Genomic DNA, 57,671 nt, shown 5'->3' with positions numbered 1-57,671 from the left:
ACGATGTCGGTTAAGGTTTGCAGCAGTTGGGAGGCAGTCATGGCGGTGAACTTTAAGGGGTTGTAAAAGCGTAAGTTTGCGGGGTTTTTCGGGCGGGGTCAAATGCGGCTGGCAAAGTGTTTGCATGATTAAACGTTAATCATCTTTGCAAGATTGGTTCAGGCCGTCTGAAAGCCTTCTTGCCTGGTTTTCAGACGGCCTTAAGGATATTTTTGCAAAGGCTACGTCCTGTTTTGAAGCAAACGTTAAACCGTCAGCGTTTGTTGTCCTGCCGCCAAACCTGCCACAGCAGCAGGCCCGCGGCGGTGAAGATGCGGTGCTTCCAGCTTAAAGGCAGCAGCAGGCTTTTCCAGAGCAGGTTTTGCGAAGGCAGGCCGTCGGCCAGGCCGAGAATGGTGTTGAGGCCGCTGTCGATCATGCTTTGCTGTTCGCGCGCCCGTTGCATTTTCAAGCGCTCGGCGGTGATTTTCAAACGCGCCAGTTCGGCCTGCATTTCTAACAGTTTGCGTTCTTCATGCTTGGCGTTCATTGGTTTTTTCCTCCTTATCCTGTGCCGCCATGCCGCGCAGACAGGCGATATCCTGCTGCATTGCGCGCAGGGTGGCGGCCACTTGGGCGTTTTTGTTTTTCCAAGAGGAAACCGACCATGAGGCCAAGGCGGCAATCGCCAGCAGGCTGCAAACGGCCAGGCCGAAAAACACCCAGATTTTGGCTTCGCTGCTTAAAACATGGTTCAAACCCAACAGCAGGCTGATCATGCCGAACACAAACAATGCGCCCATCAGCACCACGGCGGCGAAAATCCGCACCACTGCGGAGGCTTGGTCGCCGATATCCAGTTGCAGCATACGCAGCCGCAGCAGGAATAAATCTACGCCTTGATTCAGCAGCACTTGGAAATGGTTGATGTGTTGTTTCAGGCTCATGGATATCCTTTTGATTAATTTAGGCATTGCTGCTTTCTAAGCTGCCGGTGCAACAAAGCATAACATAAAAAAGCCGTCTGAAAATGTTTCAGACGGCCTCGGATACTGCCTTAGCGGCGGTTGAGCAATACGCCCACCACCAGTCCGGCCAAGGCGGCGAAGCCCATGGCGTAGTAGGGCTTTTCCTGCACCAGTTCGTCGGCCTGTTTGGCGGTATGCTTCACTTTGCGGGCGGCCTGCTCTTCAAAATCATACAGTTTGGTTTTGGCCGCGCTCAGCTTGTCTTGCAGTTTGGCTTTCAGGGCTTTGGCTTCTTCGCTGCCGCTTTCCACGCCGTTGTTGTACAACTCTTCCACATCGTTGAGAACAGAACGGATTTCTTTCATCAAAGCTTCTTTTTGCTGTTCGAAATCTTGTTTCATAAAAGCCTCCTTGCAGGTTTTCGGTTAAAAAAGGGTTACAGCGTAATCTCATATAAGGCTGAAACACGCATATTCAACAGTATATAGCGGAATTAACGGCCGCTTTAAAAATATGCGCCTGCCGCCCGGCCGGCTGCACACGGTTTATCCTGCTGCTTAAAAGGCGTATAGTGGTAGCCGACAGGCCGTCTGAAAACTTTTTTATAGCGGCTTAAATTTAACACGTACAGCGTTGTTTCGCCTTGGCTCAAAGAGAACGATTTTGTAAGCCGCTGAAGCGGCAACAGAATCGGTTCCGTACTATCTGTACCGTCTGCGGCTTCGTCGCCTTGTCCTCTTTTAAATTTAAGCCACTAAAGATAAAACAGCTTCCCAACCTCAACAGGAGATGAATCATGACGCAAACCGTAAAAGGCTATGCCGCCCATTCGCACGACACCCCGCTGGTGCCTTTCAGCTTCGAGCGCCGCGACCCGCGCCCGGATGATGTGGTTATCGATATTCTTTACACCGGTGTGTGCCACAGCGATTTGCACACTGCCCGCAACGACTGGGGCTTTACCACTTATCCCGTGGTTCCCGGCCACGAAATCGTCGGCCGCGTAACCGCCGTGGGCAGCGGAGTGGATAAATTCAAAGTAGGCGACTTGGTGGGCGTGGGCTGTTTGGTCGACAGCTGCCGCGAATGCGAGCCGTGCCGCAACCATTTGGAGCAATATTGCGACAACGGCTTTGTCGCCACTTATGATTCCACCGACAAACACGACGGCCTGCGCACCTACGGCGGTTACTCGAAAAGCATCACCGTGAGCGACGCTTTCGTGCTTAAAGTGCCCGAAAACCTCGACACCAAAGCCGTGCCGCCGATTTTATGCGCCGGCATCACCACTTGGTCGCCGCTACGCCGTTGGAAGGTGGGCAAAGGCAGCAAAGTGGCGGTGGTCGGCCTCGGCGGTTTGGGGCATATGGCCATCAAACTCGCGCACGCTTTGGGTGCGGAAGTGAGCCTGTTTTCCCGCAGCCCCGGCAAGGCCGACGATGCCTACCGTTTGGGCGCCGACAAGGTGATTTTGTCCACCGACAACGCACAAATGCAGGCCGCCGCCAACCAGTTTGATTTGATTATCGACACCGTGCCCTACGAGCACGACGTCAACCCCTATATGCCGACGCTGAAACTCGACGGCACCTTGGTGTTTGTCGGCCTGGTGGGTGACATCAACCCCGCGCTTTCCACCATTCCGATGATTTTCAAACGCCGCAACGTGGCCGGCTCGCTGATTGGCGGCCTGAAAGAAACACAAGAGCTGCTCGACTTCTGCGGCGAACACAACATCGTTTCCGATATCGAAGTGATTGATATGAAAGATATTAACGAGGCCTACGAGCGTATGCTGAAAAGCGATGTGAAATACCGTTTTGTAATCGATATGGCCACGTTGTAAGTTTGGGTTTGGTTTGATCGAAAGGCCGTCTGAATGTTTTTCAGACGGCCTGAGGCCTTTGCAAAAAAGCCGTTTTAATCCTGAATGTATTATATTTCGTCATACTCGGGCTTGACCCGAGTATCTGTTATTTCTTTTGAAACAAAAAGATGCTCGGGTCAAGCCCGAGCATGACGCAAGCGTTTTAAGGTGCCTAAACAAATTTTGCAAAGGTCTCGGCCTGAATCTTTGTACAAACATTTTAAGGCCGTCTTGGAAGTGCTTTTCTCAAACTGATTGACTATCAAGCTCCGGTTAAGTCAGGCAAAGGCAAGCCGAATAAAAACCCCTTGCAAAAGCTGCAAGGGGTTGGCGGACACTAATACGGTTATTTGATGCGCATATCGCCGGTTTCGACGAAACGTTGGTGCCAGGAAAGGGCTTCCAGCAGCAGGTGCGGCGTGTGCAGGCCGCCTGCTTTTTCGGCGCGGTTGAAATAATCGTTCAACTGGTCGCGGTATTCGGGGTGGGCGCAGTTGTTGATAATCAGCTTCGCACGCTGGCGCGGTGATTTGCCGCGCAAATCGGCCATACCCTGCTCGGTTACGATAAACATCACGTCGTGTTCGGTGTGGTCGTGGTGCGAAACCATCGGCACGATGCAGGAAATCGCGCCGTCTTTGGCCACCGAGGGCGACACGAAGAACGAGAAGAAGGCGTTGCGGGTGAAGTCGCCGGAGCCGCCGATGCCGTTCATCATTTTGGTGCCCATCACATGGGTGGAGTTCACGTTGCCGTAGATATCGGCTTCGATCATGGCGTTCATGCCGATGATGCCCAAGCGGCGGATAACCTCGGGGTTGTTGGTGTATTCCATCGGGCGCAAGATGATTTTGTCGCGTAGAAACTCGATGTTGTCGTTGAAGCGTTGCAGTGCATCGGGGCTGAACGAGAGGGCGGTGGCGGAGGCCGATTTCATTTTGCCGGCGATAATCAAATCAAGCATACCGTCTTGCAGCACTTCGGTGTAGCCGGTTAAATCATCGAACGGTGCGTCCAACAGGCCGGCCAATACGGCGTTGGCCACGTTGCCCACGCCCGATTGCAGCGGCAGCAGGTTTTTCGGCAGGCGGCCGGCTTTCACTTCGTGGGAGAAGAAGTCGATGATTTGCGCGGCGATACGTTTGGAGTTGTCGTCGGGGTCGGCGAATTTGCTGTTGCGGTCGCCGCTGCTGGTGAGCACCACGGCCACGATTTTGTTTAAATCGCATTCGAGATAGGGCGAGCCGATGCGGTCGAACGGGCCGGTGATCGGAATGGGCTGGCGGTGCGGCGGCACGCCGATGTCGTATGCAACGTCGTGCATGCCTTCCAGTTTGGCGTTTTGGGCGGCGTTTACTTCGATAATCACTTTTTTCGCCGCTTTCAGCGCTTCGTTACAGTGGCCGATGCCCATGGCGGGAATGATTTTGCCGTCGGCGGTGATGCCGGAGGCTTCGATGATGGCCATGTCGAAATCGCCGTAGAAGCCTTGGCGCATCTGCTGCTCAACGTGCGACAGGTGCATATCTTGATAGGCGATGTTGCCGGCGTTGATGCTGTTGCGGATGCCGGGGTCGGATTGGAAGGGGTTGCGGAAGCTGACACAATTGGCGGCGGCCAATACGCCGTCGCATTCGGGGGCGGTGGAAGCGCCGGTGATCATGCCGATGGCAAACGCTTCGCCACGTGCGTGGGCGGCTTTGGCGCGTTCGGCAATGGCGGTGGGCAAGGCTTTGGGATAGCCCGCGCCGGTAAAGCCGCTGATGGCAACGGTCATGCCGTTTTGCACAAATTCGGCCGCTTGTTCGGCCGACATGATTTTGGCGCGCAGGCCTTCGTGTTGTATGCGTTCTGCTGCGTTGGCAGTCATGAGTGTCTCCTCTTGGGAATGGGAAACCGCTTTCCCCAATTATTCGGGCGGTTCCGTTAAACGTTCAATATGGTGTTCGGGAAAACGGCCGCCGTGTAGTACGGCGTAGCCGGTTCATTCGGCAATATATAGTAAAGGTTTTGCGGTGTAAAGAAGGCGGCAGCCATTCGGCGGCAGGTGTTTGAAAAAATCAATTGAAATTGAATGATAAGGTTGGCAAAGGTGGTTGGCGGTATCGGTTTTATGCCACAGGCCGTCTGAAACGTTAAGACGGCCTGTGGCAATATGGGTATTTCTGTGGTTGAACCGCTTAGCCTGGTGGCAGTGTCGCCATACCCGGGTTAAGCCCGAGTATAACGTGTGTGGTTTTATTAAAGTTGATTAACTATAACGGTTGCCGGCCCGCCAATATGGCGGCAGTTGGGTATTTTCAGACGGCCCGAACGAATTTTGCAAAGGCTTCAGTCTTTTAAAACCAATGGCCGAGTTTTTCGGCTTTGGTGTTGAGATAGCGTTCGTTTTCTATATTCCCACCCACTTGCAGCGGCACGCGTTCGGCGACCCTGATGCCCGCGTCGGCCAGCACCTGCACTTTTTCAGGGTTGTTGGTTAAGAGGTTGACTTCTTTTACGCCCAAATGCTCGAAAATATGTTTGGCCAGCGTAAAATCGCGGGCATCTACCGGCAGCCCCAGCGCCACATTGGCCTCCACCGTGTCCAAACCCTGATCTTGCAGCTGATAAGCGCGGATTTTATTAATCAGGCCGATGCCACGCCCTTCTTGGCGCAGATAAACAATCACGCCGCGGCCTGCTTGCTGAACCACCTGCATGGCTGCCTGAAGCTGCGGGCCGCAATCGCACTTTTGCGAAAACAGCGCATCGCCGGTCAGGCATTCGGAATGTATGCGCGCCAACACCGGCGCTCCGTCGGTGATATCGCCCATGGTTAACGCCACATGCTCCTGCCCGCTTGCTTCTTCAAACCCGTGCAGGGTAAACACCCCCCATTCGGTGGGCAGGCGGCAGGCGGCGATAAATTTCAACGGTTCAGTCATTTTGTTCCTCTTGGTGTTCGGGTTTCAGCAAAGCGGCCATCGGCTCGGCCAGCGCCAGTGCCAGCGCCACCCAATCGGCTTGAACGGCTTCGGTGAGCGCCGCCTTGCTTTCGTATTCCACATGCACGATACCGAGCACGCTGCCGTTTTCGGTGCTGACCGGCAGCGACATCTGGCTTTGGCTGCGGCTGTTGTGGTTGCCTTCGAGTGCTTCCGAAGAGAGCCAGTGCGCCACATCTTCCGCCAGATTCAGCCAGCCGGTGTGCGCCGAACGCACGGGCAGATGGAAGCGGGCGTTTTCTTCGCTAACCGGCAGCCGTTGTGCCAGCACCAGCCCCTGCTGCGCCAAACGCAGCAAAAACGGGCCTTGTTCGGACGGCAGCAGCGCATACACCACCGCGCTTTGTGCGGCGGCGGTGCGGCTGTAGGCCGAATCCAATGCCATGAAAATCTGCTTCAGCAAGGCTTCGTTTTCGGGCGTGGGGGCGATATGCTCCGACAGCACGGCATCGTTTGCGGCATACCACAAAACCGCGCGGTCGATTTCGGCGCGGCCGTTGTGCATCACCGTTTGCGCCGCCAGCACGCCCACGCGGATATCGTCTTCGGGCAGCCGCAAGCCTTGCGTTTGCAAATAATCGCGGATCAGCGAAACAGGCATATCGATGCTTCCTTTTTCTTGCGTTAATTCGGTATTGAGGCCGTCTGAACGTTTCAGACGGCCTGATCGGGTGTTTCGGGTAGGTGAGTGCATTATACCTTTTTTCAAGCACGGCGGATTTGCATCTCTGTTAACTTTCGGTATAATCCTGCCTTCCATATTCTATGCGGAAGTGGCGAAATTGGTAGACGCACTGGATTTAGGTTCCAGCGCCGCAAGGTGTGAGAGTTCGAGTCTCTCCTTCCGCACCAAACTCAAAAAACAACAGCCTTTCGGGGCTGTTTTTTTACGTCTATACCCATCTACCCAAATACACAAAAAAACCAAGCCCAGTAAGGCTTTTGTTCTGATAAAGAGCTGTTTCAGACGGCCTTTATTATCTACACCAATCTACCCCCGTCTTATTGAATCAACAAAAAATTTACGGTATTTTTAGCGGTATCCGAAAATACCACAAAAAAAGTACCGTAAAAATGCCGTTGAACGACCGCCAAATAAAGAACACCAAACCCGCCGACAAGCCCTATAAGCTGACAGACGGGCGCGGCTTGTATCTGTTGGTAAAACCAAACGGTGGGAAGTATTGGCGGCTTGATTATTCAATAGACCGAAAAAGAAAAACGTTTGCAATCGGCGTTTACCCCATTATCGGCTTGGCGGAAGCACGGGGAGCCGCTGAAAATGCCCGCCGCCTGATTGCCATAGGGCAAGACCCCAGCGCAGCCAAGCAACAGGCCAAGCAGGAACGGCAGGCCGCCTTGCTGAACACCTTTGCAGCGGTAACGAAGCAATGGCACACCAAGAACCTGCCGCGTTGGAAAGAGAAACACGCGGCGCGGATTATGCAGTATTTTGAAGCAGACGTTTTCCCGCATATCGGCAACCGCCCGATTAAAGAATTACGGGTAAGCGATATAAAAAACGTAATCGAGCATATCGCCGAGCGGGGCGCATTGGAAACGGCAGAAAAAATCAGGCAATGGATAGGCAGCGTTTTCAATCATGCCGCCTTGCTGGAGCTTACCGACGGCAATCCCGCCGCCCCGCTTGTCGGTTATCTGCCTAAACGGCAGGCCGTTCATATGCCCGCCTTGCCGCGCGAAGAGCTAACCGAGTTTTTCAGACGGCTGATACTGGCCGATACACATCAGCAAAACCGCCTATGTGTGATGCTGATTATGCTTTGCTTTGCCCGTAATGCCGAAATACGCGGCGGCAGATGGCAAGAAATCGACTTTGACAAGAAAACATGGACAATACCCGCCGAGCGTATGAAACGCCCCCGTGCGCATATTATCCCGCTGGCAGACTGGCCGCTTGAGTTATTGCAAGAACTACACGCCATAACGGGGCACAGCCCGTTTCTGTTCCCCAGCCGCACCGCCATAGACGGCCATATCAGCGAAAACACGGCAGGCAAAATCATTAACAGCATGGGATACAAAGGCATAGCCACACCGCACGGCTTCCGCAGCCTTGCAAGCAGCGTATTAAACGAACAGGGCTTTAACCCCGATGCAATCGAGCGGCAGCTTGCCCATATCGACGACAACAAAATCAGAGCAGCCTATAACCGCACGGACTACATGGCCGAACGGGTAGAGATGATGCAATGGTATTCAGATTATTTGCGCGCCCGCTATGATAAAGCGCGGGCGTTAATTCAGGGCGGTTAAAGGCCGTCTGAAACGTTACAACCACACCTAGCCTGCGATTAGCTACCAAGGGCGAAAACAAAAGCAAGCCCTAAGCCTTTGCTGGTGTGGTTTTCCTAATGATTGGGGCAAGGTATGAGCAGTAATGGAAATTTCTGAAAATGAACGTGGCTGTAATCATTGGTTATTGAAGAGAGGTTATCAGGTCAATCCACATTTAGGTAAGGCTATCTTATTGTGTAAGCTTGAATGTGAATATTGGCTTGAAAATATGACGGTATCGGACATTGATAAGGCTTTAGTGGATATTGATAAAATCGTAAGCTACTTTGACGATGAAATGCAGAATATTCAATATCTTAAAAAAATAAATGAGTACGTTATTGATATACTTCCCCCTATGTTATATCAGAATCAAACAAAGGATAAATCAAGTTTCCCCAAAGCAGATGAAATACCGTTGTCAGTCAAAATTTTGGCGTTGCGTGGGAAAATACAAGGTTTGACGCGTAATCACTTACTCGCTGCGGCATATCGGCGTATTGTTCAGGATTATTACCAATGGGAAACGATAACAGACGTCTTAGAAACGGCGGCGCGAAACGCTGATAAATTTGGCTATCATATTTCAGTTATGTATGACCCTGCAAAGGTATTCGAATTGATGGCTGATGTATCGGCTTTGCTTGCCCTCGCTTCCAATATGGATATAGCAGCTAGAGGAACGATGTCTTTTAGTGATTTGAAATCACATTTTGAACGTAGGAGTGCGCACGAAAAGGCAGTAAAATCAGGCGAGATAAGAAGCGAGCAAAAAAGAAAGGCGCAAGCTGCATTTTTGGCTGCTAAAGAAAAAAAACCGGAACTTTCAGCGCGGCAATTTGCACTGGATAACTACGAAGCATACGGTTATGCCGGTTATGAACAGTTGGCTAATAATTTAACACAAAATGAGTTGGAAAAATTTAAAATGGCGTTGGAAAAATCGAAATTGAAAGTATAAGCGTTGCGGTAACGCTTATACTTTTTACGGCATCACTTATAAGTGATACGGCTACGCTGATTCTTTCTTTTTCAGACGGCCTTTACTATTAACCCGTGTATTCCCCTTGCTACCAAGCAAATAACGGAATACACGGGAATTTTTATTTGGAGCTTGAATAATGGAAAACATTTCTATCCGTATGCTTCGCCTGCCCGATGTGATGGCAGTTACAGGGCTATCACGGGCGGCGATTTATGCCAAAAACAATCCGAAAGACAAAGCGCGGTTTGATGCCGATTTTCCCCAGCGTGTGCAGTTGTCGGCCAATGCCGTTGCGTGGCCGTCTGACGGCTTACAGGCGTGGCTTGATAAGCGCATTGCAGCGAGCCGTAAACAACACCAGCAAGGAGCGGCGGCATGAGAGAAGAAGAGTACCGCGCGGCAGGCCGATTGTTTGAGAGCGGTTACCCTGATGGCGGCCAAACCGACCGACGATTGGGCGGCCTGCTTGGCTTGTTGGCTAATTTCGACCATTTAGCAGCTATATGCCTTGGTATGGAAGAGCAAATATTAGGCCGTGATAGCGTGCCGGAGCCTGATATTGCTTTTCTGCTGTGTTGTGTAGTGGCGGCCAAGCAGGAAGCCTTCAGGCTGTATTCTGTGGAACACCATCACGGCGAAATCGGCGGGGAATTATCGCTGCTAAACCGCATTGAAGAAGAGCTGTTGCAGTATCAGGCCGATATGCACTATTTGGGTATTTACCCTGACAACCCGCCTTCAAATACCTGAAACCAAAACCGCCAAACCTGAAACAGGTAAGGCGGCTTGGTTAGGGGGTAGCCAAAAACGGCTTATAAAAACTTTGATTGTGATTCAAAGGAAACATTATGTTAATGCAGTTTTTATCAACATATCAAGCATTTTCGGGCGATATGGGCGTAAACCGCCGTATCCTGCTTGACGTTTTAATCAGACGGTTGCACAATGAATCCGCTGCTTTCAATCAAGCGGCAGGGTTTAGCAGCCCTAATACAACGTGGCAGACAAGCCGCCGTTATCCCATATCGGGCGGCATTGTTACGTCTGCATTCCCTTGTTGTACCTTTTCCTACGGGGAACAGGGGAACGGGAGGCTTTACGCCTGCTGGAAACACGTTGTCCAGTCTGCTAACCCGTTCCTTTTGTTCCCCGCCCTCACGTTTAGCAGCGTGAAACGGGGCATTAAAAACCAACGTGAAAAGGTACATATCATGCGTAAAATCCGCAAGGGCTATTCACGCCCGCTTATTTCCCGTTCTATCCGTTCTTTTGATTCTTTGGCCGATGCAGGCCGCTTTATTGACCGCCTGACGGCTTCCAACACCAACGACTACCGCTTCAATATCGTGCAAAACGGCACGCGCTGGACGGTGTGCAATGTGATTAGCGGGGAGGTGTAATCATGGAATCTTTGAATCCTAAAAAACCTAAATTTTCCATCAACACTAACTTTCAGACGGCCTTACCTGCATTGTTGGCAAACGGCGCGGCCATTGATAACGCCAAAGTGTTAAGTTCTGAATATTCGGGTTATCTGCAATCATGCGCGGAAACGGCCAACCGTTCCTTACTGGCTGCGTTGTTTATGATGAACCGTTTGGCCGAAGTAAACCGACAAGCAGCCGCGCATTGTCGGGTAGATTTGCAAGAAGCGGAAGATGCCTTGCGGGATTTGACCGCCGTTGTGAGTGAAACTTCCCCTGTTTTAATGGCTATGGCGGTAGATTTGGCTTTAGCTGGTGTTCAGAATGAACAAAAGGGGGATTCATGATGCAAACCGCAGCCAATCCCCTGTATATCACACCCCATCATGCCCATGCTGCTTTTGCGGCGGCTTTTCAAGCCCTAAACAGCCTTGCCGCCTGCTATCCGGCGGTGTGGTTCGGTATGTTGCTGGACGGCGGCAAGTGGCTGGTGTTCCGTATTCATGAGCAATACCGGCGGGGCATAACGTTTGATGCGCCTGCAAGCGTTTCAGACGGCCTTTTTTCAGACAACCCGAACGGAAAGGCGGAATCATGAATATCTGTGTTTTGGCGTGCCTGTTTGAAGCGGATACGGCAGCCGAAGCCATCGGGTATAGCGAAACCATACCCAATAATCCCGCTTATGGGCGTTTGTGCTTGATGCAGCTTGCAAGTGGCAAATGGGCGGTGTGTCTGTGTCGTGGCGGCGGATAAGGCCGTCTGAAAATGCGGGAATGCGTAAAACCGTCTATTTTGCGTTTAAAGCACATTTCCGCCTTCGGGTATGCAACCCCATTATCCAATCGTTAAATCCCCCTAATTTTGCATATTTAAGCCCTTAGCGCGTGTTTTACGCACTAGGCAGGGGGCTTTCAGCCTTAAGAAAGGCAAAATCATGACTAAATCAACAGAAAACCATCAAAACAGGCCGCCTTACCGCCTTGCCGATGTGAAAGAAACGGCGCGGGGGCGTTGGCCTGAAATCCTGCGGGCTTTGGGTGTGCCGGAAAGCTACACCGATACCCGCAAACACCAGCCCTGCCCATCATGCGGGGGAAAAGACCGTTTCCGCTTTACCGACCATAAACAGGGCGGCGGCTTTATTTGCAACCATTGCACGCCCGACGGGGGCAGCGGCTTTGATTTGCTGATGCTGGTGTACGGCTATACGTTTGCGGAGGCGGTTAAAGCCGTGGCCGTGATATTGGGTTTGGACGGTGGGCATATCGCCCCTTCTGTGGCGAAAATCCCGCCAAAGCCCGCCGACACGGAGCAAGACGGCAAACGAAGAATCGAACGCCTGCTTACTTTGTGGGCGGAATGCCTGCCGTGGAATACAGACGGCATGATTGGGGATTATCTGTATGGGCGCGGCATTCCCCTGCCTGAAAAATTGCCCGTTTCAGACGGCCTGCGCCTGCATAAACGGCTGCCTTATTGGCATGAAGGACGGGTATTGGGGCATTTCCCCGCGATGGTGGGGCTGTTTCAGGATATAGCGGGCAAGCCGTGCGGCCTGCATATCACTTATTTGCAGACGGCCTCATACAACGATTTGCCTGTAAAAGCGGCGTTGTTCGACCCGAAAAACCGCGAGCGTCTGCCCGCTAAGAAAATGCGGAGCGCGGGTGCGGGAAGCCTTACCGGCGCGGCCATACGGTTGTTTGAACCTGAAAACGGCGTTTTGGGCGTTTGCGAAGGCATAGAAACGGCTTTTGCGGCGCGTTATGTATCGGGTGTGCCTATGTGGGCGTGCGGTTCGGCGCATGGCATTCAATCGCTGGTATTGCCCGACGGTATCCGCGAGCTTGTGATTATTGCTGATAACGATACCAACGGCACGGGCATAAACGCGGCGCGGGCTTTGCAGCGCAAATATCAGAAAGGCTTAGACAGTATCAAGATTTGGCAGCCTGACACGATGGGTGCGGACGCGCTGGACGTGTTGGCGGCGCAAGTGCAGAAAGGGGCGGCAGCATGACAGATGAAACCAAAAACAACGGCAAGGGTGTTTCAGACGGCCAAAACGGCGAAAATCAAGGCAAGCTGCGCATGGTTAAGGGTAAGGCGGGCAAAAGCCGTAAAAACGCGCCTGAAAGCGATTTTGACGCATTGGCTGCGATTCAGTCGGCAGGCGGTACGCCGATAGAGCCGTTTTACGAAAACCGCCGCGAGGGATTGTTTTATACCGGCGTGGGCATAACGCGCGAGAGTGGCGAACCCTACCATCTGCCGCCTTTACATATTGCCGACAATATCGAACTGGTGGGGCGCGGTGTCGGCGATGATGAAAAAGAATACCGCATTATCGAATACCGGCGGCGCGGCGAAAACACGCGCAAACAGGCGGCTTTGCCGTTGGAAACAGTAGGTACGCCCGCTTGCTGGTGTTTTCTGCGCGGTTTAGGTATCGGGATTAAATCCAGCGGTAAGGCAATGGCGGCATTAGCCGATTATCTGCAATGGCAAGGCGATTTTACCGACTGGCAGATAGCCAACCGCGGCGGCTGGCTGAATGACGGTTATACCGGCTATGTACTGCCCAGCGGCGAAATTATCGGCCATGCAGGAGGTAGGGTTATCTATAACGGCGACACCAGCAAAAAAGCTGCTTATGCGGTATCCGGCAGCCTTGAATCATGGCGGGCGGAAATTGCCCGTTATGCGGTAGGAAACAGCCGCTTGATGCTGGCATTGGGAACTGCCTTTGCTTCGCCGCTGCTTGCGCCTATGAAGCTGGAAAACGGCGGCTTCCATCTGTTTCAGGCTTCCAGCGGCGGTAAAACCACTACGGCCATGCTTGCACTTTCCGTTTTCGGCAACCCCGACAAACTGAAAAACACTTGGAAAGCAACCGCGCTGGCTATTGACAATATCGCCGCTGCAACGTCTGACGGCTTTATGGTGCTTGATGAAATATCGCAAGCACGGGGCAATGACGTTAGCAGCGTGGCCTATTCGCTGTTTAATGGCGTGGGCAAGCTGCAAGGGGCAAAGCAAGGCGGTAACCGCGAGCGGCTGGAATGGCGCGTTTTATTGCTTTCTACGGGGGAATTTGACGCGCTGCATTACATGAAACAGGCGGGCTTTGAATGGAACGCGGGGCAGAATGTGCGTCTGCCGTCTATTCCCGCCGATGCCGGTAAAGGTTTCCGCGTATTTGACACCCTGCACGGCTTTTCAGACGGCGCGGTTTTTGCCGAAACATTGGAGCAGTCGGCCAAACATCATTACGGCCATGCGGGGCGCGAATTTGTGCAGTATATCGCCGAAGCCATGCAGCGGGATAAGGCGGGGTTTATCGCCAAAGTAAACGGCCTTTGTGCTGCTTTCCGCGATGCCCTGCCGCCCGATTTGAGCGGGCAGCCCGCGCGTGTGGCTAAACGCTTTGCATTGGTTGCCGCCGCATTGGAACTGGCAACCGAATGGGGCATTACGGGCTTTAATTCGGGCGACGGTGTGGCTGGTGTGCTTGCTTGCTTTGATGCTTGGTATGAGCGAGAAGGCAAGGGGAACTATGAAGAGCGGCAGATACTGCAACGGGCAGCCGATTTTATCCAGTCTAAAGGTAATTCCGAGATGTTCGGGCGGCTGGAATCAATAGGCATTGACGGCGGCCATCAAACCAGCCGTTACCATGCAGGCTATGTAGAGCAAAGAAACGGCTATCCGCCCGTGTACTATCTGACCCGTGAAGCCTTCGAAATCGAAATCTGCGGCGGTTACGATAAAGATTTTGTGTGCAAAGTGCTTTATGACGCGGGCTGGCTGCAAAAGAGCAGCAACCGATGGACGAAACAGCTTAAACGGGCAGGGATAAGCACGGCATGGTTTTATGTGCTGGCAGGCGACCAGCCGCCGCAAAAAGAACCGGCAGAGGATTAGCATAAACGGGGGTTAAACATGCTGATTTTGCTTAACTCTCGTTACGCGCGTAAAAAATATTGGTTACTTTGGTTACTCGATGTATATCTTATTGTTTTATATTGATAATCAGGTGTTTTGAGCTTGGTTACTCGTTGGTTACCGCTTGGTTACCGTTGGTTACTTTCAGACGGCCTAGCCCCGCTTGATAGCCGTTTTGTTTTATTTAACAACATCTTAATAGGTAGCCAAGATTTTATACTTTAAAATCATAAGGTTACATAAAGGTAACCAAGCGGTAACCAGCAAGTAACCAAAAAATTTATCACTTTTTTATTTAAAATCAACGAGATAACCAAAGTAACCAAGTTTTCGAGGGTGTGTTATATATTTTTTTGCGGAAATGGTGTTTTAAATGATAGACGGTATCATTATCGGTAAGCTGACAAGGCCGCCCAAAAGGCTGTTCACAGTACGCGGCAGCGTCTATGTGATAGCGAAAATGAATGTGCATACATACAGGGTAGGCAGCCCGCCGATATACGCTAACATAATTGCGTTTGACAGCCGCGTATGCGCCTATTTACTGGAAAGGAAGCAAGGGGAAACCCTATCATTGGGTGGCATCATTACGCCTAAATTAACGGCAGAATACGGGCAGACGGAAATAGAGTTGGACTTAACCGTGAAAACCATCATGACGGGCTACCATATCGGGCAGGCGGCAGGCAAAGGCCGATTGTTTGAACATTGGCTGGCGTGAAAGTGCTAAGGTACTTTCTGGTGTTTGATTCATGCGGGTAATTCGCACCGAGTTTTTTGTGAAGTGTAGCGGGTGTATAGCTTCCTTACTGGCTTTTGTTGAATGGGTAGGGGGTGTTAAAAGTTCGGGCGGCTTATATTCCTAGACCGCCCGCCCTCCCATTCACAGAATTTTTTTTCCGTGGAGAGTTGTTAAAACTGTTTTTTAACAGTCTGATTAACATTAACTTTTTGATATTTTATTGCGTGGTTTTCAATGGTTTCAGACGGCCTTAAAATACGGCGGTTGCTTACCCCGTGATAGTGGTTAAGGTTGCCATGCCGCCCGCCTTGTTTTAGAATGGTACTAAATATTAGTGCCATTTTGTTTTTATGAAAAAGAAACACCAAAGAACGCTTGCTTTATAGTGGATTAAAATAAGAATGCCGAAGTAGGGTAAAACGATTCTTTAGCATATCGCCCAATTGCAAGTTTGAATGCAGTTATTTCATTTCGGAGTTTTTATTTGAATTCACTATAATATTCAGCCGCCCCGTATCCGGCGGCATCAAATGGGCGGATATTGAAGTTCTGTTTGTCGAATTGGGCGCGGAAATACAAGAAAGAGAAGGTAGCCGTGTGGCTGTAATCCTTTTCGGGCAAGTGAAAGTGTTTCATAGGCCGCATCCAAGCCCTGATACAGATAAAGGCGCAGTTGCGAGCGTGCGTAAATGGTTGGAAGAAAACGGAGTAAAGCCATGAACAATGTAATGGAAATCAACGGTCATAAAGCTATTATTCAATACGACCCTGAAACCGAGTTACTGCGCGGCGAGTTTGTCGGCCTTAACGGTGGGGCGGATTTTTACGCCGATAACGTGGCAGACTTGCACAAAGAGGGGGAGGCCAGTTTGGCGGTTTTTCTCGATGTGTGCAAAGAAAAAGGTATTGAGCCGTATAAACAGTATTCAGGCCGCTTTAATGTGCGGGTAAGCCCTGAAACCCATGCGGCGGCGGCGGCGGCGGCGGCGGCGCAAAATATCAGCCTGAATGAATGGGTAAACCGTGCAATCAGCCAATCCGCCCATGCCTGAAAAATGATTTTTTACCCGCTTGCCCCTCAGCCGAAAAGGTAAAAAAATACCCTAAGGCCGCTTTGACTTTTGCAAAGATACGGTACTTTTTACGGTATTTTTTGATTTAATATTTATAAATATTAAAAATATCATAATGTTATTGTAAGAGTTTGCGTCTCTCCTTCGCATCAAGCTCAAAAAACAACAGCCTTTCGGGGCTGTTTTTTCATTTTTTACGGCGGTGTGCGGGCAGCTTTCTGTTTGAAAAAGCGTTGATTGGCTATACAATGCACGCTTTTGCCGAAACGTATCTGTTTATGCTGTATCACTTTCTACGCGATATGTGGGACATCTTGCGCCTGCGTTATAAAAATCCCGCCGACTACCGTTATTCGCTGGCCGTTTCCGCCGCCGTGCTGCTGCTGATCGGTTTGGTGAATGCGGCCGCTACGGCGCCTTTGTTCGGCAAAAGCCCGGCGGTAGTGACGCTGGCTGTGTTGCTGACGGTGTTGAAATGCGGCGTGTTGAGCCTGGTGATGGGGCGGATGCTGTCGCGCGGTGCGGGCAAGCTGCCGTTATGGGGCTTTGTGCTGGCTTCCGAAGCATTGTCGGTGCCGCTGCTGGCTTTGTTTTACGCGCCTGCTTTGGCAGCTGCGGGGATGTTTTGGCAGATTTGGATATTTGTTGCGCAGGCTGTGGGATTGATCAGAATGAGCGGCCAGCCGGGCTGGCGGGTGATGCTGGGCTACTTGGTTTATGCGGTGCTGACCGTGGTGGCCGGTAGTGTGCTGATGATGGTGTTGGTTCAAATCGGCCTGATTGATTTGGGTGCGCTCACCGAGCAGGCGAAGGTGATTTTGGAATCTCCGCCGCAAACCCGTTAGGTTTGATTGTGTTGTTATTTTGAATAAGGCCGTCTGAAAGAGTATTTTTCAGACGGCCTTTCTGTTTTCTGCGGCATGGCATATCGGAATGCAAGCTGTAACGCATATTTTGCAGTTTTTAATGCAAGGTAACGCCGCTTTGTTGTTAAATACGGCCGTTTCATCAAGAGGCGGCCTGCCTGCTTTGTTGAAACGGCACACTTTTTTATTTTCGAGAGAGAAAAGCATGAACAAACTGATGGCTGTTTTACTTGCCGCGCCTGTTGCGCTGGTGTCGCCTTATGCCGCTGCGCAAACCCAGCAGCATCCGGCCCAAGTGCAGGCACAGCAGAATATTGATACGGTGTTGAAAGTGGCGCGCAACGGCGGTTTGAGCGAGCAGCAGAAAATCCGCCAAATCGAGCGTTATGCCGACGGTTTTTTGGATTACCAGCGCATTTCGGCGCTGGCCGTGGGTTTGCCGTGGCGGGAGTTTTCGGCCAAGCAGAAAACCGACTTTATCGCGGCGTTTAAAGAAATGATGATTTCGATGTATGCGCGCTCTGCCTTGATGGGCGCTGCCGATGCGCAGGTGAGGCTGCTGCCTAAAATCACTGATAACGGCAGCAGTAAAGTGGACGTGTTTTCTGAAATCCGCACCAAAAACGGTAAAAAATACGAGGTGGCTTATCAGCTCTATAAAGTGGGGCCGGTGTATAAGGTGTATAACATCCGTGTCGACGGGGTGAGCTTGGTTACGGTTTACCGAAACCAATTCAATGAGTTAATCAAGCAGAAAGGGATTGACGGCGCGATAGCCACCGTGCGTGCCAAAGGCTTGAAAAAAGCAGAATCGTTGTGATGCTCTGATGCGGAAACGATACGGAGACCTTTGCAAAATTCCTTTCGGTATCTTAAAACCTCTGCGTCATGCTCGGGCTTGACCCAAGCATCTTTTTATTTCAAAAGAAATAACAGATACTCGGGTCAAGCCCGAGTATGACGAAACATAAATAAATTCAGGATTAAAACGTATTTTTGCAAAGGTCTTGATACGGTATTAAAACAAGAGCCGTCTGAAATATTTCAGACGGCCTTTTGCGTTGTAATAAATTTGAAATAAAATTGCTTAAATCAGCAGGCGGTTTTGGTGCGGGCAGTTTTGCCGTCCGCAGGCTTGGCCGGGGCTTGGAAAGCGCGTTTGGCCGCCTGGAAGATAGCTTGACGTCTGCGGTGTTGCATCATCGTCTCCTTTCGTTGTTGTTGTCGTGAAGTGAGATTCAAGCAATATAATGGCTTTGGCTGTTTATTACAAGCCTTGTTTTGATAAAGATTGTTTATTCCTGCTAAGAGTGCGTGCTTTGCAACGGTTTCAGACGGCATATAGTGTACAAACTGATTGCGCTGCTGCCTGCGGCTTGCTGCCTTGTTAATTTTATCCGCACCGGTCAGTCGCGGTAATGCCGCCAGAAATGGGCCAGCGGGCCGCGGCCTTTGCCGATGCGCCAGCCCAAGCCGGCTTCGATGGCGCCGTGCAGGTAGGTTTTGGCGGCCGAAACGGCCGTGCTCAGGTTGCCGCGCTGGGGGCGCAGGGCGGCGATGGCGGCGGCAAGGGTGCAGCCCGTGCCGTGGGTGTTGCGGGTGTCGATACGGCCGTTGCGGAAGCATTGCGGTTGGTGGTCGGCCACCAGCAGCCAATCGCGCGCTTCTTTGCTGTGTTCCCAGTGGCCGCCTTTGAGCAGCACGGCTACCGCGCCTTTTTCCATGAGTTGCCGGCCTTGCGCCAGCATTTCGTCTTCGTTTCCGGCCGGGCTGTTGCCGGTGAGGGCGGCCAGTTCGCTGATGTTGGGGGTAACGAGGTCGGCCAGCGGCAGCAGTTCGTTGCAGAGGGCTTCTACGGTGTCTTCCTGCGCCAGTTTTTCGCCGGAGGAGGCGGCCAGCACGGGATCGAGCACAACGAAGGCGTTGTTGTATTTGCGCAGGGCGGCGGCCACGGCACTGATGGTGGCGGTGTCGGGCAGCATGCCGATTTTCACGGCGTCGATGCGGATGTCGGAAAACACCGATTGGCATTGGGCGGCCACGATGTCGGCCGGCACGGGGTGTACGGCCTGCACGCCTTGGGTGTTTTGTGCGGTAACGGCGGTGATTACGCTGGTGCCGTAGGCGCCGAGCGCAGCAAAGGTTTTTAAATCGGCCTGAATACCTGCGCCGCCGCCGGAATCGGAGCCGGCTATGGTGAGGGCACGGGTAAAAGGTTTGCTGGGCATGGAATATCCTTGCGGTGGTGTGTATGCGGAATGCGGTTGCGGCAAAGCAAACGGCTGCCTGAGTTTAGAGGTGCCGTTTTTATTTTGGTTTCATTATAGGGCAAACGGTTTTTAATCAAACAGGATATTGCTCGAACGGTTGAAAAGGCCGTCTGAAAGTGTTTCAGACGGCCTCGGTGTTAAGCGGCGCCGGGATTATTGTTTGGGATGTTATTCGGATTTGCCGGGGGGCGGCTTAAATTTCGAAGGTGCTCTCTTGGGCGCTGCTGCGTATCATGCCGGCGGCCACGGTGTGGTTGGTGGCTTCGTCTATCAGGATAAACGCGCCGGTGGCGGGGTTTTCGGCATAGGTGGTGGCGGCCAGCGGCTGCTGGGTTTTGAGGCTGACGCTGCCGATGTCGTTCAGCTTCAATTCGCCTGCCGACTGCACGCGGCTTAAGGTGTGCACGTCCCATACATAGGCGATTTCGCTGATGCGGGCTGCGGTGGTTTGGGTGCCTTGTTTGAGCAGGTATTTGCGGCGCAGGTTGAGCGGGGTTTCGTCGAACCAGCACAGTGCGGCTTGGAAGCTTTGCTGCGGCTCAATGGGGCTGTTTGCCGCAACGATGCTGTTGCCGCGCGAGATGTCGAGATCGGTGTCGAGCGTGAGGGTAATGACTTCTCCCGCCTCGGCTTCGCCGGTGCGGCCTTTGGGGCCGAAGATGTCGGCGATTTTGGCGGTTTTGCCGCCGGGCAGCACTTTGATTTCGTCGCCGCTTTTCAGACGGCCTGCTTCCAGGCGGCCTTGATAGCCGCGGAAGTCGTCGCTGCTGCTGCCGTCTTGGCGGGCAACGCGCTGCACGGGGAAATGGGCGGGCAGGGCGGCGGCGTTGTTACGGGTTACGGGCAGGCTTTCCAGCAGGGGCAGCAGGGGCAGGCCGTTATACCACGGCGTGCGGGTGCTGGGGTTGACGATGTTGTCGCCGTTGAGAGCGCTGATGGGCAAAAAATACACTTGCGCTTCCAGCCCGATTTGTCCGGCCAGTTTCTGATAGGCGCGGGTGATGGCTTGGTATTTGTTTTCGTCGAAATCGAGCAGGTCGAGTTTGTTGACGGCCACAATGATGCTGGGGCAGCCGAGCAGTTTCAGGATGGCGCTGTGGCGTTTGGTTTGCGGCAGCAGCACGGGTTCGGCACCGCTGAAATCGACGCGGGTGGCATCCACCAGCACGATGGCGGCGTCGGCGGTGGAGGCGCCGGTAACCATGTTGCGGGTGTATTGTTCGTGGCCGGGGGTGTCGGCGATGATGAATTTGCGCGCGGGGGTGGCGAAATAACGGTAGGCCACGTCGATGGTGATGCCTTGTTCGCGTTCGGCGGCCAGGCCGTCGGTTAGGCTGGCGAAGTCGGGCGTTTGGCCGTTTTGCGCGGCTTGGTCGAGTTTGGCGAGCTGGTCGGTGAGCAGGGTTTTGCTGTCATAGAGCAGGCGGCCGATCAGGGTGGATTTGCCGTCGTCAACGCTGCCTGCGGTGATGAAGCGGAGGAGTGGGGCGGTGGTGGCGGTCATGATGGGTTCCTGATTGAAATGTGCGCTACTTTAATCAGGCCGTCTGAAAAAGGGAAAGAATGGTTGGTTTTAATATAAGATGTTTTTGTTATATAAAGGTGTATCTTCAAGTTTATTACCGCAAGTTTATAAAATACCGTACTGACTTGAAACGAGAGGTATCTTGAGTAAAATATTACAGATTTTACTCTCAACCTGTTGTGCAAACTAACCAACACAATGATTGCTAAAACATATGATTAACCTTGTTAATCAACAAACGACAAGACTCAGCTTAATTGATTGTCAAGAGAGGCTTAAAATATAAGAAATGCTTTGACGATTGTCAACAATTTAGGTATTTTATAGCCCCGCGCCTGTTTTACCGGCCAACAATACTAACAAACCCGTAAAAGCGCCCGAAATTATAAACCCCTCTTAAATAAAGGCCCACTACCATGACCATGTTATACGACCGTACAGTAGAACGAGAAAACTGCGGTTTCGGCTTGATTGCCAATATCGACGGCGTTCAAAGCCATAAAGTCGTCCGCAACGCCATTTTGGGTTTGTCGCGCATGCAGCACCGCGGCGCGATTCTGGCCGACGGCAAAACCGGCGACGGCTGCGGTTTGTCGATTCAGATGCCGGAAAGTTTTTTCCGCACGGTTGCAGAAGAGGCCGGTTTTTCATTGGCGCAGAAGTTTGCCGTGGGGCAGATTTTCCTGCCGCAAGACAGCGCCGAGGCAGAGCGCTGCATCGGCATCATCAACGAAGAATTAACCCGCGAAACATTGGGCGTGGCCGCTTGGCGCGAAGTGCCGACCAATCCGGCGGTGCTCGGCTCGATTGCCTTGGCGGATATGCCGCAAATCAAACAGGTGTTTATCAATGCGCCTTCCGGCTGGCGCACGCAGGATTTGCAGCGCCGCCTGTTCGTTACCCGCCGCCGCATCGAAAAACGTATCGATCATCCCGATTTCTATATTTGCAGTTTTTCCAACCAAACCGTGATTTATAAAGGTTTGTGCATGCCCAAAGACTTGCCCAAGTTTTATCTCGATTTGGGCGATTTGCGCATGCAGTCTGCCATCTGTTTGTTCCACCAGCGTTTTTCCACCAACACCCAGCCGCGTTGGAAATTGGCGCAGCCTTTCCGCTATCTGGCGCACAACGGCGAAATCAACACCATTTCCGGCAACCGCGCGTGGGCGCGGGCGCGGGCATATAAATACCATACGCCGCTGATTCCCGATTTGCAGACCGCCGCGCCGTTTGTCAACGAAAGCGGTTCGGACTCCAGCTCGCTCGATAATATGCTGGAAGTGTTTGTGTGCGGCGGCATGGACTTATTCCGCGCCATGCGCCTGTTGGTGCCGCCCGCCTGGCAGCAAAACCCCGATATGGACGACGATTTGCGCGCCTTCTACGACTTCAATTCCATGCACATGGAGCCGTGGGACGGCCCGGCCGGCATCGTGCTTTCAGACGGCCGTTACGCCGCCTGCAACCTCGACCGCAACGGCCTGCGCCCCGCACGTTATGTGATTACCCAAGACCGCCTGATTACCATTGCTTCCGAAGTGGGTATTTGGGATTACGCGCCCGACGAAGTGGTGGAAAAAGGCCGCGTCGGCCCCGGCCAATTGCTGGTCATCGACACCAAAAACGGCAAGCTGCTGCATTCGGCCGAAATCGACAATGAATTGCGCGCCCGCCATCCTTATCGCGAATGGCTGGATAAAAACGTGCAGCGCCTGATTCCGTTCGAGCAACTGCCCGATAACGAAGCCGGTGAATCGGCGATAAACGCCGATATGCTGGCCGTGTATCAGAAGCAGTTTCTGTATGACCGCGAAGAGCTGGAAAACATTGTGCGCGTGTTGGGCGAAGACGGTCAGGAAGCCGTCGGCTCGATGGGCGACGATACGCCGTTTGCCGTGTTGTCCGAGCGTCCGCGCCTGATTTTCGACTATTTCCGCCAATATTTCGCGCAAGTAACCAACCCGCCGATCGACCCCTTGCGCGAAGCGCACGTGATGAGCCTCGCCACCAGCATAGGCCGCGAGATGAGCGTGTTTTTTGAAGCCGAAGGCATGAGCCACCGCGTGAACTTCAAATCGCCGGTGCTGTTGTATTCCGATATGCAGCAACTGCTGCGCCTGCCCGAAGCGCACTATAAACACACCGTGCTCGATGCCACTTATTCCCCCGACAGCGGCCTGAAAGCCGCCGTCGAAACCCTGTGCAACCAGGCCGAAGAAGCCGTGCGCAGCGGCACGGTGCTGCTGGTGGCTTCAGACAGGCATATCGCGCAAGACCGCCAGCCGATTCCGTCGGCCTTGGCGGTGGGCGCGATTCAAAACCGCTTGGTGGCCGCCAATCTGCGCTGCGACGCCAACATCATTGTGGAAACCGCCGAAGCGCGCAACCCGCACCATTTCGCCGTGTTGATCGGCTTGGGTGCCACTGCCGTTTATCCGTATCTGGCGTATGAAAGTTTGGCGCAGATGGTAAACGCCGGCGCGATTGCCAAACCCTTGCGCGTGGTGATGGCCAATTTCCGCAACGGCATCAACAAAGGTTTGTACAAAATCATGTCGAAAATGGGCATTTCCTGCGTATCGTCCTACCGCTGCGCGCGCCTGTTCGAATTGGTGGGCATGAACAAAGAAATCGTCGATTTGTGCTTCCCCGGCATCACCAGCCGCGTGGAAGGTGCGTCGTTCGCCGATTTGCACGAGCAGATTTCCGCCACCCGCAAACGCGCATGGCGCCGCAGCCAAGGCATTGACGCCGGCGGCCTGCTGAAATTCAAACCGCAGGGCGAATACCACGCCTACAACCCCGAAGTGGTCAACACCATTCAGGCAGCGGTCAACAGCGGCGACTACGCCAAATACCGCCTCTACCGCGATGCCGTCAACAACCGTCCGGGAACCACCATCCGCGACATGCTGCGGCTGAAAACCGAAAACTGCACGCCGATTGCCATCGAGAAAGTCGAGCCGTCTGAAAATCTGTTCAAACGCTTCGACAGCGCGGCCATGTCAATCGGCGCATTAAGCCCCGAAGCGCACGAATCGCTGGCCATTGCCATGAACCGCTTGGGCGGCTATTCCAACTCCGGCGAGGGCGGCGAAGACCCGAAACGCTACGGCACCGAAAAAGTGTCGCGCATCAAACAGGTGGCGTCCGGCCGCTTCGGCGTTACCCCCGCTTATCTGATGAGCGCCGACGTGATTCAGATTAAAGTGGCGCAAGGCGCGAAACCCGGCGAGGGCGGCCAGTTGCCCGGCGATAAAGTAACGCCTTATATCGCCCAACTGCGCTACGCCGTGCCTGGTTCCACTCTGATTTCACCGCCGCCGCACCACGATATTTATTCCATCGAAGACTTGGCGCAGCTGATTTTCGACCTCAAACAAATCAACCCCAAAGCGCTGATTTCGGTGAAACTCGTGTCGCTGCCCGGCGTCGGCACCATCGCCACCGGCGTGGCCAAAGCCTATGCCGACCTGATTACCATCGCCGGCTACGACGGCGGCACCGGCGCCTCGCCCTTATCCAGCGTGAAATACTGCGGCTCGCCGTGGGAATTGGGCCTGGCCGAAGCGCAACAGGCATTGGTTGAAAACAACCTGCGCCACAAAGTGCGCCTGCAAGTGGACGGCGGCCTGAAAACCGGCCTCGACATCATCAAAGCCGCCATTCTCGGCGCCGAGAGCTTCGGCTTCGGCACCGGCCCGATGGTGGCGCTCGGCTGCCGCTACCTGCGCATCTGCCACCTGAACAACTGCGCCACCGGCATCGCCACCCAAGACGACACCCTGCGCGGCAAGCATTATCACGGCGACGCCGAAAAAGCGATGAACTATTTCCGCTTTATCGCCCAAGACGTGCGCGAAATTCTCGCCGAACTGGGCGTAGAAAAACTCACCGACCTGATCGGCCGCACCGAACTCTTGGAAATCATCGAAGGCAAAACCGCCAAACAACGCGGGCTGGATTTGAGCAAACTCTTGTATTCGCCCAAAGTGCCCGACGGCAGCGCGCGCCACTGCACGCAAAACAACGCCCCGTTCGATAAAGGCCGTCTGAACGCCGAGATTGTGCGCGAAGCGCAAGAAGCGCTGGCAAACGGCAGCGGCACCGACATGAGCTTCGATATTTCCAACCTCGACCGCAGCGTCGGCGCCGCACTCTCCGGCATCATCGCCCAAGCGCACGGCAACCGCGGCAAAGCCGGCCAAGAGTTCAACATCAGCCTCAACGGCACCGCCGGCCAAAGCCTCGGCGTGTGGCTCGCAGGCGGCGTGAACCTCGAGCTAACCGGCGATGCCAACGACTATGTGGGCAAAGGCATGGCGGGCGGCCGTATCGTCATCAAACCGCACAACGGCGTCGCCTTCAAAGCCGAAGACGCCGCCATTGCCGGCAACACCTGCCTTTACGGCGCCACCGGCGGCGAACTCTTCGCTTCCGGCCGCGCGGGCGAACGCTTCGCCGTGCGCAACTCCGGCGCACTGGCCGTGGTGGAAGGCATCGGCGACAACGGCTGCGAATACATGACCGGCGGCGTGGTGACCATTCTCGGCAAAACCGGCATCAACTTCGGCGCGGGCATGACCGGCGGCTTCGCCTACGTGCTCGATGTGGACGGCAAATTCAAAGGCCGCATCAACCCCGAAATGGTCGAAGGTTTGGGCATCACCGATCTGCCCACCCACCAGGAACACCTGCGCGGCCTGATTGAACGCCACGTCGAACTGACCCACAGCCGTATCGGCGAGCGCATCTTGGGCGATTGGGAAAACCAAGTCGGCAAGTTTGTGCTGGTGAAACCGAAAGCCAACGATGTTAACGCGTTGCTCGGCCACAAACGCCGCACCGTGATGGAATTGCGCGAAGTAACGGCGTAAGGGTTTTCAGACGGCCTCAAAGGCTACCTGAAAGGCCGTCTGAAAATGATTGGTCGGGCATTTATGGCCGACTTACTGGCTTGCCAACCAAGCAGATATGGTACAGGAGAAACTGCATGACACAACTGACATTGGAAAAATTCACCGCAGCCGATTTTGCCGATTATCGGCAACTCGTCGGCAATGCCGAGGTGATGGCGATGATTACCGAACGCGCCTTGCCGGAGCACGAAGCGCGGGCGGATTTTGACAAACTGTTGGCCAACAATGCGCTGCATCCGCTGTTCGGCAGCTTCAAGGTACGGGATGCGGCAGGGCGGTTTTTGGGCTTGGGCAAGCTTACGCTTGAATCCGCCGATAGCCGCGAGGCCGAGCTGGGCTATATGCTGTTGCCCGAATACTGGGGCAAAGGATGGGGCGGGCGCATTGCCGCCCAATTGCTGGCCTTGGCGCAAACACAAGCACTGGATGGTATCTTTGCCATCATCGACCCGGCCAATGTGGCCTCACGCAAGATTCTGACCAAGCAGGGCTTTGTGCATCGGGAATACAAAGATTTTGACGGCTTGCCCGGCGAAATCCTGTATCGCAAAACCGTTGGGGAAAACACATGAATAGCGAACGTCGTGCCTATCTTGAGCAGCTTTATCAAAGCTATCGTCGCGAGGATGCCGCGCAAACCGACCGTTTGCAGCGCTGGCGCAGCATTGAGCCGGAATCGGCCCAATTTCTGGCCTTGCTGGTATTGGCCAAACGCGCGCAAAACGTATTGGAAATCGGCACCTCGGGCGGTTATTCCACCTTGTGGCTGGCCGATGCGCTGGAACAGACCGGCGGCCGGCTGGCCACGCTGGAAATCGAAGCCGAACGCCAGCAAGCCGCCATGCGCCATTTGGTCGCCAACGGCCTGCAAAACGGGGTGCAGGCGGTATGCGGGGATGCTGGCGCATTTCTGGCCGACAACCGGGAAGTCTATGATCTGATTTTGCTGGATGCCGAGCGGCCCGCCTATTGCGGATATTGGCCGCATTTGGCGGATGCCTTGGCCGAGGCGGGCAGCACGCTGGTGGTGGACAATGTGTTGTCCCATGCCGAGCAAGTGGCCGATTTTATCCGCTTGGTGGCGGCTGACCAGCGTTTTACCCACAGTATTCTGCCGGTTGGCGCAGGCTTGATGATGGTAGTGCGCCAGTAGTTCCGTAGGTCGGGCATTTATGCCCGACAAAGGTAATGAGCAAATTATGTCGGGCTACAAAACCGGCAGAGACATCATGAAAACAGTTCGATTATTGTTTTTAGCGGGCGCAGCAGGTGACCCAACATTTTGGCAACCCGTTGCCAACTTATTGCCTGCATCTTATCGCTGCACCTTACAAGCCTACCCTGAATTTGCTGGACAACCCAAAGTAGCCAGCGTACATAGTTTTGCCACCTTAAGCGATTGGGTGATTGACCACATCTCCCAACCTACCATTATCGTAGCGCAATCCATGGGTGGCATCATTGCCATACAAGCCGCTTTGCGTAAACCCAATTATGTACAAGGTTTGGTCTTGGTTGCCACATCAGGCGGTTTGGACACATCAGCATTGGGCGCAGCAGATTGGCGCGAAGATTATTTACTCAATTTGGCGCATCTGCCCACATGGTTTGTTGAAGCCCAATACGATTTAAGCCCCGATTTGGCGCATGTCAAACAACCTGTTTTGCTGCTTTGGGGCGATGCCGACCCAATTAGCCCCCTTGCCATTGGGCACGCCCTACAACAACAGTTGCCCCATGCACACTTGCACATGATTCCACAAGGGCAACACGATTTTGCTTACCAACACGCCCCGCAAGTGGCACAACATATTCGTGCGTTTATTGAAAGCTTATAAACCACCCATTGACAAAAGAAAAAAAGGAACAAACCATGTCCCGTGAAAATGTTTACCAATTTATCGACCTGCCGCGTGTCGATCCGCCGAAAATCCCGCTGAACACGCGCAAAACCGCGTTTGTGGAGATTTATCAGGCGTTTACCGATACACAGGCGCAATCGCAGGCCGACCGCTGTTTGGCGTGCGGCAACCCTTATTGCCAAAACAAATGCCCGCTGCACAACAATATCCCCAATTGGCTGAAACTGGCCAACGAAGGGCGCATCATCGAAGCGGCCGAATTGGCGCATTCCACCAACACGCTGCCCGAGGTGTGCGGCCGCGTCTGCCCGCAAGACCGTCTGTGCGAGGGCGATTGCACGCTGAACGCCGAATTCGGCGCGGTAACCATCGGCAATGTGGAAAAATACATCACCGAAAAAGCCTTTGAAATGGGCTGGAAACCGCAGGTGGGCGATGTGCCCGCCAGCGGCAAAAAAGTGGCGGTAATCGGTGCCGGGCCGGCCGGTTTGGGCTGTGCCGACGTACTGATCCGCAACGGCGTGGCGGTTACCGTGTACGAGCGTCAGCCTGAAATCGGCGGCCTGCTCACTTTCGGCATTCCTTCGTTCAAGCTGGAAAAAGACGTGATGAGCCGCCGCCGCGAGCTGTTTAACGACATGGGCATCGAGTTCAAGCTGGGCGTGGACATCGGCAAAGACATCACGCTGGCCGAGTTGGTTCAGCAATACGACGCGGTGTTTTTGGGCGTGGGCACCTATCAGGGCATGAAGGCCGAGATTCCCAACGAAAACGCCGAGGGCGTGTATTCGGCGCTGCCGTTCTTGATCGGCAACACGCAAAACTTGCTCAATCTGGATGCGCCCGATTATGTGAGCATGGCGGGCAAGCGCGTGGTGGTGCTGGGCGGCGGCGACACGGCGATGGACTGCGTGCGCACTTCGGTGCGCCAGGGTGCGGCGGAAGTTACCTGTGTGTACCGCCGCGACGCGGCCAATATGCCGGGCAGCAAAAAAGAATACACCAACGCCAAAGAAGAGGGCGTGGGCTTCCAATTTAACGCCCAACCCATTGAAATCGAAGCTGAACCGCTGGCGGTGCACACCGATCAAAACGGCAAGGTGAGCGGCATCAAAATCGTCAAAACCCGCATGGGCGAGCCGGACGAAAAAGGCCGCCGCCGCGCCGAAATCATCGAGGGTAGCGAAGAAGTGATTGCCTGCGATGCGGTAATCGTGGCCTTCGGTTTTGCGCCGCACGCCATGCCGTGGCTGACTGACGTGGGCGTGAATGTGGACGGCAAAGGCCGCATCGCCGCCGAAGGCCGTCTGAAACAGCAAACCGCCAACCCGAAAGTGTTTGCCGGCGGCGACATCACCCGCGGCTCGGATTTGGTGGTGACCGCCATCGCCGAAGGGCGCGATGCGGCGGAGAGCATTATGGAGTATTTGGAAGTTTAACGGCGGTAAAACAGGGGCTTCGGCCTCTGTTTTGTTTCTGTTATCATCTGCCGTTTGCAATGGTTCAAACCGCCAGAAAGGATCAAACATGAAAGTTGCCATCGTCGATTACGGCATGGGTAATCTGCATTCGGTGCTGAAATCGGTGCAGGCCGCGCAGAAGCTGGCGGATGTGAACGCGCAAATCGTGCTCACCGACCGCCCCGAAGAAGTGTTTGCCGCCGATAAAGTGGTGTTTCCGGGGCAGGGTGCCATGCCCGACTGCATGGCCGCGCTGCAACGCAGCGGCTTGGGCGAGGCGGTTTCAGACGGCCTGAAAAACAAGCCTTTTTTCGGCATCTGTGTGGGCGCCCAACTGCTGTTCGACCACAGCGAAGAGGGTGATACCGCCGGTTTGGGCTGGTTTGCGGGCGATGTGAAGCGTTTTGCGGCCAACCGCCGCGATGCCGAGGGAGGCAAGCTCAAAGTGCCGCATATGGGCTGGAACACCGTGCATCAAACGCAGGAGCATCCGCTGTTTCAAGATGTGCCCCAAAACACCCGTTTCTATTTTGTGCACAGCTACTATTTCGCCCCCGCCGATAACGGCATTGTGCTCGGCACCAGCGAATATCCGAACGAATTTGCCTGCATCGTGGGCAAAGACAACGTGTTCGCCACCCAGTTCCACACCGAAAAAAGCCACGACGGCGGCCTGCTACTGCTGCGTAATTTTCTCCGCTGGAACGGTTAAAATTGTGTAAAATACAGCCTTTTCAGACGGCATCGAGGCCGTCTGAAAGCATGAAAAATACCAGGAAATAAAATGCTGCTGATTCCCGCAATCGATTTGAAAGAAGGCCGCTGCGTGCGCCTGAAGCAGGGCCTGATGGATCAGGCCACCGTGTTTTCCGACAACCCGGCCGAAACCGCGCTGCATTGGTTCAAACAAGGCGCGCGCCGTCTGCATTTGGTGGATTTGGACGGCGCCTTCGCCGGCAAGCCGAAAAACCTCGAAGCCATCGGCGGCATTTTGGGCGAAGTGGCCAAAGAGATTACCGTGCAGCTGGGCGGCGGTATCCGCGACTTACAAACCATCGAAAAATACCTCGATTTGGGGCTGACCGATGTGATTATCGGCACCGCCGCCGTGAAAAAACCCGAATTCGTGCGCGAAGCCTGCAAAGAATTCGCAGGCCACATCATCGTGGGTTTGGATGCCAAAGAAGGCATGGTTGCTATCGACGGTTGGGCAACCGTTACCGAACACCATGTGATTGATTTGAGCAAACGTTTTGAAGACGACGGCGTCAACAGCATCATCTACACCGACATCGGCCGCGACGGCATGATGAGCGGCGTAAACATCGAAGCCACCGTCAAACTGGCCGAAGCCGTGAAAATCCCCGTGATTGCCTCGGGCGGGCTGACCGATTTGAACGATATCCGCGCCCTGTGCGCCGTAGAAAAAAGCGGCGTGGCCGGCGCCATCACCGGCCGGGCGATTTACGAAGGCAGCATTGATTTTGCCGAAGCGCAAAAGCTGGCCGATTCGCTTACGGCGCAATAAGCAAAGGCCGTCTGAAACGGCTGCCGCAATCCGGCGGAAAACGTAAAAATATTTCAAACAACAGATTGTTTTTTATTAAAAAGGGGTAAAACCATGTTTCAGGCATTTGTTTTGGGCTTTTGGACGCTGTGGTCGTCCAGCCGCGATATCCGCGCCGTCAGCGAAGGGCTGGCCTTCACCATCATCAGCATATTAATCAGCATGGGTATAGATTTCGCGCTGCCGCAGATTGACGGGCAGTGGTGCGCGGTGATGGGTATTTTATGGGCCTATGCTTCATTGCTGTTCGCCATCGTCAACCGTGTTGCCGGCAGCTTTATGAGCACGATGGTATTGGCTGCCGTGGGCGCAATCGGCTATTACCAGCTTTTCGAGCGTCTGCCTGCCTGGGTGGCGGGTTTGGCGGCTTGACACAAACCGTTTTCCGGAAGCGCACCTGAATTGCTCGGCAAAATAATTTTGGAGACAAGTATGAAAATTGCAATGCTGTCCAGAGTGGTGTTTCTCGGCGGTGTAACGAATTATCTTATTGATCTGACTGAAGAGCTGATAAAAGAAGGGCATGATGTTTATCTGCTTTCTTATGGCGCCCGCTATAAAGAATCAAAAGAAAACATGGGGCAGTTCAACCGCCTGCTCGACACGGGAATCAAGTTTATCGAAATAGATTTTCCGATTAATAAAACCAGCAAGGCGGTTTATGTGTTGAACTTGATCCGCAGTATTTTGGCGTGCAGAAAAGCCCTCAAAAAGCACCAATTCGACATCATACATATCCACACACCGATATTGTCGCTCGTGCCGAAGTTTTTGGGGTTGAAATTCGTGCGCACCCGCCACGGTATGGACAACAAATATCCGATATTGGATTACCGGGCAAGCAAAGAGATCGCCATCAGCAGCGAGATTTACGATATGCTGAAAAACCGTTATCAATACGGCGATAAAGATTTATATCTGATTCATAACGGGGTTTCTAAAGAAAAATATTATAAAAATCTGAGCGATGGCGAAAAAGAAACGCTGAAGCGCAAACACGGCATTTCAACCGGCAAGGTGGTTATCGGGTTGGTTGCCTCATTCGAATATAACAAAGGGCACGATATTCTGCTGGATGCCGTCGACGGCCTGCCGCCTGAAATAAAAGAAAAAATTGAAATTGTGTTTGTCGGCTCTTCGGCAGAAAGCCAAATCAACAGCGTGCAGCAGAAAATACGCGATATGGGTTTAACCGAAATGGTGAAAATCCTGCCGTTCCAGCCGCTCACCGAAATTTATCCGATGATAGACATCATGGTGCTGCCTTCGCGCGTAGAGGGGTTCGGCTTGGTGGTGGTTGAAGCGATGCTGATGGGGTGTTGCGTGGTTCGCAGCAACACGGGCGGGGCTTATGATCAGATTGAGCACGGAAAAACCGGCTATATTTTTGAAAACGGCAATATTGAACAGTTTCGGCAATATTTGCACGAGTTAGTTAGCGATCCGGAAAAAAGAGCCGCGTTTGCCGCAGCAGGCCAACAAAAAGCGTTGGCATCGTTTACCGGCGAAGTTATGGCAAAAAAAACATTGGACGTGTATAACGATTTGCTCGGCGGCAATTAAACGCCAATAATGAAACCGGCCTTCAAATATTTTAGATTGGGCGCACCGGCGTTTAGCCGCACCAACCAAGGCCGTCTGAAAACACCCGTGCCGTTTTTTTCAGACGGCCTGCTTCGGGAAACACAATATGGCATTAGCAAAACGCATCATCCCCTGTTTGGACGTCGATAACGGCCGCGTGGTCAAAGGTGTGAATTTCGTCGGCCTGCGCGATGCGGGCAACCCCGTCGATGTGGCCAAACGCTACAACGACGAAGGCGCCGACGAGTTGACCTTTCTCGACATTACCGCCAGCAGCGACAACCGCGACACCATTCTGCATGTGATTGAAGACGTGGCTTCGCAGGTGTTTATCCCGCTAACCGTCGGCGGCGGCGTGCGCAGCGTGGCCGACGTGCGCCGCCTGCTCAATGCCGGCGCCGACAAAGCCAGCATCAACACCGCCGCCGTTACCAACCCCGATTTGGTTAACGAAGCGGCCGGTTTTTTCGGCTCGCAGGCGATTGTGGTGGCGATAGACGCCAAAGCCGTCAACCCGGAAAACACCCGTTGGGAAGTGTTTACCCACGGCGGTCGCAAGCCCACCGGCATTGATGCGGTGGAATGGGCGAAAAACATGCAGGCGCGCGGCGCGGGCGAAATCCTGCTCACCAGCATGGACAGGGACGGCACCAAAGCCGGCTTCAACCTGCCGCTCACCCGCGCCGTTTCCGAGGCGGTGGATATTCCCGTGATTGCTTCCGGCGGCGTGGGCAACGTGCAGCACCTGATCGACGGCGTGAAAGAAGGCAAAGCCGATGCGGTGCTGGCGGCCAGCATTTTCCACTTCGGCGAAGTGGGCATACACGAAGCCAAACTGGCTATGCGCGCAGCCGGTATCGAAGTGCGCTTGTAAGCCTTAGGGCGTGTAGTCGACCGCGTTGCGGCGGCATTTTTGGTTAAAATCCTGACTACACTCCTTAAAAAAACATCGTCAAACGTATTTATTTAAGGCCGTCTGAAAACGGTTTCTGCAACATATTTGCAACCGCAAAACCGATATTCAAACCGCTGCAATCTTTCAGACGGCCTGCAACCGATTCAGAAAAAGGATAACAACCATGCCAGCCTACCGCTCCAAAACCTCCACCCACGGCCGCAATATGGCCGGCGCCCGCGCATTGTGGCGCGCCACCGGCGTGGCCGACGAAGATTTCGGCAAGCCGATTATCGCCATCGCCAACTCGTTCACCCAATTCGTGCCCGGCCATGTGCATTTGCACGATTTGGGTCAGATGGTTGCCCGCGAAATCGAAAAGGCGGGCGGCTTGGCCAAAGAGTTCAACACCATCGCGGTGGACGACGGCATCGCCATGGGCCACGGCGGCATGCTCTACAGCCTGCCCAGCCGCGATTTGATTGCCGATTCGGTGGAGTATATGGTGAACGCCCACTGCGCCGACGCGCTGGTGTGCATTTCCAACTGCGACAAAATCACCCCCGGCATGCTGATGGCCGCCATGCGCCTGAACATCCCCACCGTGTTTGTTTCCGGCGGGCCGATGGAAGCGGGTAAAGTGATCGGCGTGGCCAATATCGTTGACGAGCGCAAGCTCGATTTGGTCGATGCGATGGTTGATGCCGCCGACGACAACGTGAGTGATGAAGCAGTGGCCGCGGTAGAGCGTTCCGCCTGCCCCACCTGCGGCTCGTGTTCGGGCATGTTTACCGCCAACTCGATGAACTGTCTCACCGAAGCACTCGGTTTGTCGCTGCCCGGCAACGGCTCGCTGCTGGCCACCCATGCCGGCCGCAAAGAGCTGTTTCTCGAAGCGGGCCGCTTGATTGTGGAAATCACCAAACGCTATTACGAACAAGACGACGCGAGCGTACTGCCGCGCAGCATCGCCACCAAAGCCGCGTTTGAAAACGCCATGAGCCTCGATGTGGCGATGGGCGGCTCCACCAACACCGTGCTGCACTTGCTGGCCGCCGCCAACGAAGCCGAGGTGGATTTCAAAATGGCCGACATCGACCGCATCAGCCGCCAAGTGCCGTGCCTGTGCAAAGTTGCGCCCACCACGCAGAAATACCACATGGAAGACGTTCACCGCGCCGGCGGCGTGATGGGGATTTTGGCCGAACTCGACCGCGCCGGCTGCCTGCAAACCGATGTTTCCACCGTGCACGCACCCACGCTGAAACACGCGCTGGCACAATGGGACGTGATGAATCCCGCCAACGAAGCGGCGCATGCGCGTTACAAAGCCGCACCCGGCGGCGTGCGCACCACCCAGGCGTTTTCGCAAAACCGCCAGTGGCCGAGCTTGGATTTAGACCGCGAAAACGGCTGTATCCGCAGCAAAGAGTTTGCCTATTCGCAAGACGGCGGCTTGGCCGTACTGTTCGGCAACATCGCCGAGCGCGGCTGCGTGGTGAAAACCGCCGGCGTGGACGACAGCATCTTGAAATTTACCGGCCGCACCCGCGTGTTTGAAAGCCAAGACAGCGCCGTGGCCGGCATTTTGGACAACCAAATCGTGGCCGGCGACATCGTGATTATCCGCTACGAAGGCCCCAAAGGCGGCCCCGGCATGCAGGAAATGCTCTATCCCACGAGCTACCTGAAATCGAAAGGCTTGGGCAAAGCCTGCGCCCTGCTTACCGACGGCCGTTTTTCAGGCGGCACTTCCGGTTTGAGCATCGGCCACGTTTCTCCCGAAGCGGCCGAAGGCGGCGCCATCGGCTTGGTGCGCGAGGGCGATACCGTTGAAATCGACATCCCCAACCGCAGCATCCGCCTGGCCGTATCCGACGAAGAACTGGCCGGCCGTCGCGCCGAAATGGAAGCACGCGGCGCAAAAGCATGGCAACCCGAAAACCGCGACCGCCACGTTTCCGCCGCCCTGCGCGCCTACGCCGCGATGACCACTTCCGCCGACACCGGCGCCGTGCGCGATGTGAGCCAGGTGGAGCGCAAATAGCCGCAAAATAATAGCGAATCAAAAACGAGCGTGCTTTTTCAAAGAGTTGCCCGTTTTTTGTGATTGGAATTGGGGAATATAGTGAATTAAAATAAGAATTCCGAACTTTACTCCCCCTTACCAGCAGAAAAAAATGGCCTACCCGATAGAACTCCGACAAAAAGCAATCGAATATTACCGGCAATGCCAAAATGCAAGCCAAGTCTGCCGTGTATATGGTATCAGCGACAAAACGCTGAGCAGTTGGCTGCGACTCTATGAACAAACAGGTTCACTGGCGCATCAAGTCAAAGGTGGTAATGCCACAAAAATAGACAGGCAACAGCTTTCAGACTATCTCGAACAGCATCCTGATGCCTACCTGCACGAAATCGCAGAACATTTAGGGTGCAGCGCCCCAAATGTCAGCTACCTGCTCAAAGTCATGGGCATCACACGAAAAAAAAGACCACCACATACAAAGAACAAAAACCCGAACAAGTAGCCGCTTATCAACAAGCATTGAGCCAATATACTGACTATCAAGCAGTTTTTCTTGATGAAACAGGGTTCGACACCTTTTTTTACCGCCCTTACGCTTACTCGAAAAAAGGCGTACCCGTCAAAGCACAAATCAGCGGCAGAAAATACCAACGTATTTCATTGGTTGCGGCACAAATCCAAGGTAAAGGCAGCCTGAGACCTTTGCAAAAAAACCAAAACTCCTCTAAATTCTCCTAAAGAATTCAGAGGAGTTTTTTATGAACAGCTTTTTCCACCAACAAGCCCAAATATAGTGAATTCAAATAAAAACTCCGAAATGAAATAACTGCATTCAAACTTGCAATTGGGCGATATGCTAAAGAATCGTTTTACCCTACTTCGGCATTCTTATTTTAATCCACTATAATGATGAGCAAACATATCGACAGCTACCCGTTGCTCAAAATTAACCAGCTACTCGATTGGCAGCCCATCGAACAACTTCTCAACCGGCAAAAGACCCGTTACATCCGCGACCACCGCGGTCGCCCCGCCTATCCGCTACTGCCCATGCTCAAAGCCGTATTGCTCGGCCAATGGCACAGCCTTTCCGATCCGGAATTGGAACGCTGTTTAGCCACCCGTCTGGATTTCTACTTCTTCTGCGGGTTTGATGAGGTCTCCTTACCTGACCACAGCACCCTCTGCCGTTTCCGCAATTGGCTGGCACAGGATGACACCTTAGCCCGGCTTCTCGAACTGATTAACTGCCAGCTGACCCAAAAAGGCTTAAAAATAGAGAAAGCCCCGGCGGCAGTAATTGACGCCACCATCATCCAAACTGCCGGAGGCAAACAGCGTCAGGCTATCGAAACCGATGAAAACGGCATCACCGCCGAAACCTTGCCCAGCAAAGACAAGGATGCGCGCTGGGTGAAGAAAGAGGGCAAATTCACCTTGGGCTACAAACAACACACCCGCACCGATTCAGAAGGCTATATCGAGAAACTGCACATCACTCCGGCCAACGCCCATGAATGCAACCATTTCGAACCGCTGTTGGACGGCATCGCACCCGGAACAACCGTCTATGCCGATAAAGGGTATGACAGTAAAGCCAACCGGGAACATCTGCAAAGCAAACAGCTATCCGACGGCATTATGCGTAAGGCACACCGGGGCAAACCTTTAACGGAGCATGAGAAACAGCGCAATACGCAGCTGTCGAAAGTGCGTTATGTGGTCGAGCAAACCTTCGGTACGCTGCACCGGAAGTTCGGCTGTAAAAGAGCGCGTTATTTTGGCTTACGGAAAGTGCTGGCGCAAAGCCATTTGAAAGCGGTGTGCCTGAACCTGCTAAAGGCAGCCAACAGGCTTTGTGTGCCTGCTGCTGCCTGAAAAGGCAATGGACACCCCGATAAAGGGGCTAATTGAGGGAAATATGGACGAGAAACACGTCTGAAAATGCAAAAACGGTTACCTTGATTGTTCAGGTAACCGTTTGGATGGAGTAGCTGGTATTTCGCAAAGGTCTCAGCCTGATTGCCCCCATGACCTATTGCGGCACCATGGACGGCAGCCTGTTCGAAGCATGGTTTGAGCAAATGCTGCTGCCCGAACTGACGGAGAGATCCGTCATCATTATGGACAATGCCCGTTTCCACCGTATGGCGGTTTTGACTGAAATGGCGCAGAAGCAGGGACATAAAGTATTGCCCCTTGCTCCTTATTCACCCGAGCTTAATCCGATTGAAAAGGTATGGGCGAATATTAAAAAGCATTTGCGGAAAGTTTTACCTGCCGTGGGAGATTTTATGACTGCACTGCTACGTAGTTCTTATTTTAATTGACTATATTTTCAGACGATCTGGAGTCTTTGCGTTGTTGGAAACGGTCGGGTTGTTTACACTTTTTATGCTAAACGGCCTTTATTTTTTGTTGAAATGATTGTTTCGTGATTTTCGAGTATTTTCAAGAATTACGCGGCTTCGCAGTGCTTTTCGATATTCTTGACAGCCTTCAAAAATCCCAAAATGGGTTTTAAGCAAAAAAATGAAAAGTGTAAGCAATGCTAGGGTTTGTCGACATTCAAGTTTACCTTAATTTCAATACGGCAGCAGCAAGGTAAATATTGGCAGCAAAAGATTGGTCGGTTTTTTCTGCGCGCATCGCAATCTTTTTGAATTCTTTGAGTTTGCAAAAAAAGTTCTCAATCAAATGTCGCCAGCAATACATCATCTTGTCGTGTTCCCGCTGCAATTTGCGGTTGTTACGCGGCGGAATAACCACCTTACTCCCCCTTTCGGTCAACTCTTCGACCAGCCAGTCGGCATCAAAGGCTTTATCCGCCAATAAAGCATCAAATTCCTTTTCTTTAATCAGCGGTTCTACGCCGCAAATGTCATTGCGCTGACCAGGCATCAGTTTGAAGTCAATCAGGTTCCCCAAAGCATCCACCATAGCCAAAATCTTGGTCGTCATCCCGCCTTTGGATTGGCCGATGGCCTGATTTAGAGTCCCCCTTTTGCACCCTGACCGTGGCGGTGAACTTTGACGATTGTGCCGTCAATCATGACATACTCCATATCGAGATCACGGTTCAGTTCTTCAAAAATATCATGAAAACGGTCGGCCAAGACCCATCTGCGGTAGCGTTTGTGGATACTTTTCCAATTACCGAACTCTTCGGGCAGATCGCGCCAAGGACTGCCGGTACGGATAATCCATAGTATGGCTTCTATAAATAATCGGTTATCGACAGCGGTTCGGCCGGCATCGCCAACTTTTCCTTGGCATAAAGGCTCAATTTTTGCCCACTGTGCATCGGTCAGAATATATCTGGTCATGAGGATAGGATACACTGAAAACTTGAATGTCGACAGACCCTAGTATTGTTTACACTTGTTGTTTTTCTGAGGGACTATTTTGGGATTTTTGAGGGTTGTCGAAAATCCCAAAAAGCACGGCGAATCTACGTAATTCTTGAGAATATTCAAAGATCGTAAAACAATCATTTTAGTAAAAATGAATAGCTGTTTTGCATAATTAAAGTGTAGGTAACCCGGCATTTTCCAAAAACCGAAACCTTTGCAGAGTCTCGGTTTTGTCCACTTGTAAAGGCCGTCTGAAAAAACATCACGGAGCACCGCCATGAATACCGCACCACTGCTCGCCGCCGTTCTGCTGATTGCCGCAGGCACGGCGGCCGCCGCCGAAATGGCCAAAGTGAATGGCGGCCGATACCGCCCGCTCTACCTGAAAAAAGACACACCCATGATCAGTGTGAAAGCGTTTCAGCTCGACATCCTGCCCGTTACCAACGCCCGATTCGCCGCCTTCGTGCAAAAACACCCGCAATGGTAGCGCGGCAGAGCAAGCAGCAAACAGGCTGAGCCGGGTTATCTGCGCCATTGGGTAAAAAGCGGCAACGGTTATGCGCCGCTCAAAAGCGATTTGAACAAACCCGTTACCAACGTTTCATGGTTTGCCGCCCACGCCTACTGCACCGCCCAAGGCAAACGCCTGCCCACCATCGACGAATGGGAGTTCGCCGGCCAGGCTTCCCAAACCCGCATCAACGGCACGGCCGAACCGGGTTATAACCGCACCATTCTCGATTGGTATGCCGAAGGCAGCCGCAAAGGCTTGCGCGATGTCGGCCAAAGCAAACCCAATTATTGGGGTATTCACGATATGCACGGCCTGATTTGGGAATGGACCGAAGACTTCAACAGCAGCCTGCTCACTTCCGCCTCGGCGGCCGGCAGCAATATGTTTTGCAGCGGCGCATCGGCAGGCTCGGCCGACCCGAGCGACTACGCCGCCTTTATGCGCTACGGCATCCGCACGAGTTTGCAGGCCAAGTTCGTGCTGCACAATCTGGGTTTCCGCTGCGCCAAATAAAATAGCGTAATATATCAGCAATCCGCAACTGCATGGTATTCAACGCTTGCTTATCATGTTTAAATGGCCTTTAAACTTCCAGGCTAGCTGGTGGAAACGTTGGCTATCACTCTGCCGGGCAGCACCATTAAAACCGTGTTTGGGTTTTTCGATAACGGCAAAATCGTGTGCACATACCCCGCCGCAGCCTTTCAGACGGCCTGCCAAACGCCCGCAGCCATCAAGTTCCGCTATCGCCCCAACATTTTTTTCAATCGCAACTTCGGCTATAATAGCGCGCTGCCACTCCCTTATCTTCACCGATCACAATGCAACTCACCGCCGTCGGCCTCAACCACCAAACCGCCCCCCTGAGCATACGCGAAAAGCTGGCCTTTGCCGCCGCCGGCCTGCCCGATGCCCTGCGCGCGCTGGCCGCCGACGCCGCCGTGAAAGAAGCGGTGATTCTTTCCACCTGCAACCGCACCGAGCTTTACTGCGTGGGCGATGCCGAACACATCGTCCGCTGGCTGGCCGACTACCACCGGCTCGACATCGAAGAAATCCGCCCCTATCTCTACACCCTCGGTTGCAGCGACACCATACGCCACGCCTTCCGCGTGGCCTGCGGCTTGGATTCCATGGTGCTGGGCGAGCCGCAGATTCTCGGCCAAATCAAAGACGCCGTGCGGGTGGCGCAAGAGCAGCAAACGGTGGATACCTGGCTCAACGCCCTGTTTCAGAAAACCTTTGCCGTTGCCAAAGAAGTGCGCACCGGCACGGCGGTGGGCGAAAACTCGGTTTCCATGGCAGCCGCGTCGGTTAAGATGGCCGAGCAGATTTTCCCGTCGGTGGGCGATTTGAACGTGTTGTTTATCGGCGCCGGCGAAATGATCGAGCTGGTGGCCACCTATTTTGCCGCCAAAACCCCGCGCCTGATTACCGTGGCCAACCGCACGCTGCCCCGCGCACAGGAATTGTGCGAAAAATTGGGCGTGAACGCCGAACCGCGCCTGCTCGCCGAACTGCCCGAAATCCTGCACGAATACGATGTGGTGGTGTCCTCCACCGCCAGCCAGCTGCCCATTGTCGGCAAAGGCATGGTGGAGCGCGCGCTCAAGCAGCGCCACCATATGCCCGTGTTTATGCTTGATCTGGCCGTGCCGCGCGACATCGAAGCCGAAGTGGAAGATTTAAACGATATTTATCTCTACACGGTTGACGACATCGCCAATATCGTCCAAACCGGCCAGCAGGCGCGCCAAAAAGCCGCTGCCGAAGCCGAAATGATGGTCGAGCAGAAAGTGGCCGAATTCGTCGAATGGCAGCGCAGCCGCCAAAGCGTGCCGCTGATCCGCGCCCTGCGCGACGAAGGCGAACGCGCACGCCGACAAGTGCTTGAAAATGCCATGAAACAACTCGCCAAAGGCACTGCGCCCGAAGAAGTGTTGGAGCGTTTGTCGGTGCAGCTCACCAACAAACTGCTGCACTCGCCCACCCGCACCTTAAACAAGGCCGGCTCGCAGAATCAGAATCTGGTTGATGCCGTGGCGCAGATTTACGATTTGGAACACCCGAACAACGGTTTGTGAAGCGTTCGAACCTTGCCGGCATCCCATTCGGGCCGAGACCTTTGCACAACTCCCTATCTGCGGCGCATTTCCGTGTGGTGTGTTTATGCCCTTTAGGGTACTTGCCAGCTCGCTTAGCCTTGTATTTGATGTGTTTGCACCCGCTGCGCTGCTACGCCTTGAACTGCATCCGCATCCGGGGGCAAAGGTCTCGTGGCCGTCTGAAAACGGTGTTTGCCGCTTTTGTTTTTCAGACGGCCTGCAAGTAGTCTGCAACGGCAGCGCACACGGTGCGGAATAATATAGGTTGAAACTGACCCAAATCAAACACCGCCGGAAAGAATCCGCAGATAATCCGTAGGTGTTTTTTAAAGCTTTTAACCCGATACGGAGCTGTTTCATGAAAACTTATTTAGCTTTGATTTCCGCAGCCGCTTTCGCCTTAAGCGCCTGCGGCGGGCAGGAAACCGCTGCCCCCGCAGCCCAGCCGGCCGCTTCTGAAGCAACCGCGGCATCCGCAGCTTCGGCCGCGCCCGCCTCCGAGGCCGCATCGGCTGAAGCATCTGCCGCTTCCGACAGCACCGCCGCTGCCCCGGCAGAAGGATGCGAAGTGGTGGTGAATTCCGACGATCAGATGAAGTTCGACAAACAAGAGTTGGAAATTAAAAAATCCTGCAAAGAATTCAAAATCGTGTTGAAACACACCGGCAAAATGCCCAAAGCGGCGATGGGGCACAATATCGTGATTTCCAAAGCCGAAGACGCGCAGGGCGTGGTGAGTGACGGCGCAGGCGCAACCGCCGAGAAAGATTTTGTGAAAGAAGGCGACGCCCGCGTGATTGCCTATACCAAATTAATCGGCGGCGGCGAAGAAACTTCGGTTACGGTTGACCCGTCCAAATTCGCCGAAGGCAGCCAATATGAGTTTTACTGCACCTTCCCCGGCCACTACGGCCTGATGCGCGGCACGGTGAAACTGATTTGATGCGGATAACCTGCATATAACCAAAACGGCCTGTGAATAACAGGCCGTTTTTTATGGGGTTTAATGGCGGCGGTCAGGCATTTCAGACGGCCTTTTTCAGACGGCCTTAAGGTGTTTTTGCAAGGGTTTCCGTCTGCTTTTTTTCAAAACGCGGCCTGAGTTTGTGGCACAGAATGCCCGCGGTGCCGACCACCGCCACCATGCGCGAAACGTGGAAGGCGGTAACAATCGGCACGCCCAGTTGCAGCACTTTGGCGGTGATGGTCATTTCGGCCACGCCGCCGGGCGACAACCCCAAACCCAGCGTGGGTAGGGGGATGGTGCTGATTTGTGCCAGCAGATAGGTGACGGCGGCGGTTAGGGCCAGCGACAAACTCACGCTCACGGCCACCACGCCGAGCAGGCGCGGGGCGGAGCGGAAAAAGCCCGGCGCGAAACGGTTGCCCAGCGCCCAGCCGATAAAGAGCTGGCCGATGTGGGAAACGGAAACGGGCACGGCCGACAAGTGGATACCGGCCAAAGTGAGCAGCGTGGCGGCCAAAAGCGGGCCGAACGTCCACGGGTTAGACCATTTCCGCCATTCGAACAGGCGGGCAACCACAAAAGAGCAGGCAAACAGCAGCGCCAAACCGCCCCAATGCACGGTGGTGTTTTGGCTTAAGCCGCTGCTGTCGGTGTGGTGGTAGCCCATATATTGGTAGAAAAACGGCACGATGGTGACAATCATCAGCACCCGCAGCGAATGGGCGGACACCACTTTGGCAACCTGTGCGCCTTGTTGGTCGGCCATATTGGCCATTTCGCTGGCGCCGCCCATGGCCGAGGCATACCACGCGGTGGTGAAATCCACGCCGGCATAACGATAAACCAGTATGCTGCCGATAATGCCCAGCCCGATCGAAAACGCCATACCGAAAACCAGCAGCGGCCAATGCGCCAGCAACACCCCCGCCATCTGCGGCGTAAAATACAAGCCGAGCGAAGTGCCGATAACGGCCAACCCCGCTTTGCGGCAGAAAGCGGGCGCTTTCACCGGCACGTTGTTCAGGCTTAACACGGCACTGGCCAGCAGCGAACCGAGCAGCCACGGAATCGGCAGTTTCAGCGCTTCTGCCGCCAACGCACCCACCAAGGCGGCGGCGAAGCCGGGCAGGTAGCGCAAAACGGTGTTCATGGTGGGGCATCTCCGGTAGGGCAAACTTATTTGGTCATGATATGGAACTGGGGCGTGTAGCCGTCCGCGTTGCGGCGGTATTTTTGGTTAAAGTCCGCATCTGCGGCGTTGGGCAGCATAGCGGACTGGCGAAGCCAAAATGCGCGCAAGATGTTCAATTTTACTGCGATTTTTGCCCGGTATCTGCGGATTTTTTTCAAAAAAACCTTCTGCCTGCACGCCTAATAAAGGCCGTCTGAAAAGTTTTCAGACGGCCTTTCATCAACATCAGGCGGCGGCTTTGCGGCGGCGCAGCCAGCGGTAAACCGGCAGCAGTACCATAAAGCCAGACAGCACCCACAACGACAAGGTAATCGGGCCGTGGAACAGAATGCCCACGTCGCCTTGCGAAATCGACAGCGCGCGGCGCAGGCTGGATTCCATCAGCTCGCCCAGCACATAACCCAGAATCAGGGCGGAAAGCGGGAAATTCAGTTTGCGCAGCATATAGCCCAAAATACCCAAACCGATCATCAGCACCAAATCGAAGGTGGTGCTGTGAATCGCATACACACCCACGAAGCTCACCGCCGCAATGGCCGGAATCAGAATATAGTTGGGAATATTCAGCAGCTTGGCAAAAAAGCCCACCAGCGGGATATTCAGCGCCAACAGAATGATGTTGCCGATAAACAGCGAAGCAATCAAACCCCACACGATATCGGGCTGTTCGCTGAAAAGCTGCGGGCCGGGGGTGATGTTGTAGAGCGTTAACGCGCCCATCATCACCGCCGTGGTACCCGAGCCGGGCACGCCCAGCGTGAGCATGGGAATAAACGAACCGCAGGCCGAAGCATTGTTGGCCGCTTCGGGGGCGGCGATGCCGCGCAGGTCGCCCTCGCCGAAGGTGCCGTTTTTGCCGGCGATTTTTTTCTCGTTGGTGTACGACATCGCGCTGGCAATCGTTGCGCCCGCGCCGGGCAGCACACCGATAAAGAAACCGGCCACGCCGCTGCGGATAATCGCGCCCATGCTGAACATCAGCTCTTTCAGGTTGAAGAGCGCGCGTTTGCCCTGAGTCAGCGCCTTTTGGCCGCTTTCGGTGTGTTCCAGCATAATCAGGATTTCGCTGATGCTGAAAAAGCCGATAACGATGGTGGTGAACTGGATGCCGTCTGAAAGGTTGACCGAATCGAAGGTGAAACGGTAAACGCCGGTAACCGCATCCATGCCCACCATCGCCAATGCCAAACCGATTAAGGCCGAAACGGCGGTTTTAACCGGCTGGTCGCCCACCAGGCCGCTCAAACAGGTGATGGCGAACACCATCAGCACAAAATATTCGGCAGGGCCGAATGCAATCGCCCAATTCGCCAGCAGCGGTGCGAACAAAACCACGCCTACGGTGGCGATGGTGCTGCCGATAAACGAGCTGGCGGCAGAGAGCGAAAGCGCAATGCCCGCCTTGCCCTGTTTGGCCAGCGGATAACCGTCGAGCGTGGACATAATCGCCGCCGCGTCGCCCGGCACATTAATCAGAATCGCCGAAATGCGCCCGCCGTATTCGCAGCCCAAATACACCGCAGCCAAAAGAATCAGCGCCGACTCTGGCGGCAGTCCCAGCGCAAAGGCAAACGGCAGCAGCAGTGCCACGCCGTTAATCGGCCCCAGGCCCGGCAGCATGCCCACAATGGTGCCGATAAACGCGCCGATCAGCGCCAGCAGCAGGTTTTGCGGCAGCAGCGCCACCTGAAAGCCCGACATCAAATATTGCAAAGTTTCCATTTATATCCGCCTTTCAACCGAAAAAGCCCAAGGGCAGCGGCACATCGAAGGCCAGATCGAACAGCGCGTAAAAAAGCGCCCCCAAAACCATGCCCGACACCGCGCAGGGCAGCGTGCGGCCGCCGAACAGCTTGCCGATGCCGAACGACATCAGCGCGGTGGCGAGCGGAAAGCCCAGCACTTCGAATAACACGGCGTAAGCGCCCAAAAACACAATGCACAGGCCGACTTTTTTCAAAATGGCGGGCGTGTAGCCCAAATTGATATATTCGCCGCGCGGCCGCACCACCAAAAACAGGCAGCACAAGGCCAAAAGCGAGAGAATCAGCATCGGATAAGGGCGCGGCCCCAGCGGGTCGTAAGACACCGGTGCGGTATAGCCGAAGGCCAGATAGAGTAATCCGAGCGCTGCCAAAAGCAGCGCGGCGGAAAACAAACGTTCGATTTTCATGAAGCGAAACTCCGTTTGAAGACAGAAAGTTATTTTGTGCGGCAATGGTTTTTCAGACGGCCTTCAGCAAAAAATCAGGCCGTCTGAAAAAACGGCAACCGGAGCAGCAATAAGTTTCCGGTTGCCGTTTTGCGTTACTTGGTCAGCTCGAACTCTTTAGACAGCGCGCGCATTTCTTCGGTGGATTTTTCAACATACTGTTTCAGCTCGTCGCCCGTCATCTCGAACGGCAACAAGTCGCGCTGGCTGCGCAGCTCGGCGAATTTCGGGTCTTTCAGCATGGCGTCGAAATGGGTTTTCCACCAGTTGTAGGATTCGTCGCTCACTTTCGGGCCCATATAGTAGCCGCGGATAACCGGCCACTGCACGTCGTAACCCTGTTCTTTGGCGGTGGGGATGTCTTTGAGCTTGCCTTGCAGGCGCTCGGGTGAGAACACCGCCAACACGCGGATTTTGCCGGCTTCGATGTGCGGCCCCATCTCGGCGATGCCCGCGCTGACCACGTTGATGTGGTTGCCCAACACGGCGGTTACCGCCTCGCCGCCGCCTTCAAGCGCAACGTAGGTCATGTCTTTCGGGTTGACGCCGGCGGCTTTGGCCACCATTGCCGTTTGCAGCCAGTCTTGCCCGCCCACGCTGCCGCCCGCACCGAAGCTTACCGATTTCGGGTCTTTCTTCAGCGCGTCTACCAAATCTTGCAGGTTTTTCAGCGGCGAGTCGGCGTTCACCGCCACCATGCCGTAGTCGGTGCCCACAGCCGCCAGCCAGCGCACGTCTTTTTCGGTGTATTGGCCGAACTTACCTTGCGCCAGATTCAGCAGCGAGCCGGTGGAAAACGCCACGATGGCATCGTTGTTGGCCGGATCGTTCGCCACGATTTTGTTGTAGGCCACCGCGCCCACGCCGCCGGGCATATAGGTTACGCGCATCGGCTTGTCGAGCTGGCCGGTATCTTTCAAACCGCTTTGCGCGAGTTTGCAGGTTAAGTCGAAGCCGCCGCCGGGTTTGGCGGGCGCGATGCATTCGGGTTTCGACGGTGCGCCTGCTCCGGCGCTGTCTTTCTTACAGGCGCCAAGCGTAAAAGCGGCGGCAACGGCCAAAGCCAATACGGTATATTGTTTGTGGTTCATGGCAAATTTCTCCGGTCGGTATGTGTTAAAAGCTGCCGGGGCAGCTTCAAAAGGGTTGTGGCGCAAAAATTAAATGACTCTTTGCGCTTTGTCAACATTGCTCAATAATTGTGAACAAAATCATGCTGCGCGGCAATATTTGTTAACAGCTTATTGAGTAAGGATTTAAAAAAACAGTTGCGGCACGGGTTGAAAAGCGATAAACAGCCAGTGGAGATCACGGTTTTTCAGACGGCTGCCGAGGCCGTCTGAAAACACTCAAAGGAGCCTGACGATGACGGTTTTTTCCTTACAACCCGCGCATTTTTTCAATCTTGGGGCGCGCAGTTGGGCGGATAACGAACAACATCTGATCGACGCCGGCGTGAAAGCGGGCGGCGGCATTGCCTGGGTGGGGCGCGGGGCAGACGGCATCGTGGTGCCGCGCAGCTACCGCAGCAAAGCGGGCTTTGACGAAGCCTGCGCAACCCTGCTTTCAGACGGCCTGCCCGTGCATGTGCGGCTTACCGGCGGCGGCGTGGTGCCGCAGTCGGCCGACGTGGTCAACCTGCAACTGGTGTATCCTGCCGTAACGGCGCAGCCCTTGCAGGTTTCCGAGCAGCATTATCTGATGCTGTGCGCCTTGCTGGAAAAGCTGTTTGCCGTTTTCGGCATAATCACCGGTTACCAAACCGTTTCCGGTTCGTTTTGCGACGGCCGTTTCAATCTGGCGCACAACGGTCGCAAAATCGCCGGCACCGCCCAATGCTGGCAGCGCCTGCCGGGCGTGCCCGATGCCTACACCGTGCTTTCTTCGGCCGTGATTCTGGCGGATAATCCGCATGGCTTGACCGAACGCGCCAACCTGCTCGAAACCGCACTCGGCAGCGGTGTGCGCTACCTGCCCGAAAAAACCACCGCCGTGGGCGTGTTGAGCGGGGCGGGCGCCGGCGACGTTTGCGCCGAACTGGTGCGGTTGCTCGAAGCGGAAGCGTTCGGCGAAGGCTTCTCTTTTGATTGAAATAGAGACCTTTGCAAAACCCCCGGATGTGGATGCAGTTCAAGGCGTAGCAGCGCAGCGAGCGCAGACATATCACACGATAGGCAAGCGAGCGAGCAGCACACAACGCAGAAATGCGCCGCAGATGGGGGTTGAAAAGGTCTCAATATTGTGATTGAAATATTACTCAAGGCCGTCTGAAAAGGTTTCGGACGGCCTGCGGAAAACACCATGCAACCCCTGATCCAATCTGCCGTTCAAGACCTTAAATTCCAAAAACAGCAGGCCGTCGAAGCCTATTATGCCAAGCGGCGGGCGCTGGTGTTTTTCGAGCACTACACCAAAGCCATCGAGCGCGCGCTGGCGGTGTTGTGGTTGGAGCTTTTCCCCGCCAGCCCGCTGTGCCTGCTGGCCACAGGAGGGTTCGGGCGCGGCGAAATGTATCCTTATTCCGATGTCGATCTGGCCATCGTGTCGTCCGAACCGCTCACCGCGCAGCAGCAGGAAAAAGCCGAAATCTTCGTGCAGGCGCTGTGGGATATGCAGCTCTCGCCGGCCGTGAAAATCGGCAGCGTGGAAGAGCTGTGCGAGAGCGTGCGCGAAGACATCACCGGCGACACCGCTTTTCTCGAAGCCCGTTTTCTGTTCGGCAGCCATGTTTTGGCCGAACAGCTTTTGCAGCGCATGGGTTTGCAGCGCGACACTGCCGCCTTTATCGAAGCCAAAATGGTGGAAATGCAGCAGCGCCATGCCAAATCGCAAGGTTCGGGTGCGGTGCTCGAACCCAACATCAAAACCTGCCCCGGCGGCCTGCGCGACATCCACACCATGCTGTGGCTGGCGCGGGCGCAAGGGTTGGATGCGCCTTTAAGCACCCTGATTTCGCAAGGCGTGGTTACCCGGCCCGAAGCCGTGATGCTGCTCAACAGCCACAAAAAACTGGCCGCCATCCGCATCGACCTGCACTTGGCGGCAGGGCGCAGCGAAGACAGGCTGATTTTCGACCTGCAAACACAGGTGGCCGAAAACATGGGCTGGCGCGACGACGCCCACCGCATCAAAAGCGAAAAACTGATGCGCGTGTTTTACCGCGCCAGCAAAACCGTGATGCAGCTCAACGGTATTCTGCTGCCCATGCTGCGCGGGCGCGTGTATTCGCAGGCCAACCGCATTGTCCACCGCATCGATGACGACTATTACCAAGTGGGCAACCAGCTGGCGGTGTACGACAAAAAACTGTTTTTCCGCCGCCCCGAGCACTTGTGGAAAGCGATGGAGATTTTGCAAACGCGCAACGACATCATCACGCTTGCCCCGAAAACCCTGCGCAACTGGTGGGCGGCTTCGCGCAAAATCAACCGCGCGTTTTACGCCGATCCTGAAAATCGCCGCCGTTTCGTCGGTTTTTTCAAGCACGGCGAAGGGTTGACCCATGTGATGCGCTTTCTCAACCTCTACGGCGCGCTCGAACGCTATCTGCCCGCTTGGGATAAAATCGTCGGCCTGCTCCAGCACGACCTGTTCCACATCTACCCCGTGGACGACCACATTTTAACCGTGCTGCACAATATGCGCCGCCTGGCGATGGATTCGCGCAGCCACGAGCTGCCGTTTGCCTCGGCACTGATGCACGCATTCGAGAAACAACACATTCTTTATCTGGCCGCGCTGTTTCACGACATTGCAAAAGGACGCGGCGGCGACCATTCGATAGAAGGCATTGCCGACGCCCGCCGTTTTGCCGCCGACCATTTTCTCAGCGAAGAAGAAAGCGACCTCTTGGCCTGGCTGGTGGAAGACCACCTGCTGATGTCGGCGGTGGCGCAGAAAGAAGATATTCAAGACCCCGACGTGATCAACAACTTCTGCGGGCGCGTGAAAACACAGGAGCGGCTAAACGCGCTTTACCTGCTCACCGTTGCCGACATCCGCGGCACCAACCCCAAACTGTGGAACAGCTGGCGCGCCGGCTTGTTGGAAAACCTCTTTCACGCCGCCGCCCGCCGTTTTGCCGGCGAAAGCGGCAGCCGCCACGTGATTACCAGCCGCCGCCAGCAGGGCGCGGCCGACCAGCTCACCCGTGCCGGTACGCCCGAAAAACAGCAGCAGAAACTCTGGCAGGCACTCGGCTCGGCCTATTTCGTGCGCCACGAATTGCGCGAAATCCTCTGGCATACCGCCAACCTTGTCCACCAAACCGAACAGCCGCAAGTGCGCAGCCGCATCCTGCCCGAGAGCGACACCTTGCAGGTGATGGTGTTTATGCCCAACCAACCGCGCCTGTTCGCCCGCCTGTGCCGCATTTTCAGCCACCACGGCCTCGATATTCTCGCCGCACGCGCCTTCGTTACCGAACACGGTTATATTCTCGACACTTTTATCGTGCAGATACCGCCCAAACACGCAGCCGCCGACTACCCCAACGTGCAGAGCGCGCTCGAAGCCGAAATCAACAATTTCATCCACGGCTACGACACCACCGCCGAGCACACCGCCTGCGGCATACGCAGCCGCCGCAGCCGCCACCTGCCTATTGCCCCGGGCGTGCATCTGGCCGCCGAGCAGGATTATCCGGGTTGGTACACGCTCGAAATCGTGGCCGTCAACCGCCCCTATCTGCTGGCCGACGTTGCCGAAGTGTTGTCCGACCAAGACATCAGCCTGCGCTACGCCAAAATCGCTACCCTCGACGAACGCGTGGAAGACAGCTTCGTGTTGTTCAGTCCGCATCTGGAAAACCCGAAAAACCAGCTCGCCTTGAAACAGGCGCTGCTGGCGCAATTGTCGGTTTAACGGCTAATAGACGCAGATGCCCGAAGCAAACAGAGGCCGTCTGAAAACTTTCAGACGGCCTCTGTTTGTCTGTTAACAGCAACCCCAAAACCAAACTAGCCCACGCGGTAAAACGCCAGGCTGCCGAGCAGGTTGGGCAGGATGTTGATGCGCCTGCCCGCGGTCATCACCGTGCGTTCCAGCACGCGGATATGGTTTTTGGCGCACAGGCGGTCGAAATCCTGCAAGGTGCACCAGTGGATATTGGGCGTGTTATACCATTGGTAGGGCATGCGCTCGCTCACCGGCATATGGCCGAAAAGGCCGATTTGCAGGCGGTTTTTCCAGTAGCCGAAATTGGGAAACGATACGATGGCCTGTTTGGCTACGCGGGTGAGGTCTTGCAGGATGGTTTCGGTGTTCTGCATGGCCTGTATGGTTTGGCTTAACACGATGATGTCGAAGCTGTCGGCGGCAAAATCCTGCAAGCCTTGTTCCAAGTCGGCCTGTATCACGCTGATGCCGCGCTCCATCGAGGCGAGCACGCCCTCGGTGTCGATTTCCACGCCGTAGCCGCTACAGTTTTTTTCCCGAATCAGGGCGGAAAGCAGCTCGCCTTTGCCGCAGCCTAAATCCAGCACGCGGCTGCCGGCGGGAATCCAATCGTAAATCAGTTGTAAGTCGTCGCGCAGTTCAGTCACGGCGGCACTCCTCGGCTACGTTGTTCATATAGGCGCGCACGGCGCGGATATAGGGTTCGTCGGTCATCAGAAAGGCATCGTGGCCGTGGTGCGACTCCACTTCGATATACTGCACGCTTTTTCCGGCTTTCACCAAATGCTTCACCAGCGCGCGCGCGCGGGCGGGGGCGAAACGCCAGTCAGTGCTGAAGCTGGCCACGAAAAATTTGGCCTGCACGGTTTTGAGGGTAGCCACCAAATCGTTGCCGAACTCGGCGGCAGGGGCGAAATAATCCAACGCTTTGGTCATGCGCAGGTAGGTGTTGGCATCGAAGCGCTCGGCGAATTTGTCGCCCTGATAGCGCAGGTAGGATTCGACTTCGAATTCAACGTCGTAGCTGTATTGATAGCCGTCGGCGTGCATATTGCGGCCGAATTTTCTGCCCAAGCCCTGTTCGGCAAGGTAGGTGATGTGCCCCATCATGCGGGCGATGCGCAGGCCGCGGCGGGGAATGGTTTGGTGGCGGCGGTAGTGGCCGTTGTGGAAATCGGGGTCGGTGATGATGGCTTGGCGGGCCACGTCGTTAAAGGCGATGTTTTGCGCGGAAAGGCGGGTGGCCGAGGCAATCACGAGGGCGTGGCGCACGCGGTCGGGGAAGTCTATCGCCCATTGCAGGGCCTGCATTCCGCCCAAGCTGCCGCCGACAACGGCCGCCCACTGCCTGATGCCGAGCCGGTCGGCCAGAAGGGCTTGGCTTTGCACCCAGTCTTTCACCGTTACCACGGGAAAATCGGCGCCGTATTCTTCACCGGTTTCGGGGTTGGTGCTCAAGGGGCCGGTGCTGCCGTGGCAGCCGCCGAGGTTGTTCAGCCCCACCACGAAAAAACGGTCGGTGTCGATGGGTTTGCCGGGGCCGACCATGTTGTCCCACCAGCCGGGGTGTTTGTCGTCGGGCGAATGGTGGCCGGCAACGTGGTGGTTGCCCGAAAGGGCGTGGCAGACCAGTACGGCGTTGGATTTGCCCGCATTGAGCGTGCCGTAGGTTTCGACCATCAGATCGAAGCGCGGCAGGGTTTGGCCGTTTTGCAGGGCAAGCGGCGTTTCAAACGCGATTTTCTGCGGGGTTACAATCCAAACGTCGGCTTTGTCGGTCATGGTGGGCAGGCGCAAATTCAGGAAAACGGCTATTATATAGCGGAAAAACTTATTTCTGCCACAAGGCAGCAAGCCGCAGACAGTACAAATAGTACGGCAAGGCGCAGCAACGCCGTGGCAGAAATAAAGTTTTTTCCGCTATAGCGGTTTGGTTTTGATTTGTGTGCGCATACGGCTGCGGCGGATATGCCGTTTTTTGTATGCACGTTTTGCCGGAGGCCGTCTGAAACCTGAATCTTTTCAGACGGCCTCCGGCAACAGATTGGGTTTGGGAAACGGAATATTATGATAGGCCGCATTTTACGCATTGCGTTTCTGATTGCGCTGGTTGCTTTGGTGGTGCACCGCCTGTTTAACCGCGGGCAGAAACGCGCCCTGCACGAAATCGTGCAAATCAGCGCGTGGGTGTTTTTGGCGGCGGCGCTGGCGGTGCTGGGATGGTATGTGCTGGGTGCGTGGTGAGGCTGAGACCTTTGCAAAATTCAAATTGCTATCTAAAAAATCTGAACTCCGTCATTCCCGCGTAGGCGGGAATCCAGACGCTTGGCATCTAAGTATTTGTTTAATCAATGCTTCAATATTTTTCCATCTGGATTCCCGCCTACGCGGGAATGACGGAATCTAAGCATTTCAGACGGCCTTAAGGTATTTTTGCAAAGGTCTCAGGCTGTTTTGAATTTTGCAATTGGGCAGGCCGTCTGAAAGGTTTTCAGACGGCCTGTTTGCCTTTGCCCGAATCCGCCGTGCCGGATTTCAGGGCTGCTTGTGTTCGGCCTTGCTGCCTTTGGCTGCATCCGCCACGATTTGCACGGGAAAAAACAAGTGCAGGGGGTTGGCTTTAATCTGCAACCAAGTGCTTTTTAAAAGCGCGGGCACGCTGTCGATGTGGGTGCCGCGCGCGCGCAGGGCAACGGTGAGGGCGAGGGCGAAGCTCACCAGCAGGTTGACCAGGCCGATGAGCAGCACGCCGGCGAGGGTAATCATAAAGGCGGTAAAGCCGAGATTGCCGCTCACGGCGGCATAGCCGATGTTGGCCGATGAAAACGCCACATGACGGATATCGAGCGGCAGGTCGAGCAGGTGGCCGACGTAGCCGGTCATGCCCAGCAGCATACCGAAAATGAAGTTGCCCATCATCGAGCCGTAGTTGCGGTGGATATAGTCGCCGAAACGCTGGCGCGCGCGCAGTGGCACGGTTTTTCTGAGCAGCGGGTTGACGGTGAGGCGGCGGCGCAGGTCGAGATAGTCGGCACGGTTGTCGAAAAAGCCCGCGATAATGCCCGAGCAAAACAGCCACACGCCGGCAATGGCGGCATACCACAGGGTAGGCTCGGTGAACGGGCGCACCGATTTGAGTTGGTAGGCAACCTTGTCGGCGTTCAAAATCGGCGTGCCGGTGTTGGCGGCGAACGCCACCGAAATCAGTGCGGCCAGCAGCACGGCCACGCTGACGTTGCCGAACACGGCCACGCTTTGCGAGCGCACCACGTCTATCAGTAGCGAAGCGAGTTTCACATCAACGGCGCGGCCTTTTTCGTTGTGTTCCACCTGTTCGGCAAAGCTGGCGGCGGTCATGGCGGGCTGTTTGGTGGCAACGGTTAAGCCCAGAAGTTGGATCATCATGAACCCTAAGCCGTAGTTCAGGCCGCTGAGCAGCGATGTGGTGAATTCGCTGAAGCCCATGCCGCCGATGTGGATTTTGTTCAGTGCCATCAAGGCGATTAGCACGCCGCCGCCTGCCGCCGAACGCAGCATGGCGAAATATTCGCTGCGGTTGCGGGTGATGTAGTGTTCGCCGTGGTTGCTTTTGTTTTCGGTGATGCTTTTGGCCAGCATTTTCACGCTGCTGTACCACAGGTGGTCGGTGCTGCGCTGTTCGACGGCGGCGGTGGTCATCGAGTCGAGCAGAACGGCGGTGTGGTATGCGGGGTGGCGGCCGGTTTGGATATTGAGCAGCAGCTCGAGCCGTTCTACGGTTTGCGCCAGCCGTTCGATCAGGTGGGCCACTTTCACCGAAGAGCCGGAGCCGGCGCCCGTGCCGCGGCGGCGCAGGCGTTCTATCTGGCTGCGGCATTGGTCGAGCATCACTTCGATATGGGCGGTGTCGTAGGGTGCGGTTTCGGTTTGGTAGTGTTCGGCCAGCTTGGCGGTTTCGCGCTGGAGGGCGATAAAGGCGGAGTTGATGTCGAGCAGGCGCGGCTCGATGCGGATCAAATCCTGATCGAGTGCCTCGGCGGCCACCCACACGGAAAGCATTTCCAAGGCGTGCAGGCGCGCTTGCGTGAGCTGGCGCGAGGCCGTCTGAACGGCGGCGGGGTCGGCGTGGTTTCTGATCAGGCAGTAGAGTTTCAGCCATTGTTTGGTCGACACGGCCGCGAGCCATCTGCCGTCGTTTTTCGAGTGGAAGAGATAAAGAAAAATATCGCGCAGGTTGTTCAAATCTTTATAAGAAGGGCTGAAGCGCTCGTAGAGGCGCATACCCATCTCGCGCGCGAAACCGCTGCGCGAAAAAATACCCAAGCCCACCAGCGCGGGATAGATGCGCACTTGCGCGAGCCAGGTGTAAAAGCGTTTGGCAAACTGGCGGCACAGGGTTTCGTTTTCGCTGAAAATCTCAATCAGCGTGTTAACGCGTTCCGAAGCGTGTTTGGCGCCGCCCTTGCGCAGAAAATCGGTTAGGGCGTTGAGCACGGCCACAAAATCGGGGTTGTCGGCGTGTTTGCCCAATAGCGCGTAAAGTGTGGGTTTGATGCTGTTTTTCTTCATCTCGTTGAGGCTGGTATTTTATTTCTAGCGTTAAAGCTTGGGCTATTTTAATAAAATTACAACCGTTGCGGGGAAAAGATTGTTAACAAGTTATGCCGTGCCGCCGAAATGTTGCCGGGCTTCGGTTAAGGCCGTCTGAAGCATATTGCCGCCGCTGCCGTAGGGGTCGATTACTTTGTTTATCGGGGTTTTGCGCAGCCAGGTAAGCTGGCGTTTGGCCAGCTGGCGGGTGGCGGCGGTGCCTTTTTCAATAAATTCCTGATAGCCGCAGGCGCCCGCCAGATAATCCCACGCCTGGCGGTAGCCTACGCAGCGCATGGAAGGCATATCGGCGGTGAGTGCGGGGTATTCGGTTTGCAGCCGTTCAACTTCTTTTAAAAAGCCTTGTTCGAGCATGGTTGCGAAACGCTTGCCGATTTGCGCATGAAGCAGGGCGCGGTTTTCGGGAATCAGCGCGATGGTGTGCAAATCGAGCGGCAGGGTGTGCGTTTGCTGTTCGGCGAAATGGCTGCTCAAGGGTTTGCCAGTGAGGATAAACACTTCGAGCGCGCGCTCGATGCGCTGGCTGTCGGCGGGTTTCAAACGCTCGGCGGTGGCGGGGTCGGCCGCTTGCAGGCGGCGGTAGAGGTGCGCCAAACCGTGTGCGGCCTTTTCGGCCTGCAAGGCGGCGCGCACGGCGGGGTCGGCTTCGGGCAGCGTGTTCAAGCCTTCGGTAAGGGCGTGGAAATACATCATGGTACCGCCCACAATCAGCGGCAGTTTGCCGCGCGCGCTGATTTCGTGCGCCAAACGCACGCAGTCGCGTACAAAGTCGGCGGCGCTGTAAGCCTCGAGCGGCGAAATGATGTCGATTAAGTGATGCGGCACGGCGGCGCGTTCGGCGGCGGTGGGTTTGGCGGTGCCGATGTCCATGCCGCGGTAAACCAGTGCGGAATCGAGGCTGATGATTTCCACGGGCAGGTGTTCGGCGATTTGCAGGGCGAGGCCGGTTTTGCCGCCGGCGGTGGGGCCGAGCAGGGCGAAGGCTTTGGGGGCGGTCATCGGTGCGGGATGGCGTGTGGAAAAGGGAACGATTATAACAAAAGGCCGTCTGAAAAATTGAAAGTTTTCAGACGGCCTTTTGTATGTTTCTGTTAAAATATCGCGTTTGAATGTGTGGCGGTTGCGTGAGGCTTGAGGCCGTCTGAAAAACAAAGAAACCGCTTGGCAATATCCTCAAAAAAACCATAACAACATACATACCGTTTGTTTTCGGAGAAAACATGAAAAGCAATCTGTTCAAACCCGTGCTGACCGCCGCCTTGCTGGCGGCGTTGGCATACAGTTTCTGGTATAGCGCGCCGTGGCTGAAGCTGTGTTACGGCCTGGCGCTGTTTCTGTTCGGCATGCAGTGTATCGAAGAAGGTTTGCGCAATGCGGCGGGCGGCACGCTGGAGCGTCTGATGGCGAAAAGCACGTCCACACCCGCCAAAGGCTTGCTGTTCGGCATAGGCGCCACCTTTATCCTGCAATCGAGCACGCTGGTTTCGCTGCTGACCATCGCGTTTCTAAGCACCGGCCTGATTACGCTGGCGGGCGGCATCGCCGTGATTTTGGGCACCAATCTGGGCGCCACCAGCGGTATCTGGCTGCTGGCGATGGCAGGGCAGAGCATCAGCCTCAGCCCCGTGGCCGTGCCCATGCTGGTATTCGGCATTCTGGCGGGGTTTCTCAACAGCAAAGGCAAAACCATAGGCCGCGTTTTGGTGGGCATCGCCTTGATTTTCTTGGGCATCGATGCGATTAAAGACGGCTTTCAGGCCTTGGGCGGGCAGGTGGATTTTTCGTCCGTGCAGGCGGGCGGCGTGGCCGAAATCGCCATTTTCAGCACCATCGGCCTGTTTTTAACCATTGTTTTGCAGTCTTCGCACGCCACCCTGATTTTAACGCTGGCGGCATTGGCGGCCGGCCAGATCAGCGTGGCGCAGGGCTTTGCCATTGCCATCGGCTCCAACGTGGGCAGCAGCATTTCCACCGCGTTTGTGGGCATGCTCGGCAGTGACCGCAGCGGACAGCGGCTGGCGCTGGCGCATTTGCTGTTCAACGTGGTAACGGCGGTGTTGTCGCTGCTGTTGTGGCTGCCGCTCACCAAGCTGGTAACGTTTACGGCGGGGTTGACCGGTATGGGCGGCCTGCTGCAACTGGCTTTGTTCCACACTTTGTTTAACGGCTTGGGTTTGGCGGTGTTTTGGAAACTGCAAAACAGGCTGGCGCAGCAGCTTATTAAGTGGCTGCCCGACAAAGAAACGGGCGGCCACCTGCTGCCCGACGGCCACCAGCCCGTGCGCGCATTGTATTTGAACCACAATATGCTGCGCTCGGGCGATACCGCCATCCGTTCGGTGTTTAAAGAAATAGGCCATCTGAACGCGGTAAGTTTGGAGGCCATCTGCCACGTTTTGTTTATTCCGGCCGATAAACTCTATGAAGCGCAAACCGATGCCGACGAAGAACTGCCGCCGCCCAAGCCGCCGCTGAACCTCGATGCGCAGGCGTTGTATGAAAGCCAAATCAAGCCGCTGTATAGTGAAGTGCTGGATTTCGCCAGCAAAATCGATATGGAGGGCGAAGAGCAGCAGCAACAGCTTTCC

Annotated in this window: 52 protein-coding genes, 1 tRNA gene and 4 pseudogenes (2 of these 57 cut by a window edge); 37 read left to right on the top strand and 20 right to left on the bottom strand. The window is 54.8% G+C overall.

The genetic code is table 11. From position 1 onward, the window contains the following. The 4 genes from dld to H3L92_RS06820 form a co-directional block, all read right to left on the bottom strand. Positions 1-41, bottom strand: partial view of a D-lactate dehydrogenase gene (dld, locus tag H3L92_RS06835; RefSeq protein WP_085365908.1) — the 5' end (the start) only. Its footprint begins 1,651 nt before the window's first position; 41 of the gene's 1,692 nt are visible here — the first part of the coding sequence; it begins with the start codon at positions 39-41; the stop codon falls past the left edge of the window. 212 nt (positions 42-253) lie between these two features. Next, positions 254-529 (bottom strand): hypothetical protein, encoded by a 276-nt coding sequence (locus H3L92_RS06830; protein ID WP_085365907.1) that lies wholly within the window; start codon positions 527-529, stop codon positions 254-256. Continuing rightward, positions 513-926, bottom strand: coding sequence for a phage holin family protein (locus H3L92_RS06825; protein ID WP_085365906.1), 414 nt, complete (start codon positions 924-926; stop codon positions 513-515). The genes H3L92_RS06830 and H3L92_RS06825 overlap by 17 nt, the downstream gene beginning before the upstream one ends. A 110-nt stretch (positions 927-1,036) precedes the next feature. Further along, positions 1,037-1,348, bottom strand: a complete 312-nt coding sequence (locus H3L92_RS06820; protein WP_085365905.1) for an ElaB/YgaM/YqjD family protein — start codon at positions 1,346-1,348, stop codon at positions 1,037-1,039. Positions 1,349-1,743: 395 nt separating this feature from the next. On the opposite strand from H3L92_RS06820, the gene H3L92_RS06815 reads away from it, so the two are divergent. Continuing rightward, positions 1,744-2,793: an NAD(P)-dependent alcohol dehydrogenase gene (locus H3L92_RS06815; RefSeq protein WP_085365904.1), complete on the top strand. Its 1,050-nt coding sequence runs from the start codon at positions 1,744-1,746 to the stop codon at positions 2,791-2,793. 367 nt (positions 2,794-3,160) lie between these two features. Here the strand turns inward: H3L92_RS06815 and scpC are convergent, their stop codons facing one another. The 3 genes from scpC to H3L92_RS06800 form a co-directional block, all read right to left on the bottom strand. Then, positions 3,161-4,684: a succinyl-CoA:acetate CoA-transferase ScpC gene (scpC, locus tag H3L92_RS06810; protein WP_085365903.1), complete on the bottom strand. Its 1,524-nt coding sequence runs from the start codon at positions 4,682-4,684 to the stop codon at positions 3,161-3,163. 469 nt (positions 4,685-5,153) lie between these two features. Then, positions 5,154-5,741, bottom strand: a complete 588-nt coding sequence (gene ribA, locus H3L92_RS06805; RefSeq protein WP_085365902.1) for a GTP cyclohydrolase II — start codon at positions 5,739-5,741, stop codon at positions 5,154-5,156. Next, positions 5,734-6,495, bottom strand: coding sequence for a hypothetical protein (locus tag H3L92_RS06800; RefSeq protein WP_372338533.1), 762 nt, complete (start codon positions 6,493-6,495; stop codon positions 5,734-5,736). The genes ribA and H3L92_RS06800 overlap by 8 nt, the downstream gene beginning before the upstream one ends. 73 nt (positions 6,496-6,568) lie before the next feature. On the opposite strand from H3L92_RS06800, the gene H3L92_RS06795 reads away from it, so the two are divergent. The 15 genes from H3L92_RS06795 to H3L92_RS06725 all read left to right on the top strand — a co-directional run bounded on the left by H3L92_RS06795 (position 6,569) and on the right by H3L92_RS06725 (position 17,957). Next, positions 6,569-6,653 (top strand) — tRNA-Leu (locus H3L92_RS06795). A 222-nt stretch (positions 6,654-6,875) separates the two neighbouring features. Then, a complete protein-coding gene (locus H3L92_RS06790; protein ID WP_085365931.1) occupies positions 6,876-8,078 on the top strand; it encodes a tyrosine-type recombinase/integrase in 1,203 nt (400 codons plus the stop codon). A gap of 124 nt (positions 8,079-8,202) precedes the next feature. Further along, complete coding sequence (locus H3L92_RS06785; RefSeq protein ID WP_143824334.1) at positions 8,203-9,060, top strand: hypothetical protein; 858 nt, start codon at positions 8,203-8,205, stop codon at positions 9,058-9,060. Between the two features lie 160 nt (positions 9,061-9,220). Continuing rightward, positions 9,221-9,463, top strand: coding sequence for a helix-turn-helix transcriptional regulator (locus tag H3L92_RS06780; protein ID WP_085365899.1), 243 nt, complete (start codon positions 9,221-9,223; stop codon positions 9,461-9,463). Beyond that, positions 9,460-9,834: a hypothetical protein gene (locus H3L92_RS06775; RefSeq protein ID WP_085365898.1), complete on the top strand. Its 375-nt coding sequence runs from the start codon at positions 9,460-9,462 to the stop codon at positions 9,832-9,834. Before H3L92_RS06780 ends, H3L92_RS06775 begins: the two co-directional genes overlap by 4 nt. Positions 9,835-9,932: 98 nt before the next feature. Continuing rightward, entirely contained in the window at positions 9,933-10,484 is a 552-nt protein-coding gene (locus H3L92_RS06770) for a hypothetical protein (protein WP_143824333.1), read from the top strand. A gap of 2 nt (positions 10,485-10,486) precedes the next feature. Then, positions 10,487-10,855 (top strand): hypothetical protein, encoded by a 369-nt coding sequence (locus H3L92_RS06765; protein ID WP_085365896.1) that lies wholly within the window; start codon positions 10,487-10,489, stop codon positions 10,853-10,855. Next, complete coding sequence (locus H3L92_RS06760; protein WP_085365895.1) at positions 10,852-11,106, top strand: hypothetical protein; 255 nt, start codon at positions 10,852-10,854, stop codon at positions 11,104-11,106. The genes H3L92_RS06765 and H3L92_RS06760 overlap by 4 nt, the downstream gene beginning before the upstream one ends. Then, complete coding sequence (locus H3L92_RS06755) at positions 11,103-11,264, top strand: hypothetical protein (protein ID WP_158088147.1); 162 nt, start codon at positions 11,103-11,105, stop codon at positions 11,262-11,264. The genes H3L92_RS06760 and H3L92_RS06755 overlap by 4 nt, the downstream gene beginning before the upstream one ends. Positions 11,265-11,445: 181 nt before the next feature. After that, positions 11,446-12,531: a DUF7146 domain-containing protein gene (locus H3L92_RS06750; protein WP_085365894.1), complete on the top strand. Its 1,086-nt coding sequence runs from the start codon at positions 11,446-11,448 to the stop codon at positions 12,529-12,531. Continuing rightward, complete coding sequence (locus H3L92_RS06745; protein ID WP_085365893.1) at positions 12,528-14,435, top strand: DUF927 domain-containing protein; 1,908 nt, start codon at positions 12,528-12,530, stop codon at positions 14,433-14,435. The genes H3L92_RS06750 and H3L92_RS06745 overlap by 4 nt, the downstream gene beginning before the upstream one ends. A 1,195-nt stretch (positions 14,436-15,630) precedes the next feature. Then, positions 15,631-15,918, top strand: coding sequence for a type II toxin-antitoxin system HicA family toxin (locus tag H3L92_RS13510; protein WP_310648960.1), 288 nt, complete (start codon positions 15,631-15,633; stop codon positions 15,916-15,918). After that, entirely contained in the window at positions 15,915-16,250 is a 336-nt protein-coding gene (locus tag H3L92_RS06735) for a type II toxin-antitoxin system HicB family antitoxin (RefSeq protein WP_085365890.1), read from the top strand. Before H3L92_RS13510 ends, H3L92_RS06735 begins: the two co-directional genes overlap by 4 nt. 269 nt (positions 16,251-16,519) lie before the next feature. After that, a complete protein-coding gene (locus H3L92_RS06730) occupies positions 16,520-17,116 on the top strand; it encodes a hypothetical protein (protein WP_085365889.1) in 597 nt (198 codons plus the stop codon). 226 nt (positions 17,117-17,342) lie between these two features. Beyond that, entirely contained in the window at positions 17,343-17,957 is a 615-nt protein-coding gene (locus H3L92_RS06725; protein WP_085365930.1) for an MlaC/ttg2D family ABC transporter substrate-binding protein, read from the top strand. Between the two features lie 586 nt (positions 17,958-18,543). Here H3L92_RS06725 and thiD read toward each other — a convergent pair. Then, positions 18,544-19,365, bottom strand: a complete 822-nt coding sequence (gene thiD / locus H3L92_RS06720; RefSeq protein ID WP_085365888.1) for a bifunctional hydroxymethylpyrimidine kinase/phosphomethylpyrimidine kinase — start codon at positions 19,363-19,365, stop codon at positions 18,544-18,546. A gap of 235 nt (positions 19,366-19,600) precedes the next feature. Then, positions 19,601-20,911 carry a sulfate adenylyltransferase subunit 1 gene (locus tag H3L92_RS06715; protein ID WP_115336332.1) on the bottom strand — a complete coding sequence of 437 codons (1,311 nt, stop codon included), beginning with the start codon at positions 20,909-20,911 and terminating at the stop codon, positions 19,601-19,603. A 437-nt stretch (positions 20,912-21,348) separates the two neighbouring features. Here H3L92_RS06715 and gltB point away from each other — a divergent pair, with 437 nt between their 5' ends. The 14 genes and pseudogenes from gltB to H3L92_RS06645 all read left to right on the top strand — a co-directional run. Then, complete coding sequence (gene gltB / locus H3L92_RS06710) at positions 21,349-25,812, top strand: glutamate synthase large subunit (protein ID WP_211276412.1); 4,464 nt, start codon at positions 21,349-21,351, stop codon at positions 25,810-25,812. Positions 25,813-25,928: 116 nt separating this feature from the next. Beyond that, positions 25,929-26,426, top strand: a complete 498-nt coding sequence (locus tag H3L92_RS06705) for a GNAT family N-acetyltransferase (RefSeq protein WP_085365886.1) — start codon at positions 25,929-25,931, stop codon at positions 26,424-26,426. Beyond that, positions 26,423-27,007, top strand: coding sequence for an O-methyltransferase (locus H3L92_RS06700; protein WP_085365885.1), 585 nt, complete (start codon positions 26,423-26,425; stop codon positions 27,005-27,007). Before H3L92_RS06705 ends, H3L92_RS06700 begins: the two co-directional genes overlap by 4 nt. Before the next feature lie 19 nt (positions 27,008-27,026). Next, entirely contained in the window at positions 27,027-27,692 is a 666-nt protein-coding gene (locus H3L92_RS06695) for an alpha/beta fold hydrolase (protein WP_218019565.1), read from the top strand. A 35-nt stretch (positions 27,693-27,727) separates the two neighbouring features. Next, entirely contained in the window at positions 27,728-29,155 is a 1,428-nt protein-coding gene (locus tag H3L92_RS06690) for a glutamate synthase small subunit GltD family protein (RefSeq protein ID WP_085365884.1), read from the top strand. Positions 29,156-29,243: 88 nt separating this feature from the next. Beyond that, positions 29,244-29,888 carry an imidazole glycerol phosphate synthase subunit HisH gene (gene hisH, locus H3L92_RS06685; protein WP_085365883.1) on the top strand — a complete coding sequence of 215 codons (645 nt, stop codon included), beginning with the start codon at positions 29,244-29,246 and terminating at the stop codon, positions 29,886-29,888. Positions 29,889-29,960: 72 nt separating this feature from the next. Beyond that, positions 29,961-30,704 (top strand): 1-(5-phosphoribosyl)-5-[(5-phosphoribosylamino)methylideneamino]imidazole-4-carboxamide isomerase, encoded by a 744-nt coding sequence (hisA, locus tag H3L92_RS06680; protein WP_085365882.1) that lies wholly within the window; start codon positions 29,961-29,963, stop codon positions 30,702-30,704. Positions 30,705-30,797: 93 nt separating this feature from the next. Then, positions 30,798-31,115 (top strand): multidrug transporter MatE, encoded by a 318-nt coding sequence (locus H3L92_RS06675; RefSeq protein ID WP_085365881.1) that lies wholly within the window; start codon positions 30,798-30,800, stop codon positions 31,113-31,115. A 60-nt stretch (positions 31,116-31,175) separates the two neighbouring features. After that, positions 31,176-32,306: a glycosyltransferase family 4 protein gene (locus tag H3L92_RS06670; protein WP_085365880.1), complete on the top strand. Its 1,131-nt coding sequence runs from the start codon at positions 31,176-31,178 to the stop codon at positions 32,304-32,306. Positions 32,307-32,433: 127 nt separating this feature from the next. Then, the gene (gene hisF, locus H3L92_RS06665; RefSeq protein WP_085365879.1) at positions 32,434-33,201 is read left to right on the top strand and encodes an imidazole glycerol phosphate synthase subunit HisF; all 768 of its coding nucleotides are present in this window, start codon (positions 32,434-32,436) and stop codon (positions 33,199-33,201) included. Positions 33,202-33,406: 205 nt separating this feature from the next. After that, a complete protein-coding gene (gene ilvD / locus H3L92_RS06660) occupies positions 33,407-35,269 on the top strand; it encodes a dihydroxy-acid dehydratase (RefSeq protein WP_085365878.1) in 1,863 nt (620 codons plus the stop codon). Positions 35,270-35,402: 133 nt separating this feature from the next. Beyond that, positions 35,403-35,947: pseudogene (locus H3L92_RS13025) on the top strand (IS630 family transposase); the annotation flags it as partial. Between the two features lie 210 nt (positions 35,948-36,157). After that, a complete protein-coding gene (locus H3L92_RS06650) occupies positions 36,158-37,129 on the top strand; it encodes an IS5 family transposase (protein WP_115336331.1) in 972 nt (323 codons plus the stop codon). A 137-nt stretch (positions 37,130-37,266) separates the two neighbouring features. Continuing rightward, positions 37,267-37,581 (top strand): annotated as a pseudogene (locus H3L92_RS06645) (IS630 family transposase); the annotation flags it as partial. Positions 37,582-37,825: 244 nt separating this feature from the next. Here the strand turns inward: H3L92_RS06645 and H3L92_RS06640 are convergent. Then, positions 37,826-38,577 (bottom strand): IS5 family transposase gene (locus H3L92_RS06640; RefSeq protein ID WP_115336293.1). Its coding sequence is split into 2 segments (ribosomal slippage): positions 37,826-38,244 and positions 38,244-38,577, totalling 753 coding nucleotides; the frame shifts between segments, so codons are not numbered across the junction. A 304-nt stretch (positions 38,578-38,881) separates the two neighbouring features. Between H3L92_RS06640 and H3L92_RS06635 the strand changes: the two are divergent. The 3 genes and pseudogenes from H3L92_RS06635 to azu all read left to right on the top strand — a co-directional run bounded on the left by H3L92_RS06635 (position 38,882) and on the right by azu (position 42,169). Continuing rightward, positions 38,882-39,634, top strand: a pseudogene (locus H3L92_RS06635) (formylglycine-generating enzyme family protein). A 308-nt stretch (positions 39,635-39,942) separates the two neighbouring features. Beyond that, a complete protein-coding gene (gene hemA / locus H3L92_RS06630; protein WP_085366269.1) occupies positions 39,943-41,205 on the top strand; it encodes a glutamyl-tRNA reductase in 1,263 nt (420 codons plus the stop codon). 379 nt (positions 41,206-41,584) lie between these two features. Further along, on the top strand, positions 41,585-42,169 hold the full coding sequence (gene azu, locus H3L92_RS06625; RefSeq protein WP_085366270.1) for an azurin: 585 nt from the start codon (positions 41,585-41,587) through the stop codon (positions 42,167-42,169). Between the two features lie 106 nt (positions 42,170-42,275). Here azu and H3L92_RS06620 read toward each other — a convergent pair whose 3' ends face one another. The 5 genes from H3L92_RS06620 to H3L92_RS06600 form a co-directional block, all read right to left on the bottom strand. After that, a complete protein-coding gene (locus tag H3L92_RS06620) occupies positions 42,276-43,343 on the bottom strand; it encodes an AbrB family transcriptional regulator (RefSeq protein ID WP_085366271.1) in 1,068 nt (355 codons plus the stop codon). Between the two features lie 26 nt (positions 43,344-43,369). Continuing rightward, the gene (locus H3L92_RS06615) at positions 43,370-43,543 is read right to left on the bottom strand and encodes a hypothetical protein (protein WP_158088158.1); all 174 of its coding nucleotides are present in this window, start codon (positions 43,541-43,543) and stop codon (positions 43,370-43,372) included. A 67-nt stretch (positions 43,544-43,610) separates the two neighbouring features. After that, positions 43,611-45,107 carry a tripartite tricarboxylate transporter permease gene (locus H3L92_RS06610; RefSeq protein ID WP_085366272.1) on the bottom strand — a complete coding sequence of 499 codons (1,497 nt, stop codon included), beginning with the start codon at positions 45,105-45,107 and terminating at the stop codon, positions 43,611-43,613. 13 nt (positions 45,108-45,120) lie between these two features. Beyond that, a complete protein-coding gene (locus H3L92_RS06605; RefSeq protein WP_085366273.1) occupies positions 45,121-45,558 on the bottom strand; it encodes a tripartite tricarboxylate transporter TctB family protein in 438 nt (145 codons plus the stop codon). A gap of 134 nt (positions 45,559-45,692) precedes the next feature. Then, the gene (locus H3L92_RS06600; RefSeq protein WP_085366274.1) at positions 45,693-46,688 is read right to left on the bottom strand and encodes a tripartite tricarboxylate transporter substrate binding protein; all 996 of its coding nucleotides are present in this window, start codon (positions 46,686-46,688) and stop codon (positions 45,693-45,695) included. A gap of 274 nt (positions 46,689-46,962) precedes the next feature. On the opposite strand from H3L92_RS06600, the gene H3L92_RS06595 reads away from it, so the two are divergent. Next, on the top strand, positions 46,963-47,688 hold the full coding sequence (locus tag H3L92_RS06595) for a lipoyl protein ligase domain-containing protein (RefSeq protein WP_085366275.1): 726 nt from the start codon (positions 46,963-46,965) through the stop codon (positions 47,686-47,688). 5 nt (positions 47,689-47,693) lie between these two features. Here H3L92_RS06595 and H3L92_RS13270 read toward each other — a convergent pair. Then, positions 47,694-47,812, bottom strand: a pseudogene (locus H3L92_RS13270) (lipoprotein signal peptidase); the annotation flags it as partial. An 86-nt stretch (positions 47,813-47,898) separates the two neighbouring features. Here H3L92_RS13270 and glnD point away from each other — a divergent pair. Further along, positions 47,899-50,460, top strand: a complete 2,562-nt coding sequence (gene glnD / locus H3L92_RS06590) for a [protein-PII] uridylyltransferase (protein WP_085366276.1) — start codon at positions 47,899-47,901, stop codon at positions 50,458-50,460. Positions 50,461-50,555: 95 nt separating this feature from the next. Here glnD and metW read toward each other — a convergent pair whose 3' ends face one another. Both metW and metX read right to left on the bottom strand, forming a co-directional pair. Beyond that, positions 50,556-51,140: a methionine biosynthesis protein MetW gene (gene metW / locus H3L92_RS06585; RefSeq protein ID WP_085366277.1), complete on the bottom strand. Its 585-nt coding sequence runs from the start codon at positions 51,138-51,140 to the stop codon at positions 50,556-50,558. Then, positions 51,133-52,275 carry a homoserine O-succinyltransferase MetX gene (gene metX, locus H3L92_RS06580; protein WP_085366278.1) on the bottom strand — a complete coding sequence of 381 codons (1,143 nt, stop codon included), beginning with the start codon at positions 52,273-52,275 and terminating at the stop codon, positions 51,133-51,135. The genes metW and metX overlap by 8 nt, the downstream gene beginning before the upstream one ends. A 285-nt stretch (positions 52,276-52,560) precedes the next feature. Between metX and H3L92_RS06575 the strand changes: the two genes are divergently transcribed. Further along, positions 52,561-52,737 carry a protein MIGRI gene (locus H3L92_RS06575; RefSeq protein WP_169710492.1) on the top strand — a complete coding sequence of 59 codons (177 nt, stop codon included), beginning with the start codon at positions 52,561-52,563 and terminating at the stop codon, positions 52,735-52,737. A gap of 291 nt (positions 52,738-53,028) precedes the next feature. Here the strand turns inward: H3L92_RS06575 and H3L92_RS06570 are convergent, their stop codons facing one another. Both H3L92_RS06570 and miaA read right to left on the bottom strand, forming a co-directional pair. Further along, complete coding sequence (locus H3L92_RS06570; RefSeq protein ID WP_085366279.1) at positions 53,029-55,041, bottom strand: site-specific recombinase; 2,013 nt, start codon at positions 55,039-55,041, stop codon at positions 53,029-53,031. A gap of 90 nt (positions 55,042-55,131) precedes the next feature. After that, positions 55,132-56,082: a tRNA (adenosine(37)-N6)-dimethylallyltransferase MiaA gene (gene miaA / locus H3L92_RS06565; protein WP_085366280.1), complete on the bottom strand. Its 951-nt coding sequence runs from the start codon at positions 56,080-56,082 to the stop codon at positions 55,132-55,134. 221 nt (positions 56,083-56,303) lie between these two features. Between miaA and H3L92_RS06560 the strand changes: the two genes are divergently transcribed. After that, a protein-coding gene (locus H3L92_RS06560; protein WP_085366281.1) for a Na/Pi cotransporter family protein crosses the window boundary here: on the top strand, positions 56,304-57,671 show its 5' portion. The gene runs 420 nt beyond the window's last position; only the first 1,368 of its 1,788 coding nucleotides appear in the window; the start codon lies at positions 56,304-56,306; its stop codon lies off the right edge, out of view.

It is taken from the genome of Neisseria dentiae, from assembly GCF_014055005.1.
GTDB classification, from domain to species: Bacteria; Pseudomonadota; Gammaproteobacteria; order Burkholderiales; family Neisseriaceae; genus Neisseria; species Neisseria dentiae.
This window is presented reverse-complemented; position numbering and strand designations above follow the sequence as displayed.

Coding starts and splice junctions, on each gene's coding strand:
- H3L92_RS06715 (WP_115336332.1), bottom strand. CDS start 20,911: ATGACCGCCACCACCGCCCCACTCCTCCGCTTCATCACCGCAGGCAGC.
- H3L92_RS06670 (WP_085365880.1), top strand. CDS start 31,176: ATGAAAATTGCAATGCTGTCCAGAGTGGTGTTTCTCGGCGGTGTAACG.
- hisA (WP_085365882.1), top strand. CDS start 29,961: ATGCTGCTGATTCCCGCAATCGATTTGAAAGAAGGCCGCTGCGTGCGC.
- ribA (WP_085365902.1), bottom strand. CDS start 5,741: ATGACTGAACCGTTGAAATTTATCGCCGCCTGCCGCCTGCCCACCGAA.
- H3L92_RS06825 (WP_085365906.1), bottom strand. CDS start 926: ATGAGCCTGAAACAACACATCAACCATTTCCAAGTGCTGCTGAATCAA.
- H3L92_RS06790 (WP_085365931.1), top strand. CDS start 6,876: ATGCCGTTGAACGACCGCCAAATAAAGAACACCAAACCCGCCGACAAG.
- H3L92_RS06735 (WP_085365890.1), top strand. CDS start 15,915: ATGAACAATGTAATGGAAATCAACGGTCATAAAGCTATTATTCAATAC.
- hisF (WP_085365879.1), top strand. CDS start 32,434: ATGGCATTAGCAAAACGCATCATCCCCTGTTTGGACGTCGATAACGGC.
- H3L92_RS06570 (WP_085366279.1), bottom strand. CDS start 55,041: ATGAAGAAAAACAGCATCAAACCCACACTTTACGCGCTATTGGGCAAA.
- H3L92_RS06800 (WP_372338533.1), bottom strand. CDS start 6,495: ATGCACTCACCTACCCGAAACACCCGATCAGGCCGTCTGAAACGTTCA.
- H3L92_RS06595 (WP_085366275.1), top strand. CDS start 46,963: ATGACGGTTTTTTCCTTACAACCCGCGCATTTTTTCAATCTTGGGGCG.
- H3L92_RS06605 (WP_085366273.1), bottom strand. CDS start 45,558: ATGAAAATCGAACGTTTGTTTTCCGCCGCGCTGCTTTTGGCAGCGCTC.
- H3L92_RS06780 (WP_085365899.1), top strand. CDS start 9,221: ATGGAAAACATTTCTATCCGTATGCTTCGCCTGCCCGATGTGATGGCA.
- H3L92_RS06730 (WP_085365889.1), top strand. CDS start 16,520: ATGCACGCTTTTGCCGAAACGTATCTGTTTATGCTGTATCACTTTCTA.
- H3L92_RS06755 (WP_158088147.1), top strand. CDS start 11,103: ATGAATATCTGTGTTTTGGCGTGCCTGTTTGAAGCGGATACGGCAGCC.
- H3L92_RS06770 (WP_143824333.1), top strand. CDS start 9,933: ATGTTAATGCAGTTTTTATCAACATATCAAGCATTTTCGGGCGATATG.
- H3L92_RS06700 (WP_085365885.1), top strand. CDS start 26,423: ATGAATAGCGAACGTCGTGCCTATCTTGAGCAGCTTTATCAAAGCTAT.
- H3L92_RS06775 (WP_085365898.1), top strand. CDS start 9,460: ATGAGAGAAGAAGAGTACCGCGCGGCAGGCCGATTGTTTGAGAGCGGT.
- H3L92_RS06695 (WP_218019565.1), top strand. CDS start 27,027: ATGCCCGACAAAGGTAATGAGCAAATTATGTCGGGCTACAAAACCGGC.
- hemA (WP_085366269.1), top strand. CDS start 39,943: ATGCAACTCACCGCCGTCGGCCTCAACCACCAAACCGCCCCCCTGAGC.
- thiD (WP_085365888.1), bottom strand. CDS start 19,365: ATGCCCAGCAAACCTTTTACCCGTGCCCTCACCATAGCCGGCTCCGAT.
- H3L92_RS06610 (WP_085366272.1), bottom strand. CDS start 45,107: ATGGAAACTTTGCAATATTTGATGTCGGGCTTTCAGGTGGCGCTGCTG.
- H3L92_RS06760 (WP_085365895.1), top strand. CDS start 10,852: ATGATGCAAACCGCAGCCAATCCCCTGTATATCACACCCCATCATGCC.
- azu (WP_085366270.1), top strand. CDS start 41,585: ATGAAAACTTATTTAGCTTTGATTTCCGCAGCCGCTTTCGCCTTAAGC.
- H3L92_RS06600 (WP_085366274.1), bottom strand. CDS start 46,688: ATGAACCACAAACAATATACCGTATTGGCTTTGGCCGTTGCCGCCGCT.
- H3L92_RS06675 (WP_085365881.1), top strand. CDS start 30,798: ATGTTTCAGGCATTTGTTTTGGGCTTTTGGACGCTGTGGTCGTCCAGC.
- H3L92_RS06705 (WP_085365886.1), top strand. CDS start 25,929: ATGACACAACTGACATTGGAAAAATTCACCGCAGCCGATTTTGCCGAT.
- gltB (WP_211276412.1), top strand. CDS start 21,349: ATGACCATGTTATACGACCGTACAGTAGAACGAGAAAACTGCGGTTTC.
- scpC (WP_085365903.1), bottom strand. CDS start 4,684: ATGACTGCCAACGCAGCAGAACGCATACAACACGAAGGCCTGCGCGCC.
- glnD (WP_085366276.1), top strand. CDS start 47,899: ATGCAACCCCTGATCCAATCTGCCGTTCAAGACCTTAAATTCCAAAAA.
- H3L92_RS06745 (WP_085365893.1), top strand. CDS start 12,528: ATGACAGATGAAACCAAAAACAACGGCAAGGGTGTTTCAGACGGCCAA.
- H3L92_RS06575 (WP_169710492.1), top strand. CDS start 52,561: ATGATAGGCCGCATTTTACGCATTGCGTTTCTGATTGCGCTGGTTGCT.
- H3L92_RS06820 (WP_085365905.1), bottom strand. CDS start 1,348: ATGAAACAAGATTTCGAACAGCAAAAAGAAGCTTTGATGAAAGAAATC.
- H3L92_RS06830 (WP_085365907.1), bottom strand. CDS start 529: ATGAACGCCAAGCATGAAGAACGCAAACTGTTAGAAATGCAGGCCGAA.
- H3L92_RS06765 (WP_085365896.1), top strand. CDS start 10,487: ATGGAATCTTTGAATCCTAAAAAACCTAAATTTTCCATCAACACTAAC.
- H3L92_RS06620 (WP_085366271.1), bottom strand. CDS start 43,343: ATGAACACCGTTTTGCGCTACCTGCCCGGCTTCGCCGCCGCCTTGGTG.
- H3L92_RS06690 (WP_085365884.1), top strand. CDS start 27,728: ATGTCCCGTGAAAATGTTTACCAATTTATCGACCTGCCGCGTGTCGAT.
- H3L92_RS06785 (WP_143824334.1), top strand. CDS start 8,203: ATGGAAATTTCTGAAAATGAACGTGGCTGTAATCATTGGTTATTGAAG.
- hisH (WP_085365883.1), top strand. CDS start 29,244: ATGAAAGTTGCCATCGTCGATTACGGCATGGGTAATCTGCATTCGGTG.
- H3L92_RS06750 (WP_085365894.1), top strand. CDS start 11,446: ATGACTAAATCAACAGAAAACCATCAAAACAGGCCGCCTTACCGCCTT.
- H3L92_RS06815 (WP_085365904.1), top strand. CDS start 1,744: ATGACGCAAACCGTAAAAGGCTATGCCGCCCATTCGCACGACACCCCG.
- H3L92_RS06650 (WP_115336331.1), top strand. CDS start 36,158: ATGATGAGCAAACATATCGACAGCTACCCGTTGCTCAAAATTAACCAG.
- miaA (WP_085366280.1), bottom strand. CDS start 56,082: ATGACCGCCCCCAAAGCCTTCGCCCTGCTCGGCCCCACCGCCGGCGGC.
- metX (WP_085366278.1), bottom strand. CDS start 52,275: ATGACCGACAAAGCCGACGTTTGGATTGTAACCCCGCAGAAAATCGCG.
- ilvD (WP_085365878.1), top strand. CDS start 33,407: ATGCCAGCCTACCGCTCCAAAACCTCCACCCACGGCCGCAATATGGCC.
- H3L92_RS06725 (WP_085365930.1), top strand. CDS start 17,343: ATGAACAAACTGATGGCTGTTTTACTTGCCGCGCCTGTTGCGCTGGTG.